This is a genomic window from Myroides sp., from assembly GCF_032073645.1.
Lineage (GTDB): Bacteria > Bacteroidota > Bacteroidia > Flavobacteriales > Flavobacteriaceae > Flavobacterium > Flavobacterium odoratimimum.
This window is the reverse complement of record NZ_DAMANB010000012.1, coordinates 57,672-114,904: the sequence shown is the minus strand read 5'-3', so window position 1 is coordinate 114,904 and position 57,233 is coordinate 57,672. Positions and strand designations below refer to the sequence as shown.

Sequence of the window (57,233 nt, the reverse complement as noted above, 5' to 3'; positions counted from 1 at the left end):
CAAATGTTCTCCGCCGTTTTTTAAATGCTGTTGCATTTATTAGTTGAATCTAAGACTTATTAACTTGATAAATATATAAAAACACTTAGAAAAGTCAAGGAGGTAGAAATAAAAAAGCCTATTCATACAGGTTTGTACAAAAAAATCAGCTTTTTAAATAATTATTACCAACTCATTTTAAACAAGTTATAAAAACAATATAAAAAAGATGTTCTTTTTTATTCAAAATCTCTTGCAAACATAAGACTTTGCAGTATATTTGCACTCGCAATACGGAAGTAATGTAGACCTCTGGAGAAATGGCAGAGTGGTCGAATGCGGCGGTCTTGAAAACCGTTGACTGTAACAGGTCCGGGGGTTCGAATCCCTCTTTCTCCGCTGAAAAGCCCGATAACACTCGTTATCGGGCTTTTTTATGCTTTATTGCTCCCTTCTTTTACTAAACCAGATTCCGCATTAGCCAAATACTACACTAATTAGGTGCACGAAATAAACTTTATTTATTGCGCACCTTTCTACTTTATTATGAATAAATTTAACTGAATAAAAAAACGTCAGCCTAACATAAATAAGCTGACGTTTTTATTGTTTACAAAGTAGTATTGAAAATCCCTTACTAAAACGAGTTTTTCAATTTTATACTTAATTAGTTTCTTTTTTACTTACTTTATTTATTCTCTCTTGAATATCTTTCCAATCATAATAATGAAATACTTTACCGTTACTCATCATTACCAGCATACCTTGATTAAAAATATTACTCACCCCTAAAGAAGTTACCTCTAAGCCATCACATTCAATTGCAGAAACAGGTATCTTAGCAATTAATCTGTGTTCATGAGGGTTTCCCTGTTCACCTTCCCTAGGATAAATTAAAATTGAATTATCTTGTTGATCTGAAACAATAATATACCCCGAATTAGCATCTTTTTTATAAATAGCTATTCCTTCATGATCTCTCTTAGCATCACCTTTAACAAAGAAAGCCAACTCTTCATTTCCTTTTTCTGGATCAGCATAGTATTTGCGCAATCCTGCTGTTTCATCAGAGTAATAGACGTAACCTAGCTCCTGGTCTACTGCAATAGCTTCTATTTCTTTTTTTCCGCTATAAACACCAAACTTTCTTTTTAACACCAAATTTATCTGACCTTCCTTATTCGCTTGCAGAGCATATTGCCATAAATACTCATTAGAAGGGCCACTTTTACGTCCTACAATAGCATAGATTTGCTTATTATCATCCTCTTTCTTTTCATATAAAGCGATTCCCATTGGTTCATTATACCCATCCTCTACTTCTCCTTCAAAAACTTTTAAACCACCTTGATCAATTGGCGTTAACTCTGGCAATTTAAAAATTCTTATTGCATTTGCATTTCTCTCTGTAACAACAGCAATATCAATCACCATATCTTTATACAAAAAACCATAAGCAATATCAACATTATTTGGACGTGCCATATCAATAAACTTATGTACGATTTTACCTTGTAAGTCATATGCATATACTCCTCCTCCATCTTCTTTGTCTGTTCCTATAATTAAGCTTTTAGATTGATCTATTGGATTAATCCAAATAGCAGGATCATCTGTATCAAAAACTGTTTGCTCTGTAACAATTGTTGGCTGAATAGCATCTGGGGCTATAGGAGCTAACTTATCTTTACAACTACTCAATAATCCTAAGACCGCTAAAGAGTATAAAAATCTATATTTCATTATTTCTACTTTTTTATTTGATGTGTAAATAAAACCTTTGCTTCTTTCTTACCTGCTTGAACTACCTGAACTATTAATTCATTATCTAAAATAGTGAAAGTCATAAAACCTGGTTCTGCAGCGGCAAAAATGGTATGCTCCATATCTCCAGAAGCTCGAACTTCACTCGCTGCACCAGAAAGAAATTGTGTGGTATAACGATGTTTAGGCTTGATAATTTGCAGGTCATGTTCATGTCCACATATATAAGCATCTACTTTATGTCTATCAAAAAAATCCGCAAACTTTAAAGCAAAACCTTGTGTATCTTTATTTTCTTTACGCTTTCCTCCACTGTACATTGGATGATGTCCTACTACAATCTTCCATTTTATAGTATCATCTTCTTTACCTAAAGTTTCTTCAAGCCATTTCATTTGTTGTTCGGTGTCTTGTTGTCGTAAATCACCGTATTTACTTCTCTTGTGATAACTTTCTATAAATGGATTTGTATCCATTACTACTAACAATACCTTCTCACCATTATCTAATTTAAACTCTTTACTATAATAACGGTCTGGCATATTCCAACGTCTACTAATATTAGTATAATCTATTTGTGCTTGAACATTACCTAAATAATCATGATTTCCCAAAGCTACATACCAATCAGCATATAAAGATGGATTAGTATATATACTCTCAAACGAAGATATCCAATGATAATCGCTTGTGCTAGCAACTCCATTTGGGTAAAAATTATCACCTACTGATACTACAAATTCACCATCTAATACTACCATTGCATTTCCCATTTCTCTAGCCACATCTTTCTGGTAATAATCCCCTACACGTCCAAAATCTCCCATGACAATAAAGTTAAAACTATTCTCTTTGTGAGCTAAACTTGGAATATTACTTCCTGTATACCCCGTACTTTTTTCATATTCAAAAGGAGTCTGTGCTTGTATTGTAGCAGTACAAACTGCTAATAATAAACTATATATTATTTTTTTCATGATAGATTGTATAATAAAACTAGGGCGAATATTCTTCGCCCTAATTTCTATAGATATTTATTTATTAGAAATCAAACTTAAGTCCTAAAGTAAATTTAGGTTGGTAATACTCCATTTGTTTTACTCTATGACTCACTCCTTGATAATATCTTAGGGGTTGATTAGTCAAGTTATTTGCTTCAGCAAACACACGTAAATATGAAGTTATTTTATACGAAGCATTTGCATCCAAGAATAATTGTTTATCATAATAACTATCTTCAAAACTATTTCCTCCTAATGCATCTAAATAATCTGAAGAGTAATTTAATGATACACGGGCTGAGAAACGATCATTCTCCCAAGACAACGAACCATTAAACATATGCGGCGCTGCACCAGGTAACTCCATGTTTTTTCTTATCTCTCCATCTTCATTAGCTATTCCCTTAGCTTCTGTATATGTATAAGTATAATTCACATAGACTCCTAGACCTTTCCAAAATTTACCAGGTATAAAATCAAATTGTCTTTGAAAAGCCACCTCTACTCCAAACAAGTTTACTTGGTCTCCATTTCTTTGTTGCATAAACTTCCATTTGTCCTCTGATTGAATAGGATTAACTTGTCCGGGAAACAACTCGTTAAAGTTCTCATGTGTAAAAGAATCAGATCTATAGTTATAGATAAAATCTTTTAAGTTCTTATAAAAAACACCAGCAGAAAACATTCCTACAGATTGAAAATATTTTTCTGCCATTAAATCAAAGTTATAAGCATAAGTTGCCTTTAAGTCTGGGTTACCTGCAGATACCATATTATCTTGAGATACCACATTAATATATGGAGCTAAGGCATAATAGTCAGGTCTAGCTAAAGCAGTCGTAAAGGCTGCTCTATAAATCCAATCTGAATCTGTCTGATATTTAAAAGTAACACTAGGCAATACATTAGTATAATTATTTGTATTACTAACCTCTCCTATTAAGTCGCTTTCATCTACAATATGATTACCTGTATAATCTATACTTGTATGTTCAATTCGAGCTCCCAATATCATAGATAATTTCTCATTGAAGTCTTGATCCCAACGAATATATCCTGCATATATATTTTCTTTAGCTTTATAGTTTAAAGCTAAATATTCTCCTGGCACTGCCTCCTTCTTAAATAAATTAGAATTGTGGAAATCTAATCCTCCTAAATATTGATTTGAAGCAAAATGTCCTGGAACATATTTACTACCTGGTTGAAAACCAGATCCATCATAATAACTACCAGATACAGTAGCTAAATTGCCAATGGTATTCGTTCCTATTGGAGAGAACTCATAGAACATATTCTCTCTCTTTTTATCTTTTAGTCGAAGACGACCTCCGAATCTTAAACGTCCTTTTTGATCTTCAACAACAGAAAAAGGAACTCTAAAATTTAATTTAGCACCAAACTCACTATCCTTTGTGAAATTATCATTTTCTGATAACTTTCTCAATGAAAAATTATCTGGTCGATCTCCTAATGCAGTTACTAGTGGATATTTTCCATTAGTTAAATCTTCTTGCATTGCAACTTTCTTATTTTGAAAATCTATATAACGTTCTCCTGGACGATCTTCTGATGCACGTGAATAATTAACAGACCAATCCATATCTAAATTACTAGACCATAAATGCGTTCCACTTAATGCATAATTCTGAATTCTTTGATCTTCTAAACGAGTGTTTTTATTTCTATTATTATCAAGTCCTCCCTTTGTTTCTCTTCTTATATCGCCTGTAAACCCAGTGATATTGTTGTCTTGATCATACTCTGGCTTAATACCTCTGTAACGCACACGATAACGATTCTCTCTGTCATCTCTCCAGTTATACATTGCACTAGCATAGATAGTATGATTATCATTAATCTTATAATCAAAAGCTCCTGAGAAACTACGACGAACACGTTGTACATCGTACTTACGAATGTCATATTCGCTCATATAAATATTGTCATACTTATCCTTACTCCATACTCCCTCTACATTATCTGATCCAAAATTATTACTATTATAAGAACCACTTAAGATCATTCCGAATTTAGAATCTAAAAAACGATTACCATACACAAAACTTCCTATATAATTTCCTTTGTCTCTTATAGGGTTAAGTCCGCCTGCTAGAGTTGCCGAAATACGCTCTCCATAAGGTGAAGCACGAGTAATCAAATCAACAGATCCTCCTATGGCATCAGCATCCATATCTGGAGTTAAGGTTTTGTTTACTTCTATAGAAGATATCATATCCGCAGGAATTAAATCCATCTGAACATTTCTATTATCTCCTTCTGCTGAAGGAATACGATCTCCATTTAATGTAACAGAATTTAAACTAGGAGCTAAACCACGGATAACTATATTACGAGCTTCTCCTTGATCATTTTGCATTGTGATTCCTGGTACACGTTTTAGAGCATCACCAATATTAGAATCAGGGAAACGCCCTACTTGGTCTGCTGAAATAACATTAGTAACATTAGCATTATTCATCTGTTGATTTAATGCTTTAGCTTGTCCTTTTAAACGTTCTCCTATTACTACAATACCTTCTAAGGTTTCTACATCTGTTGAAAGACTTAAATTAATAACTTTATTATGTCCTGAACTCACTTCTACTTCTTGTTCTACTGAAGTATAGCCAATATAACTTACTGATAAGACATATTTCCCTTCTGGAATATTTAAAAATTCATAATACCCATTATTGTTACTTACCGTATATTGCTTGCCATTATCTAATAAAACAGCTGCACCTGGTAATGAACTCTTATCACCAGAGTCTATTACTCTTCCTGACACAATTCCTTTTTTAACACTATTATTTTGTCCTTGTATTGGTATTGCAAAACAAATTGCAAATAAGAAAAATAAGTACTTTAATTTCATAATAATAACATTGAATAGTTTTGCTAGCAAACTTAGTATCAACCTATCAAGTCAATGTTTAGTTAATATTATTAATAAACAAATTACTATATTTTAAAATAGATATAAAATAAACGAAAATAGAATCAATAAAAAACCATATATCTAAATAAACACACTTTAATTCAACAAATCCACACACAATTACTAAAATTACCAATCAATCCAACATTAACGATTTATTAATTATCTATTCCAACGTTAATTTACTGAAAACAACAAGCCCTTATAGGATATCTATAAGGGCTTGTTTATACATAAAAAACTTATCTAATTAATTACTTTTATTCTCAATAGACACACCTTCTAGGGCAGGATCATTAACTAAAGCATACGAAGTATATTTTCTGATAGGAACTATTTCCTTCTTACTTTCCACACCATTCTCACCCTTAATCGTTATGAACTGTTTACCTTCACTAGTTAAACTTATAGCAGAATAAGGTATCTCTATAACATCTTTATACACTAACGAAATCACCACTCTATTCTCTGCAATCCCTTCTCCATTTAGTTTTAAACCTTCTATCACTTGAGGTGATTTATCTAAAAAGAAAATATTTGTATCATTCTTAAGATTTACTTTGATAGGAATGCGTTGCCCTTCCTTAGTTTCAAATGAGCTTACAAGGGTATTCTGTCCTGTCATACCTTGTTTCCATTGTACCATATCACTAGTAGGTATTTCAAAAAACACATCATAGCCCACTATAGTATATAAACTATGCTTATCATTCGCTGTCAATATATCGCCTACTTTTACAGTGATATTCTTTACTACACCACTATATTCAGACTTAACAGCATATCTACTATACTTGGTATCTGATGCATTTATTTTATCACTTAGCTCAACTACATTCTTACGCAACTCTTCCACAACCTCGCGTTGTTTAACAAAAGCGACGCTGTCTCTTCTTGCTAACTTTTGTAATCTATTCTCTGCACGTTCTAGATCTTTCTTGAGCCCTTTGTACTCACTCTGTTCTTTATCCTTCTCTTTCTTAGAGACCTGTAGACTCCCCACCTCTACTTCATAGATTACCTGTCCTTCTGAGACTGCCTGTCCTTCTTTTATAAAAAGCGACACTACTTTCCCTTCTATAGACTCCTTGACAGGTGTACTATACTTCATCTTGACCTTAGCTGCATACTCTTTTGTATAAGTATGGTATTTACTATTCAACACTAAGACTGTAGGAGCTACTACCTCTTTTACCTCTTCTGTTTTCTCCTCTTCCTCTTCTAAGGCTACTTCATTGTCAGTTTGGACTACTTCTTCAGTGGCTACAATCGTTTTAGATTCAGTCACCTCCTTTTCTTCACCTTTATCCTTATTTCCATAATAACCTACCCCTACTAAGAATACAATACTTAGAAGTGTCATTATAATCTGCTGAAGTTTTACATTTTTTTTATTCATAACCCACTCTTATCCTTACAAAGATAACTAACTGATGCAAAGGACTGAAAAAAAACAATCCAAACATCTAAATTACAATAAAAAAAACCAATATTGTAAACAATATTGGTTTCATCCTCAATCAAAAATCTACTAGAGTATACTAATGTCCTCCCAAAGCTCTATATAAATCAACTAGCGACGCTAAATGATCTCTTTTTAACTCTGCAAAACTCAAACTACTCTGCAATGCTAAACTCTGTGCATTAATAACCTCTAAGTAAGATGCCTTATCCATCTCAAACATAAATTTGATATTAGCTAAAGAAGTGTTTAGAATATTCACTCGCTTTTGCATCATCTCTTCTTTTTGAGATAGTTTATCGATTTTTACCAATGCATTATGTACATCCGTAAAACCAACTATAACTTTATTTTTAAATTCTATACCTGCTTTTTCTCGTTCTACAACAGCGATTTCATAAGCTGTTCTTAACTTCTTCTGATTAAATATAGGCTGTATTAAACCACCACCAAACATACCAAATAAAGAGGCTGGTGTCTTAAACCACTGTGAACTTTCAAATGCATTTAATCCTCCTTGAGCAGATATAATCAAATTAGGATACATCTGCCCTTGAGCTGCTCCTACTTTTGCATTAGCTGCTTTTAAAGCATATTCTGCTACTTGTACATCTGGACGAGTACTTAAAAAATCCGCAGGTACTCCTGTATTTAAATCTGTTGAAAAATTTAAATCACTAATCGTAACAGAGCGAGATATAGCCTGCGGATAATTATTTAAAAGCAAATTCAATCCACTTTCTTGTAAGGCAATTTCTTGCTCTATCTGAGGTAATAATTCTTTTGATTCTAACCACTGTGCCTCTGCTTGTTGCATCGCTACAATAGTCTCGTTACCTACCTCGAACATCTTTTTAGTTAATAAGTATGTACTCTCACGAAGTGCAATACCTTCTATCGCTATTTCGAGCTGTTCGTCTAACATTAGTAAGTTGATATAACTAGTAGCTACCTCAGCTACTAATCTATTTTGGATAGCTCTCTTTACCTCTTCCGTCTGCATCATAGTTGCTAATGCAGCTTCCTTCTCTCTTCTAAGCTTCCCCCATATATCTAACTCCCATGATAAATCAAGGCTTGCTGTAAAATCATCATTAACACGTCCTGCCCCACTAGCCGCCAATTGGCTATTCTTAGAAGACTCTGTTCTACTACCTGCTACGTTCATAGTCAACTGTGGCAATAGTGCCATTTTTGACTGAGTGAATAACAACCTTGTTTGTTCGATATTTTTAACAGCAACTTGTAAATCAGCATTGCGCTCTAATGCAGATTCAATCAAACTCGTTAATTCAGTGTTCTTAAAGAATTCCGAATAACTCAACTTCGCTAGATTATTAGCTGTAGTATCAGAAGCAGTCTCTTGATAAAACTGCTCTGGTGTGTCTACAGTTGGTCTTTCATAATTCTTACCTACTTTACAAGCAGTTAATAATGTCGAACCAATCGCTATATATACTATTTTTCTCATTGTTTTCTTGTTTTGAACTACCATTAATCTCTTAGTTTTCTACAACTTCAGAAACGTCTGGTTGCTTACCACTAATTTTCTCTTGTAAGTACTGGAATGCAACATAAAGGAAAGGAATAACGAATACTCCTAGAATAACTCCTAATACCATCCCTCCTGCTGTACCAATACTAATAGAGTGGTTACCTTGTGCTGACGAACCTTGAACGAACATCAAAGGAATTAGACCTGCTACGAAAGCAAATGATGTCATCAAGATAGGACGAAGTCGTAAACGCGAAGCTTCTAATGCTGAGTCTACAATACTCATCCCCCCTTGTCTTTTCTGAACAGCAAACTCTACAATCAAAATTGCATTCTTCGCGAGCAGTCCGACCAGCATGATGAGCCCTACTTGCACATAAATATTATTAGCAATACCTACTGAACCTATGGCTAAGAATACTCCCATAATACCAACTGGTAGTGATAACAACACTACTAATGGTAAGATATAACTCTCATACTGAGCTGAAAGAATAAAGTAGATAAACAAGATAGATAATCCAAAGATAAACACCATCTGTCCTCCAGATTTCTTCTCTTCTTTACTCAGTCCTAACCATTCAATACTATATCCTGAAGGTAACTTCTCTGCCGCTACTTTCTCTACTGCCGCCATCGCATCCCCTGTACTTGTACCAGGGTTGATAATACCATTTACAGCGATAGAATTAAATAAGTTATGACGACTGATAGCTTGTGGTCCATACACTTTCTCTAAGTGCGCTAAAGAACTAATCGGAATCATCTCTCCCGAACCAGCTGTCACATAGATAGTTTTAAAAGATTCTTCATCTGCTCTAAATTGAGCATCTCCCTGTACAAACACCTTAAACTGTTTACCAAAACGGTTAAAGTCATTTACTTGTGCTGATCCGTAGAACAACTGTACTGCACTCATCATATCACTTACTTCCACTCCGTGCATCTTTGCCTTCACAGGATCTACTACGATTTTATACATTGGGAAGTTTGCTTTAAACATTGTGAAGGCACTTAGCACTTCATCAGTCTCACTTAGATCTTGATTAAACTGATTTACAACATTTGCAAACTCTGTAATATCTCCACCACGTCTATCCTGAACTACCATCTCTAATCCATCAAAATCTCCAAATCCTGGAACTGTTGGGTTAGCAAACACATAGAAATCACCTTCTTTTAATGATGATAATTCTTGATTTAACTGTGCAATCAACTCATTGATGTCAGTTACCTCTCCTCTTTCTTCTAAAGCTTTAAAAGAAATGAATCCCATACCATAAGCTGGACTGGCTGCATTACCTAAAATGTTGAATCCTGAAATAGTGGTTACAGACTTAATAGCAGGGTTCTTTCTCATGATCTCATCCCCTTCTTTTAAGACCTGTGCTGTTCTATCAATAGATGACCCAGGAGGTAATGATAGAGCAAACATCGCAAATCCCTGATCTTCATTAGGAATAAACCCTTTAGGAGTTGTATTCATTAAGAATACCATTCCTACTATAGAACCTACTAGAATACAGAAACTCAATACTTTTCTTTTGATTAAGAAATGTACTCCTTTTATATATCTATTCGTTAATGCTGTAAATCCTGCATTAAACGATCTAAAGAACCTTCTCTTAAACCCATCTTTCTTTACCTCTCCCGTATGTTCTAAATCATGGTGATGATTCTTTAATAACAAGGCACATAAGGCAGGACTCAATGTCAAGGCATTTACAGCAGAAATCATAATCGCTATCGCAAGTGTATATGCAAATTGCTTATAGAATACTCCCACTGGTCCTTCCATAAACCCTACAGGTAAGAATACTGCTGACATTACTAAAGTAATCGAGATAATCGCTCCTGAGATTTCACTCATGGCCTTAGTAGTTGCCTCTTTGGCATCTAAGCCCTCGAGTTCCATCGTACTGTGTACTGCCTCTACTACTACAATGGCATCATCCACTACAATACCAATAGCTAGTACTAATGCAAACAACGTCAACATATTAATCGAGAACCCTAACATATTCAAGAAGAAGAAGGTACCGATTAATGATACTGGTACTGCTATCGCTGGAATAATAGTTGATCTAAAATCTTGTAAGAAGATATATACAATCAGGAATACTAATAAGAATGCCTCTATTAATGTTGTTTTTACCTGATTTATAGATTCATCTAACTGTGTTTTATTAGCGAACGTTACATTGTATTTTAGCCCTTTTGGCAACTGAGGAGTTAATTCTTCTAATACCTTGTACACTTGAGTTTGAATCTCATTTGCATTAGATCCTTTTGTCTGGAACACAGCCATTGTTACAGCTTCTTGTCCATTGATTTTATTCTCCTCATCATACGCTACTGCACCAAACTCGATGCGTGCGATATCTTTTAAATAAAGTACATTACCACTTTTATCTGCCTGTACTACAATATTCTCGAATTGTTCAGGAGTATTATATTTACCTGGGTATGTCAATGTATATTGTACTGCTCCTCCTGCATTCTGACCTAAGTTACCTGCAGCTACTTCCATACTCTGACTTTGGATAGAACGCTCTACATCAGCAGGAGTTAATCCTCTATTTGCCAGTTTATGTGGATCTAGCCATATACGCATAGCATAATCCTTCTCACCGAATAGCTGTACGTTACCTACCCCTTTAATACGTTTTAACTCACGTACTAAGTTGATACGAGCATAATTCTGTACGAAGGTTTCATCATATAGAGCAGCATCCTCACTGATAAGGTCTACTACCATGATCATACCTCTCTGTTCTTTCTGAGTGATTACCCCCGCTTGTAATACCTCAGCAGGTAAGATACCTGTCACCTGAGCTACCCTGTTCTGTACGTTTACTGCCGCCTGATCAGGATCAGTTTCTAAATCAAAGAATACTGTGATAGCTGCTGTACCATCATTACTAGCTGTTGACTCTATATGAGTCATATTTTCTACCCCGTTAATTACCTCTTCTAAAGGAGTCACTACTGATTTCAATACTGTCTCAGCATTACCTCCCGGATAAGAAGCCATTACAGTTACACTCGGAGGTGCAATATCAGGGAACTGTGCCATAGGTAACTGTGTAAGTCCTACTGCCCCTAATATAACAATGATAAGAGATATAACTGTAGCTAATACAGGTCTATGTATTATCTTTTTAAGCATTTGATCTGTTTGTTTTAATTAAATAAAGAATCTTTGAGCCTACTTACTCGCTTGCTTTAGCAGTTTCTGTACTTGTATTACCTCCTGCATTTTTTGCTGCAGATAATACCGTCACAGTCATACCATCTTGCAGTTTATCTACTCCTGTTGTTACAAGGGTTTCTCCTTCTTTCACACCATCAGCGATAAAATAAGTATGCAAGTTCTTTCCGATAATTTTAAGTTGTCTTTGATCAACTGTATTGTCTTTATTCACTACATAAGCAAAGATCTTATCTTGTAAGTCTGCAGTAGCAGCTATAGGTACTTGTACAGCATCTTTATGTGTAGCCATAAGGTTCACAATACCTGTCCCTCCATTTCTCAATAAACGATCTGGATTATCAAATACTGCACGTACACTGATAGAATTAGTACCTGCATCGAACTCTCCATTGATTACATCTACCTTACCACTTATAGGATACTTATCTCCATTACTTAATTCTAATTCTATAGGCATCTTCAGTACATTCTCTGAACCACCATTCTCTTTTACTAGATTAAAGTAGTCTGCTTCTGTCAATGAGAAATAAGCGAACATCTGAGAGATATCAGACATCGTAGTTAGTTCCTCTACTTCACCAGCTGTCACTAAGTTTCCTACACGCTTAGTAATACGTCCTAAGAATCCATCTACAGGAGCCTTAATCGTACAGTAGCTTAAGTTTAACTTTGCTTCTGCCACAGCCGCCTCTGCCTGAGCCACGTTTGCTTTAGCGTTATCTAACACCGCTTGTGCAGTTTTTAACTGTATTGGAGATACAAAAGAATTATCTAATAAAGACTGTACTTTATCTTTTTCTAATTGAGCATTTACGAGAGCTGCCTGAGCTGCTTTTAGACTAGCATTTGCATTATTTAGTTGTATTTGATACGGTTGAGCGTCTATTAAGATTAATGCCTGCCCCTTCTTTACATAACTTCCTTCTTCTACAAGAATCTTATCAATATAACCCGAAGCTTGTGCACGTACTTCTACATTCACCCTTCCTTCTAACGATGCTGTATATTTTTTTAATACAAGAGCATCACCCTTCTCTACTACACTTGTTCTAACTTCTAATGAAGGCTGCCCTGCATCTCCTTCACTTGATTGCTTATTACAGCTAACGAAAAATACAGATAAACCAAATAATAGGCCTCCTAAAAACAAAACTTTCGTACTTCTATAAATTTTATTCATTTCTAACGCTTTTTACACAACAAAAATCAAAAATTATACCGCTCCTACTTCTAGAATTAGTTCGAAGCGTAAAAATTCGAACCTGAAGCGTCAAAAGGGCTTACTTACCTGAATAAACTATCTCTTATACTTACACATAGACACAAAAAAAGCTACTAATGTAGCTTTATGAATTTAACCAATTTTTAAGTAATGGTGCCTTCTCACGGCTTACGATTACCTCTCTCTGAGGATCTTTTACTAAGCCTATTTTTAATTTCCCGTTATAGTAGTTCTGTACATGCTCTATACTATCTACACTCACGATATGTTGTCTATTCGCTCTAAAAAATATCTCAGGTGACAGCTCTTCTTCTAACTCCTCTAAGGTCTGACTTACGATTACAGTAGTTTTATCCTTTAAAACTAGATGTGTAATCTTTAATTCTGAATAAATAAAATCAATCTCATCCACCTTCACAGTCTTAAAACCATCCTTATAAGGAATCAAAAAACGAGAGCGGTAAAAAGCTTCTTTCTTGTGTAAGCTACCTAATATATCTTTAATCGAATCACTTAATACAGGAGAACTTCTAAGTGCTTTAAACTTATTCAATGCCTGCTCTAACTCTTCTTCCCTTACAGGCTTCATGATATAGTCTATACTATTCACCTTAAATGCTTTTAGAGCATACTCATCATAAGAAGTCGTAAATATCACAGGTGCTTTTATCTCTATCTGCTCGAATATCTCAAAACACAAACCGTCTTCTAATCTAATATCCATCATGATCAAGGACGGTTCCTCATGATGCTGTAACCATTCTATACATTCTTTTACACTTTCTACTACAGCTACGATTTCTATTGTAGAATCTAATACCTGCAATAAACGAGATAATTTATTAGCATTTCTTACCTCATCCTCTACGATCAAAACTTTCATCATGTATATTTTCTTTCTTAAGCTATTATTTCTAATTATTTATCATTCTTATTTAGTAACAAAGGCAACCTTACCACAAAATCTTTATCCGTTTTCTGAATAAGAACCTTGTGTTTACTTAGCAGACGATAGCGTTCTTTAATATTCATCAACCCTACTTTAGAAGAAGGTAAGGTTACGACTAACTCTTGAATATTATTGCGAATCACAACATAATCCTCTTCTACATAAATATCTATTCTTAGTGGACTCTCTTTAGAAGCACTATTGTGCTTCACAGCATTCTCTACTAATAACTGTATAGCGATGGGTGCCACATAGAAGTTTTTTTTATCCTCCTCTTGCACATTGATATTTAACTGTACTTTCGCCCCCATTCTTTCTTTAATTAAGTAGAAATAAGATTCTACGAAAGTCAACTCTTCTGACAGACTGATGGTGTTCTTTCTCACATTAGATAGCATATAACGATATACTAGTGATAAGTGATCTATAAACTTCACAGCGATATCCTGATCTTCTATTACTAACTCCGATAATGTACTAAAGTTATTAAATAAAAAATGAGGGTCTAGTTGCATCTTTAGTGATTCTAACTCTGACTGACTCGCGATACGTTCTAGTTGTTCTGCTTTTAATTTAAGCTCTGCAGCATCCACCATGGACTTTTTCCAATTATTAATCAAAAAATAACCTGTGTGAATAGCACTGATAAAAATCCCTGTATTCAAACTAATGATTAATGACTGCCATAAATCTATCTTTGCCTCTAAATCTATTAACTCAAAAGACTCGTAAGGAGATAGATAAACATACACAAAATTAATAGCAAAATACACTGTAAAGATAAATATAAGTAGTAAGAAGAACTGTACTACTACACGCATCACTGGCTGTTTATCCCAAGGCAAAAACTTGTTCAAAGCTCTACTCAACCAAAGGCTCACCTCTGTAATGGCCATACAATATAGAAAAAGAACAAAGGCTGACTCCCACATCTCTTCTACATCCATTCTGAACCAATCTGCGTCATAAGGATTAAGTAAAAAATGAGAGAATAGGTAAAGTAAAAAAACTAATGGCACTACCATTAATCGATAGTGTTTTAAAAACAGTGATTCCTCTTTTACTTTCTTGGTCGACATCTTCCTTAATTAAATTCTATAACAAAAGTAAATCTATATTTCCACATTTAGAACCTTACCTTACTCAAAATGATATATCCTATCTTGAAACGGAAAAATACTACACCTACTTGTATTCTTTATCCATATTACCCATTTTAATTTCCAAAAATCATGTAATTAATACGAAAAAAACACAATTAGATAAAATCAACTGAGATTTATACAAATAGCACATACCCATTTGCCAAATATATAATAACAAAAAAAGTAGTATAACATCCACTAGCTATACTACCTCTGGTAAAATGAAACAAAACAAATTATTTAATTAAAAGACACTTCTAACGCTAACATCTCAACTCTGTCAAACCTACTAACCTATTCTCAAAAAATTCTACAAAAGAATAATCTAATACACTAATCACACCTACCTCTTCTGATAATAATGCTGTTAATGTCTGTATATCATCTTGTAGGATATATTCTATATCTAAATCTGTATCTTCTAAGAGTTCTTCTACACTATCAATATCACAGTACTGATTCTCATCTAATAGTACAATAGCCCCTTTATGCTCTCCTATCAACAATTCTCCTATCAAGGTATGCTCATCCCATCGCCCTATAATAAAGATATACGAAGAGAAGATAGAGTCCTCATTCATCTCCTGAATAGACAATACATGATCTGTAGTAGTAAAAGTAAAGAAAGACACTGAAGCAACAGTTCTCATCAAAGCAGTATGGCTACTAACTAACAGAAAACGAAAGTAATCATCCGAAAAGTTATAAGTATGCCTTAAGCCATTTATCTCATGCTTAAAAAGCACATCAACTCCTGAATCTATCAGAAATCGATAACGTAAAAATTCATTCATAGTAGTTGTATTGGTTACCTTAAAATTAATCAATTTAAAGGTATCAAAACACTCCTAACTAAAAACATAACATTCTGATAACATTGATATTAAATCTAAAAATAAAATGTATAAAACGAAGAATGGGACAAAATAATTAATGAGCCTAAACCTGATGATAGACCAATGCAACTATTAATAGATTATGATGAAAAAGGAAAAGTTATCTATCTATTATTATGTAGATACTTCTCTGATTCTGAGTTTAGAGCTATAGAACCTGTCAAAACTATATCAGAGCCTGACTTCTCTCAACTCCTTAATAAATTTAAACAAACCACTAAATTCTAATTGATTATAACGAATCACTATATACCTCCCCTACTTCCTACACCCTCTTTTCTCCTATCTTTTTTTTCACTACCTTTGCCTACAGTAAAGGCTTTGACTCAATGTCCATTATTGAGAATATTCTTCTATTCAAAGTCTGGTACGTCTCACCAAAAAGAAAGCACAAACCACAGCTTTCAAAATCCTAATTTCAAAATTTCAACAAGTTTTTTAACGCTATGAATTTGTCATAAATCGAGTACTCATGCGGTCTCAGTTGCTATTTGTTCGGAAGGTGTTCGGAAAACACCCCCTTTTTCCGAACACTTTGCAATGAACTTCCGAACAGCGCCCAAACAACCTTCCCAAAAGCCTTGCTATCACTGGCTTTGTTGCGTGCTCTAAATCACTAAAAAACACCCAAATGTTAATATTTTTAACAGCTGTGATTTGTCCTGTTTTTAGATTTTAGATTGGTTAAAATATTCTCATATTTAGAACTTATACAAGCATTACTCTGCTCTAAATCTATTAAAATAGATATACTTCATCTAACATTAAATTTCTCTAATCCTAAAAAATGGCTTGATTTATGATTTAGTTTTGCAATAAAATCAGAGCTATGAACATACTTTTAATAGAAGACGAAGTAAGTGTATCTAACTTCATTAGAAAAGGTCTAGAGGAGAGCCAACATCAGGTGGCTTTTGCCTACGATGGGATGATAGGATTACAACTAGCGATGGAACAAGAGTTTGATTTGATTATTCTAGATGTCATTCTTCCTTATATGAACGGATTCGAAATCTGTCAACAAATAAAAAAATACAAAGGAGATATTCCCATCCTCATGCTGACGGCATTATCTACGCTAAATGATAAGGTCAAAGGATTTAATATGGGGGCAGATGACTACCTGACGAAACCTTTTCACTTCGAAGAATTATTGCTGAGAATAAAGGCACTGACCCGTCGTAATACAATGGCTATGCCTACTCTAGAGTATAAAGCTGCGGATCTAATCATGAATACGTATAAAAAAACGGTTACGAGAGCAAATAAAGAAATCGTTTTAACCCAAAAAGAATATACCTTACTAGAGTATTTCTTAGTAAATAAGAATAGGGTATTAACGAGAACACAGATAGCTGAGGCGGTCTGGGGTATCGGTTTCGATAGAGGGACGAACCTCATCGATGTATATGTCAATTATGTGAGACGCAAAATAGACAAAGAGTACAGCACACAACTGATACATACAGTTATCGGTATGGGGTATATACTAAAGGATGAATAGGTTTTTGGTTTTCAATTAACGGTTAGCGGTTTACAGTTAACGGTTAACGGTTCACAGTTTTCGGTCTACAGTTTTCGGTCTACAGTTTTCGGTTTTGCCCTACGAACGTAATGTACTTAGATGATGTAATAGCCTAATGATTGATACAATAGCCTAAACAGTTTCACAACATCACGACATCACAAAAAAACGATTTCACAAAAAGACTATTTCACAAAAAGACTATTTCACAAAAAAACAGAATAATGAAAATACGCAATAGACTTTCACTACAGTTCTCTGGCTTATTTGCGATACTCCTATTGGGAGTGCTAATTGCAGTCTATTTTGTAGTATCTAGCCATTGGCAAAATACCTTCTTTAAACAATTAGAAGATCGCGCCTTCACAGTAGGCCATAACTATCTAGCAGAAGACAACTTCACCAAGGCAGAGTTCGATGAGGTCTTGCGCAAATATCCTCGTACATTACCTCTAGAGAAAATAAGAATCTATGACATTAATCTAGATCCAACCTTTATAGAAGAAGGGGATCTAAAATGGGATAAAAAGACACTAGAAGAGGTTATTGCAAAAAAGAAGATATACTTTAAACTTGATCAGGAGTACGTGGTAGGTATTTTCTATAGAGATAATTCTGGGGACTTTATCGTGATGGCTAAAGCAACTAATGAAAAAGGAGTAGCAGCATTACAACAGTTAAGAACAGTTATGCTGATCAGTCTAGTGATTGCCTTACTTATTACTTTTTTCCTCTCGCGTTTATTCGCTGGTTATTTTCTAATCCCGATTACCAGAATTAATAAGTACTTCGCGAAGAAGAATATAAATACTTTATTTCAGCCCATCCCTACACAGGATATGTCTAAAGACGAGATACGTACGTTAAGCGAGACTATTAATGATCTCTTTAATCGAGTACAAGAATCCTTTGACAACCAACAGGCATTCGTGTCTCATGCTTCGCATGAGCTAAAAACGCCTATCGCTTCTCTTATGGGGAATGCTGAGATAGCGCTACGTCAGAGCAGAACAGAACAGGAGTACGTAAAGGTACTACAAGGGGTAGTGAACGATGCAATACACATAGATCAGATGATCAATAATCTATTGGCATTATCACAACTAGACAGTTCTGTGTATCCATTACATAGACATGCTTTTGAAGAATTCTGGTGGACGATGATAGACCACCTTATAGCAGCTCAAAAAGACTTAAACCTAAACCTGACCATCAGCACAGAAGAAGACTTACACGAGCTATTCTTTAATGGCAACGGCAACTTATTAGAGCTAGCCCTTTCTAATATTATATTGAATGCCAACAAGTTTTCTCACAATGCACCTATAGAAGTAACACTGGATACTGATACCCACAATATCATTATTATAGTAGAAGATAAAGGCATTGGGATAAAAAAAGAGGATCTAGACAAACTATTTCTTCCTTTTTACCGTTCTAGTAATGCATTCGGGATAAAAGGAACTGGACTAGGTCTATCGTTAGCTTCTAAAATAGTACAATTGCACAAAGGCACATTGACCATAGAATCAGAACTAACAGTAGGTACTAAAGTGACCTTAATGATTCCGAAACTGCATCAATAGTAGTCATCTCAATCATTATCTAAATTATAATTCAACCTAACAGCGAGTATAAGATTTTATACTCGCTGTTTTTTTTGTGATGTTGTGGAGTTGTTTGTTGAAGGAGCTTGGTAGGCCCTCTAAGAGTATTTAACTATTAAACATCAGATGAAAACTGTTAAACCCAATCTCACATTAAAATTTTCTAATCTCCTTTTAATCCCCTATTCACATCTCTTTAAGACCGTCCTAATTATCGTGAAATAAGTTTGCCTTGTTAAAAAGAAAGTAAAAAAATAGACAAGAATTTATTTTATGCATATCACTAAAAGATCATTGTTATCCCTAGCTTTAGTACTGTCAGCGACAGTGACTAGCTATGCACAGGATAAAAAAGCACCTATCGTGGTGAGAGATGCGGAAACGCTAATTCCGCTACCTGGCGTGACTATCGAAGACATTACAAATGATAAAGTAGATATTACTTTAGACAATGGACAATTCGAATTAGACAATACAGACTTAAAAGAGATAAAACTACGCCTAACTTATATCGGATATACAGATAAAGAAATAACAATAAAGGTGGGAGATTATCCTTCATTTATAGACTTAGATGTAGAGGATAATTTATTAGAAGGAATTGTCGTAACAGGATATACTAAACAGTCTCGTTCTAAAACAACAGGAGCTGTCAGTAAAATAGAAGCTCAAGCGATCAATAAATCACAAGTGAGTTCTATGGATCAAGCCTTACAAGGACAAGTGCCTGGGTTATATGTGGCTTCTCCTTCTGGGCAACCTGGTACTCCTGGTAGGGTGACTATCCGCGGTATCGGTTCTCTTCAGGATGAGAACACGAATCCTCTTTATGTATTAAATGGAATGCCTATCTCTCCTGCTACATTTTCTGCTCTGAATCCTGAAGACTTTGAAGATATCACTGTTCTAAAAGATGCAGCGGCTACTGCTCAGTATGGTTCTAGAGGAGCTAATGGGGTGATCGTAATCACTTCTAAGAAAGGGGCACATGACTCTGATGGATTAAGGGTAACTTATCAAACTCAATACGGGTATTCTGAAGCCAATAACAGCAAATGGGATATGATGAATACGAACCAACGTCTTCAGTTCGAAGAAATGCTTCAAGACCAAGACTTACCTGGATGGGCATATTCTAGAAACAACCCTTATAAGACAGTAAATGGTGTACAGGTAGCTAAGACAGATGTTGATTATATAGAAGGAGATAGACGATTAGCTGAGATTAGACAGACTAATATTGATTGGAAAAAGAAGTTAATGAGAAGAGGGATTAATCAATCTCATAACTTAAGCTTCCAAGGGGGCGATGATAAGACTCAACACTATACTTCATTAAACTACTTCAAACAAGATGGTGTATTATACAACTCAGGTATAGAAAAGTTCAATGTGAATAGTAATATTCACCATAAGTCTGGTAGATTGAGTACTAACTTCTTCTTCAACTTAGCGAATATTAATAGTCAAACTTCAGAGTCTGACTTTGATGTAAGCGAGACAAATCCTGTAGCTTCTATGTACTTCGCGTTACCTTATGAGAATCCGTATGATGAAGATGGAAAACTTACTCCTGGTACGAATAGATTTGGTACAAATGCTTTAGCAATGTATAACGATGTTAGCCGAAGAGAAAAACAGCAGAAAGGTGTATTAGCAGGTAACTTTGCTTTTGATATTACAGATGACTTTAAACTTACTAGTACAATAGGGGTTGATTATACTAAGCTAAGTAATACACATATCATCAAACCTGATACGTACTTCGGAGACCTAGTAGAAGAAGGTGGTAAAGGAATGTATAGTCAAGGTGATCAGACTAACATCGGGCTAATGGCTAACTTCGGGGCTAACTATAAATACAGATGGGATGCACACGAGATAGAAGCGATAGCCTTAATGGAGATGAATAGACAGAAGTATAACTATCACGGCTTTACAGGATATGGGTTAATAGATGGGCTAGACCATACCGCAGGTGGTATCACACCAGGTACACCTGAGAATGACTTCATTCCTAAGATAGAGGGTAGAGCTTCTGAGAACTTATTACTTTCTCAAGTTGCTTTAGTGAGATACTCATATGAGAACAGATTTACGTTGTCTACGAGCTTAAGAAGAGATGGTTCATCCCGTGTACCTCGTAATAACAGATATAAGTACTTCTATGCTGTGGGAGGTAGTTGGAATATGAAAACAGAAGACTTTATGCAGAATATAGATGTTATCTCTATGGCACGTTTAAGAGCTAGTTATGGATTAACAGGTAATGCTAATGGCTTCGCTAGTGACTTCGGGTACCGCCGTCTTTATGGCCCTGGTCAATACAACGGAGGTACTGCCCTTAACCCTATAACGCCAGGGAACAATCAGTACAACTGGGAAATGAATAAGATTCTAGACTTAGGGTTAGAGTTCGGTTTATTTGAAAACAGATTAATTGGAGAAATAGACTTCTATAACCGTATTACGAGTGATTTATTCTTAGATAGATCTCTTTCTAGTACATCGGGGTTTGAATCCATAGCAGATAATATGGGTAAAATTCGAAACCGTGGTATTGAATTAAAACTGTCTGGAGATGTGGTAAGAAGTGGAGACTTCACCTTTAACTTAGGAGTTAACTTTGCTTATAACAAGAATAAAATCTTGAGCCTAGGAGATGAGGATGAAATCATCACAGAAGACTACTCTATCCATCAAGTCGGCAAGCAAATAGGACATTTCTATATGGTGAAATGGGCTGGTGTAGATCAGCAGACAGGTGCTCCACTCTATTATGACAAAGAAGGTAATATCACGACTACTTATGATCCTGATAATGCTGTATTAGTTAAAGGAGGGTTTGACCCTGCTATCAAAGGAGGGTTTACAACTAACTTTAAATACAAAAACTTAGAAGTAAGCGCCTTATTCTCTTTTATTAAAGGAATGTATAGACTTAACACAGGAGAGTTTTACAGAACATCCGCAGACCAAACTTACCGTATCTATAACCAGTCTACAAGTATGTTAGATATGTGGCAAAACCCTGGTGATGTCAGCGATAATCCTAGTGCAAAATACGCTCGTTATATGACTGATAGAGAGCTACAAAAAGCAGATTACTTAAAACTTAGAAACTTAAGTGTAAACTATAGATTTAAAGACTTCGGTAAATGGAATAAAATAGTGAAAGAGATCAATATATTCGCTCAAGGGCAAAACCTATTGACTTGGACAAACTTCAAAGGACAAGATCCTGAAGATGACAACAACTGGTACCAATATGAATACCCATTACCACGTACCATCACAGCAGGTGTAAAAGTAATTTTTTAAAGCAATGACAATGAGAACAACCATATATAAAATCAGTGCAATACTATGCTTAGCATTAGGAGCTATTAGTTTCCAGAGTTGTGATAGTATGCTAGATATAGACCCTAAAGATGCTGTAAATGAAGAACATATTTACAGTTCGGTTAAGCAATTTGAGTTTGGAGTATTAGGAGCTTATACAGAGCTAAACCTAGAATACAATACCTTAATCGGTTCGATCATGGCAGATGATTGTAAACTAGCTCCTAGTAATGCTGGGGTAAACTCTTATGCTGTCAATCTTAACCGATGGACTTTTAGCGCAGACGATGACCTTCTACAACAGATATGGATAGATTACTACCACAGCGTGTACAAGATTAACACACTACTAGAAAACATCCATAAAGTGCCTACTAGCAATGAGGCTGAAGTAGAAAAACTAAAGGAACTAAAGAGTGAATTACACGGTCTAAGAGCTTTAATACACTTCGAACTACACCGTATGTTTGGACAGTCTGAATACTTAGGGATGACAGCTTATACAATCCCTTATAAGACGAGTTCTGATGTATATGGGAAGCCAGGTAAACAAACAATACAAGACTTCTATAAACAACTAGAGAATGATCTAGTGGAAGCAGAACAGCATATTAATAAAGATACCACTATTCGCTTAAGTGAGGATGCTATCTTAGCTTTAACTGCACGTGTGGCATTATATTCACATGACTATACAAAAGCAGAAAGATATAGTACTCTGCTAATTAATAAATATCCACTAGCAACGGCAAAAGAGTTTGAAGGAATATGGGAGGACACTTCTAATGCTGAGGTTATTTTTAAACTGAAGCGCAACAATGATGACAACATTAGACCTAACATATTCTGGTATGACTTCAGCAATGGTAAAACACTGTACTATGCTTCACAGAAGCTAAGAGATCATTTTGACTCAGAAAATGACCAAAGGTATGAACACTTCTTCGGTATAGAAGATGATGCAGTCATCAGTAAATATGATGGTAGCGCATTCAACGATCGTATTAATGATTACAAAGTATTTCGCATCAGTGAAATGTATCTTATACGCGCAGAAGCATATCTAAAACTAGGTAATAATACCAGTGCTACTAATGATATTAATACGCTTAGAGACAATAGAATTAAAGATAATACTCACTTTACTACTGTGACGCTACAGGATGTATTACAAGAGCGTTTCTTAGAATTATCCTTCGAAGGACATCGCTATTTTGATTTAAAAAGATTAGGCTTGCCATTAGAAAGAGATTCACGTGATCTAGCAGTAGATACTGATAACACGATAATTAATGCTTTTGATGAATACTATCAACTACCTATTCCACAAAAAGAAGTACAAGCTAATCCAGCGTTAAAATACTAATACTAAAAAAGGCTATTCCTAAACAGAATAGCCTTTTTCATTTACAATAAACCTCGATTCATACTCTAAAGTATAAATCAACAATAGCAGGCCCCCACCTGCTATTGTTTTCGAAACAAACTAACCGTTATATCTGTATATTTTGACTTAATAATAACTTATCATATACAGTTACAACTTCTACATTAATTCCCCCAAACTAATGTATTTTTATATATTCGTCTTGGTGTTGCTCTAAAGCAAAACGCAATTCTTCAATAACTTCTTCCTTTAGTCTTTCTGGTGAAACGACTTTCACATATTTACCAAACTTCATGATTTGTTGCTTCAACTCATAATTTGGTTTTACTAATAAAGTAGCTAAAATACGTTCTCCACATACACTCTCTGTAATTACCTGAGATGAGTGAAGTGGGCAAGAATTTAAAACAGCTCTTTGACTCTTATCAAATGAAAGGACTACTTCGTGAACATCTTGATCGGTAAAGTTTAAGCCTATAATTTCACTAAACTTAGTTCTAGCTGACTCTGAGCATCCTTTAAAACGTTCGTTCTCAATCATCACATCTGATATAGTATCTAAAAAGTAAGTATGGTAATCATTATCTTCTAACGCAACAACATACCACGCATCTTCAAATTCTTTAAACAGTATAGGTGCTATTTTCACACGATATGGCTCTCCTTCTGACTGATTAGTATAAGTAAAAGATATTTTTTGATTTTTCGTCATTGCTGTATAGATCATTCTAATCGTATCTATTGGCAATACTCCTTTCTTAGATACTGGATCGATATAAGTAGAAGCTGACTCCCTAGATCCATTACTCGAATTAAGTATATCTGTAGTTACCAGATCTTTTAAATGTAATAAAACTTGATTTGCTCTTGCCAAATATTTAGGAGCAATATAATACCCTTTTTTAGCATTATCTAGTGATACCTCTACCCCAAACTCTGTAGACAAGTCACTAAGTGCGCGATACAGTGTACGTTCACTAATATCAATGTCATAACTTGCTAAGTACTCTAAAAGCTTTTCCCGCGAAGGATAATGATTTTGATTCAGGTAATTTAATACCAAAAAATAATAGCGTAATTTCTTCATTTTAACCCCAATTAAAATTAAGTGATAGTTGTGTTTTTTATAAATAACTAAATTAGCTTTTTTCTCTAATAAAAAAAACTATCTAATTGGGATACAAAAGTAATCCTATATAATAGAAGGTATTCAAAAATTGGGTGAAAGTGTCTTTTTTCTTAGTTAAGCCCAGTAATCTCAATTTGAGAATAGTTGAAATATTTATTCATAACCAGCTACTTCAACTATGTATTAACACATTTATAAATAGCTTAAATCAGGCAACGATAAGGTTATTTGATTACACCTTTATTAATAAAAATAGCGTCTATTTTAAATATAGACGCTATGGGGACACTCTAAATTCTTAGCTAGCCAACACTCTACTAGAAATTGCATCACAAGTTATACAACTCACAATATGCACGTTCTATACTAAGTATGGTTGATAGTAATGATACTTCTATACAATGTTCGCTCCTAATTAAAAAACAATTCGCTCATCTAAAAGAACATTACAAACATATTAATTTACCAATCTTCATAATCTAAAAAAAAGTAAAGCAAGTAATTTATTGAGTAAAGAAACTACTAACCACAATATACAGGTATAAAAAAGGAGTCACTTTACCCATGACTCCCTCTTCTTATACTATATAACTCAGATACTATCTCACTAGATAAATACCATCTTCTTTTATCTCTATCTTCTTCTCTTTATAAAGAGTTCCTATTGCCTTTTTAAAGGTCTTTTTACTCATGTTTAGAACTGTCTTGATATCTTCTGGATGACTATTATCATTCAGCCCTAAGAAACCTCTGTTGTGCTCTAATTCTCTGATAATAATTGTAGCACTGTCTACTACTCCATCAAAACCTAATTTGTTTCTACTAACGTCTATTTTTCCATCAGGACGAATAGATTTAATATACCCTATGATACGATCTCCTGTGTGTAACTCTTCAAACACTTCATTCTTATACATAAGACCAGCATGTTTTTCATTGATAATTACATTAATACCTAAATCTGTAATATGAGATACAACTAGTTCTACTTCTTCTCCTTCTTCTACAGTAATATCCTTATTATCGACAAACTGCTTTAATTTACTAGAACCTACCAATCGCTTACTTTGATCATCAAGATACATATAGATCAGATATCTATTCCCTTCTTTCATAGGACGGGCTTGTTCTCTAAATGGAACGAACAAATCCTTTTCTAACCCCATATCCATAAAGGCTCCATATTCATTAATGTAGCTTACTTTTAATAACGCAAACTCATTTACATATATTTTAGGCTCTAAAGTAGTAGCTACTGGTCTTTCTTCTTGATCTAAGTAAACAAAGACAATCATCTCATCTCCAACTCTAATATTCTCAGGTTCGTATTTACTAGGTAAAAGAATATCTGTTTCACCATCTGTTAAATAAAGTCCAATACCCGCTAAACGAGCAACCTTTAATTTATTATCATCTCCTATTTTAATCATATTCTTGTATATCTTTTATATTGTGAACTTAAGTTCACTTTTACTTTAATTCTAAGTCAAAAATGTCCTTCAATACCTCTACTTCAGGATTAATCTCTATAAAATGTTGGTACTTATCTTTTGAGTCTAATACTCTCTTAACTAGCTTAATCTCTTCGTTTACAGTAATATTTAATTCAATTGCAAAGTTCTGTAATTTTTTGCGAAGGTAATTAACCAAGTCATACTTATTCTCTTCAAAACTCAATTTAGAACCCTCATTTGGCAATTCTAATTCAATACGAGCTTCATACAAAGTAGGTTGAGCCATTCGCATTAAAGAAGCCATTAGCATTAATCCTGCTCTAGTCAAACGATCTATATAATAGTTCCATTCTCCCATTAACTGATCATAGGTAAAAGCCTGTTTAGGTAAGTCATCAGGGTTAATTACAACTTTTTCTAGAGACGAAGCCAACTCTTTTCTGTTTCGAATACTAGTCAACGATAAGGCAGAAGCTCTTTTAGGTTGTTCTGCTATAGGATTAGTATTACTTTCTATATTGAGTGACTGATTATTTAATGACTCACTTGCCTGAGGTTGTACTAGATGATTTGACTCAACAGTTTGAGCTCCTTGAGGAGCAACTGTATTATCATATTGATTATTTACACTTTGAGCATAGCCACCTTGCTCTACTACAGGTACATTATTAGGCACTTGTATGTTTTGAGCTGATTGGTGAATACTATTTACCTCTTGTACAGATGTGTTTTTACTTACACTTGCCAAAGCATTTAACTCATCTAAATTACTTGTAAATTGTCTATTATGAAGTAATTCTTTAAGCGCTAAAGCTGGTATTATAAATTGTTTATCTTTTTTTTTTCGCCTTCAAAAGATAAAGACGCTAACTGCATTAGACACAATTCTACTAGTAATCTCTGGTTTTGACTTGATTTATACTTTAAATCACAATCATTCGCTATCTCTATTGCTTGTAACAAGAAAGGCATTGATGTTTGTTGTGACTGATTATAAAACAATTGTTTTCCATGATCTCCAATCTCTAATAGATTGATTGTCTCAGGTGTTTTACAAACCATCAAATCTCTAAAGTGAGAAGCCAATCCAGATACAAAATGGTGTCCATCAAATCCTTTAGATAAGATATCATTATACGCTAGTAATAATGCAGGAATATTATTCTGTAAAACAAAATCAGTGATACGAATATAATATTCAAAGTCTAATACATTAAGATTTTCAGCAACAGCTTGTCTTGTTAAGTTTCTACCACAATAAGAAACAACTCTATCAAATATAGATAATGCATCACGCATAGCACCATCAGCTTTCTGCGCTATAATACGCAAGGCATCATCCTCAAAGTTGACTCCTTGACTTCTAGCAACATCAGCTAAGTGATTAGCCGCATCAGCAATAGTGATTCGTTTAAAATCAAATATCTGACATCTAGATAAGATAGTTGGTATGATCTTATGCTTCTCGGTAGTTGCTAATATAAAAATAGCATGACGAGGCGGTTCTTCTAATGTTTTTAAGAAAGCATTAAACGCTGCAGAAGATAGCATGTGCACCTCATCTATAATATACACCTTATACTTTCCAGTCTGTGGTGGTATACGCACTTGATCAATAAGACTTCTGATATCATCCACTGAGTTATTAGACGCAGCATCTAATTCAAATACATTAAATGCAAAGTCCTCATTTGGATCATCATATCCCTCTTGGTTTATCTTTCTAGCTAAAATACGAGCACATGTCGTCTTACCTACTCCTCTAGGTCCTGTAAATAACAAAGCCTGTGCTAAGTGATTACTCTCAATAGCATTAACTAGAGTACTTGTAATAGCTTGTTGGCCTACTACATCTCTAAATGTTTGGGGTCTATATTTTCGGGCAGATACGATAAATTGTTCCATAGGTCTCTTATTATCGCAAAGGTAGTTTATTTTTTAGAATACAGAAATTATTCTCTTAACTCAGCAGGGAAAAACTCATCTTTACCTATCTTGTTTGACCACTGTTTTCTAAGTTCATTTAAGTGAATAGGCTTATGAGGCTCTCTGCTTTCTAACTCAAAAGTATAAAACAAATACTGTAACTGTACTTCTATATAAAAGTCATCCAAATAAAGTTCTGGATGATACTCCGACTTCAAATCTAAACTGAATGTTCGGGCGGCAGTATTAGACCAAAAAGCCTTCCACCCACTTTTAAACTCCTTAATCAATTTATATACAGTCTGTCCTGTCTGACGATCAATAAGCTTAATCAGCACTTTCCCATCATTACGAGACAGTTTCTTTAATCTCGCTGTAAACTGTTCTTCTAGATATTTCTGAGAGCGTTTTATATATTTACGCTTATCACTATTACTAGTCATCTTATCTAGGTTTGCATTAAGAATCACTAGATTCTCTGCTGTTGCCTTTGCATAAGGATATACTCTACGCAATCTATTGCGAAGAATAATCATATCACGTCGATACTTCTCGTCTTTAATATCTACCCCAATATAAATCTCAGGAATAGTATATTCCTGTATAGTATCTCCTTCTATTATGAGTTCATGCGGTATCTCTGGTACTTCAACTAGCTTCTTATCTTGTGCAATAAGGTATTGCACAAAAAACACAAAACTAATTACTAAAAGCTTTTTCATAACCTAAATTATACTCCAAAATTATCTCTTTTTGTTGAGTAATAATAATAGTATTAGGTAAATTAGCAAAAAAATAAAATCATGAGTACAAAGACAATTCTAGATGACAGTTCACTAGCTTTTTTAGAAACATATTTAAATAACCCATCTCCTACTGGACATGAGTCAAATAACCAAAAGACTTGGATGGAATATCTAAAACCTTATGTAGACACTTTTATTACAGACACTTATGGTACTGCTGTAGGAATAATCAATCCTGATGCTCCTTATAAAGTTGTGATAGAAGGACACGCTGACGAAATCTCTTGGTACGTTAAGTATATCACTGAAGAAGGTTTTATTCACGTAGTTAGAAATGGTGGTAGTGATCACATGATCGCCCCTTCTAAACGAGTACATATCCATACTAAAAAAGGAATTGTAGAAGGTGTATTCGGATGGCCTGCTATACACATCAGAAATAGAGCTGGAAAAGAAGAATCTCCAAAAATAGAAACAAACTTTATTGACCTAGGATGTGACTCTAAGGCTGAAGTAGAAGCATTAGGAGTACATGTAGGTTGTGTGATTACATACCCTGACACTTTCACTATCTTAAACAATAATCGTTTTGTATGTCGTGCTATTGACAACAGAATGGGTGGTTTTATGATTGCACAAGTAGCTCGTTTATTAAAGGAGAATAACAAGGCACTACCTTTTGGACTTTATATCGTAAACGCAGTTCAAGAAGAAGTAGGATTAAGAGGTGCTGAAATGATCACACAAACGATTAAACCTAATGTAGCTATCGTAACAGATGTTTGTCATGATTCTAATACACCGATGGTAGACAAGAATATCGAAGGGGATAATAAGATTGGTAGAGGTCCTGTAGTAGGATATGCTCCTGCTATCCAAAATAACTTAAGAGAGTTAATCGAAGAAACAGCTGAGTATAACAATATTCCTTTCCAACGCAATGCCATGAGCAGAGTAACAGGTACAGATACAGATGCCTTTGCTTATAGCAATGGAGGTGTTGCTTCAGCACTTATCTCTCTTCCTCTAAGATATATGCATACTACAGTAGAGATGGTTCACAGAGATGATGTTGAAAACACAATCAAACTAATCTACGAAACACTACTTAAAATAGAGAATAACGAAACTTTTTCGTACTTTAAATAACATAGTAAGGCAGCCATTCGCTGCCTTATTTTTTATGAATTATCTACCAATTTTATACAAACAAATCAAAGGAATATGATTAAATCCTCTATCTTTGAATAAAAATACATTTAGATAATGTCCAATTACAATCGCAACAAAAATAAAGTTGCAAAACTAAATACAAACTTAACTCTTGCACAAATCATTGAGCAAGCAGGTACCAATCCAGAATATAGAATTGTATTTTACAATCGTTTTTTAAAAGATGATATTTATGTGCTCGTTGAAAAAGGAGCTTTAGAAGGTAAGACTGATGGTAGCATGGATCCTACACCTCCTATTATTGCTTTTGAGAACAACTGTATTCCTGTATTTACACATCCAGATAGAATATACGATGCTAGTGCTATACATCAAGAAATGGATTATATGAAAGTAAGAGGAAATGACTTCTTAGAAATGACACTAGGAGCTACTATCATTGTCAATCCTTTTTCTAAAGTATACAAAGAATTAGTCGTAGAAGAAATAGCAGAAATGCTGAACGGTAGTATATTCAACACCTTAAGTAGCCCTGTATTAAAAGCTCAGATGAATGTAAAAATAGGAGCACCAGAGACTGAACCTACTGTTTTATTAGAAGAGTTAAAAACTGCCTTTTCTGAGCACGAACTTATTAACGCAGCTTATATCGGTTGGACATTTAATGAGATCTTAGATAAAAATGCTCATTATGTATTCGCGATAGAGTGCGCTAAAGAATTAACTGATTTTAAAGAAGTAGCAGATTTAATCTCTAACTTCTGTAAACCTCATTTAACGAAAGAGGAATATATAGATATTATCAAGTTAGAAAAGAATGGAAACTTTAGCGATTATTTCTATAATCACGCCACTCCTTTCTACACAAAATAACAAACAATGGCAAAGGAAGCTAAATTCACCCCTATCGACTTAGAATCGTGGAACAGGACTCCTTACTATGAATATTACCGAAATATTCTAAAGACAAAATATACGGTAAGTATTAAAATAGAAATTACAGAAGTATTCAGTCTATACAAAAGTAAAGGATACAAGTTCTTTCCTACCTTCTTATATATCATCATGAAAGCACTTAACAACAGTGAGGAGCTTCGCACTTGTATACATGAAGGTCAACTAGGCACATGGAATTTTTTAGCCCCACAATACACCCTCTTTCACGAAGATGACAAAACATTTTCTGATTTATGGAGTGAACACGCTGATGACTTTAAAGCTTTTCACCACAATATCATCTCTGATATCGAGAAGTACAAGGATGTTAAAGGAATAAAGATAAAAGAAGGTCTACCTGCTAATTTTGTTCCCATCTCTTGCGTTCCTTGGATTAGCTTTGAGAGCATTAGTCAAGATACTTCTCATGACTCTGATTTTTTAAAGCCAATTATTCGTTTTGGCAAGTATTATCAAGAGCATGATAAGGTTTTAATACCATTATCTATATATGTCAATCATGCTATAGCAGACGGATATCACACTTCCATGTTCTTACAAGACATACAAGATATCGCAAACGATGCTAGAAACTGGATATTATAAGGATTATCTCTACAAGAGGTAATCCTTTTTTTATTTCCTCCCTACTTCAATAAACCTCATTATCAAACAACTACCCTATCAATCCCTTCATAGTCTCTGTTAATTTATCCTTCTTAGACAAATAACCCCCTTGTCGCGTATATAATTAGTGTACTTTTGCCGATTCTAAAATTTTTAATATATGCCACAACAACATAAGAATAGTTTTTTCTTTTTAGTATATCTAGTAGGGTTAAGTATCATAGGGTTTTTAGCAACAGATATGTACTTACCAGCATTTGACAAGATGCGTATTGATCTTGACACCACTAAAAGTAATATTAGCGCTACCTTAAGTTTATTCCTTGCTGGATACGCTATCGCACAACTAATGTGGGGACCAATATCTGACAAAGTCGGTAAACCAAAAACCATTATAATAGGTCTTAGTATATTCACTATTTCCTCTTTAGCAATTTTCTTTACAGATAGCGTAATCGCCTTTATCGTATTAAGACTAATACAAGCTATCGGAGTATGTGCTGCTGCTGTTAGCTGGCAAGCCTTAGTTATAGAAAAATATCCTTCTAGCGAGACGAATAAGGTATTTGCATCTATTATGCCTTTAGTAGCCCTATCACCCGCTCTAGCGCCTTTATTAGGAGTATACTTATTAGATCATTTCGGATGGAGATCTATCTTTATCACATTAGCAATTATATCTGTTCTTCTGATTTTATACACTTTCACTATAAAAGAAGAAAAGAAAGTAGAAGAAACAGTACAAGTTGAAGCAAAGAGTATTTCTTATTTCGAAATACTTAAGTCAAAAAAATACGTAGGTAATGTACTTATCTATGCATTGTGCTCTGCTGCCTTCTTTGCATGGCTGACAGGATCACCTTTCTTCTTAAAAGAAATGGGATACAATGAAAGCGAAATAGGCTTTAGTTTTGTACCTCAGACCATTGCCTTCTTAGTAGGTGGCTTTGGATACAGAACACTATCTTCTAGAGTAAATGGAGACGTATTAATGCCTTTCTTTATAGCATTATTTGTTATCGCTATTAGTTCACTTACAGCATTAGCAGTGTTTACTACTCCTACCCTGACTACCTTATTAATCCCGTTTTGTTTAATGGCTTTTGTCAATGGAGCATCATACCCTATTGTAGTTTCAGAAGCTTTAAAGCTATATCCTAATAACTCAGGTAAAGCAGCTGCTCTGCAAAACACTATTCAATTAGGAATGTGTTTTATCGCTAGCTCCATAGTTTCTCTATTTACAGAAGACGCTTTATTTACTACTGTATTAGTTATGACCGGAACTATTCCACTAATATACATAGCCTACCGATTGACAAAAAGTTCAAAATAATAGACACAAAAAAAGGAACCTAAATATTTAGGTTCCTTTTTTTTATATATTCTATCTACATATTATGCGTTAGATACATCTACAGTAGTTGCTTCTGCAATTTGTTTGTAAGTACCATTCTCTAACTTCTCGCGGATAGCTTCATAAGCTTTTAATGTCTCATCGATATCCTCTTTAGTATGAGTTGCTGTAGGAATCATTCTCAATAAGATAATTCCTTTAGGAATAACTGGATAAACAACGATTGATAAGAAAATATTATAGTTCTCTCTCAAGTCATTTACCATAACCATTGCCTCAGGAATACTTCCTTCTAAGTACACAGGAGTAACACAAGTATTTGTATCACCGATGTTGAATCCTCTGTCTTTTAATCCATTCTGAAGTAAGTTTACATTCTCCCATAACTTCGCTTTTAACTCAGGATTAGTTCTTAAAAGCTCTAAACGTTTTAATGCTCCTTTAGTGAAAATCATTGGTAATGATTTTGCGAACATTTGAGAACGTAAATTATATTTTAAATAATCAATAATATCTTTATCTGCTGCTACGAAAGCTCCGATAGAAGCCATAGACTTAGCAAAAGTAGAGAAGTACACATCGATACCATCTTGACATCCTTGCTCCTCACCTGCTCCTGCTCCTGTAGCACCTAGAGTACCGAATCCATGAGCATCATCAACTAATAAACGGAAGTTGTATTTCTCTTTAAGAGCTACTATTTCTTTTAATTTACCTTGTTGACCTCTCATACCGAATACCCCCTCAGTGATCACTAAGATACCTCCACCTGTAGTTTCAGCCATTTTAGTTGCTCTCTCTAAGTTCTTTTCGATACTTTCGATATCATTGTGTTTATAAGTAAAACGTTTACCCATATGTAAACGAACACCATCAATAATACAAGCGTGAGAATCTACATCGTATACGATTACATCATTCTTCGTTACTAAAGCGTCGATGATAGAAACCATCCCTTGGTAACCAAAGTTTAATAAATAAGCTGCTTCTTTTTGTACGAATGCTGCTAATTCATTTTGTAATTGCTCGTGCATTGTAGTATGTCCAGACATCATACGAGCACCCATTGGATAAGCTGCTCCATATTCAGCAGCTGCTTCAGCATCTACTTTTCTAACTTCTGGGTGATTAGATAAACCTAAATAATCATTGATACTCCAGTTAATAACTTCTTTTCCATGAAACATCATACGATTTGACAAAGGTCCCTCTAGCTTAGGAAACACATAATATCCTTCCGCTTGAGATGCCCATTTTCCTAAAGGCCCTTTATTTTTCTGTATTCTGTCAAATAAATCGTTTACCATAATATAACTATGTTTAAAAAAACAATTGCAAAAATAATGATATTTTGTATGCTTTCATAATAAATAGGGAACTATTTGAACCGAAACCCCTCTAACTGTGATAGTATTAAATGCATTTTACATATAATATCTCAATATAAAAACGCGAACAAAATGACCATTTTTTTCACAAAACATCTAATGAAAAGTGTTTTTAAAATAAAAACCTCCCAATATGGGAGGTTTTTACTTCATATTTTTAATATAATGCAGGGTATAAATTAGGATTTACCTCATTCATCATTGCATAAACTTTTTCAAAAACATCTTCTGATGATGGCTTAGAGAAGTAATCTCCGTCTGTACCATAAGCAGGTCTGTGTGCTTTAGAAGTCAATGTTTGAGGATCGCTATCTAAGTGACGGTATCCTTTTTGTTCTTCTAACACTTTTTGAAGGATATAAGCAGAAGCACCACCTGGCACATCTTCATCGATAACTAACAGGCGATTTGTTTTAGCAAGACTCTTCACGATATCGTGGTTCAAGTCAAATGGCAATAAAGACTGAGCATCTATAATCTCAACATCTATTCCTACTTCTAACAACTCTTTTGCAGCTTGCTCTATAATTCTTAAGGTAGAACCATAAGATACGATTGTCATATCTTTTCCTTCTTTGATTGTCTCTACTACACCGATAGGAGTTTTAAACTGCCCTAAGTTATTAGGCATTTTCTCTTTTAAGCGGTATCCATTAAGACACTCGATTAATAAAGCAGGCTCATCACTCTCTAATAAAGTATTGTAGAATCCTGCTGCTTTTGTCATATCTCTTGGAACTAATACATGCATTCCTCTGATTGCATTTATAATCATCCCCATAGGAGATCCTGAATGCCAGATACCTTCTAATCTATGACCACGTGTTCTAACAATCAATGGAGCTTTTTGGCGACCTACTGTTCTATATTGAAGAGTAGCTAAATCATCACTCATGATTTGGATAGCATATAATAAGTAATCTAAGTACTGAATCTCAGCGATAGGTCTTAGCCCACGCATTGCCATACCGATACCTTGACCTAAGATAGTAGCCTCTCTAATACCAGTATCTGTTACTCTATTTAATCCATGTTTCTCTTGAAGTCCTTCTAATCCTTGGTTTACGTCACCGATATTACCAGAATCCTCTCCGAAGATCATCACATTTTTATGATTTTCTAAGATAGTATCGAAGTTATCTCTTAGTACTACACGAGCATCTACTTCTGTAGCATCTGCATCATAAGTAGGCAGTACCTCTTCAATAGCTGTAGCTGTACCCGTCATTAGGTGAGAGCTATATCTAGGTTGGTTCTTAGCGAAGAAATCATCGATATACTGCACTAATGCACCTTTACCTGATTCTTTAATCACCATTCTCAGTACCTTACGAGCTGTAGTGATTACATCTCTTCTGATTGGCTCTTTAATACCAGCTAAATCATTAGCCATCTTCTCTATAAATACTCTATTTGCACTAGATGCAGCTACAGTACCTAATAAAGCTACTAATTCATTACGCTCAGCGATGATTGGATCTACATAAGCTTTCCAAGCAGCTTTTTTGCCTTCTAGTACTTCTTTTTTAAGTTGTTTATCTAGCTCATCTAACTCTTCCGCAGTAGCAATATCAGAAGTAATCATCCAGTTTCTCATCTGAACGATACAATCGTGCTCTACTTCCCAAGCTAAACGCTCTGGACTCTTATATCTCTCATGAGAACCCGATGTAGAGTGTCCTTGAGGTTGAGTTAACTCTTGTACGTGTACTAATACAGGTACGTGCTCTTCTCTAGCTATTTTAGAAGCTTGGTTATAAGTATCTACTAAAGCTACATAATCCCATCCTTTCACACGTAAGATTTCATATCCATTACCATGCTCATCTCTTTGGAATCCTTTTAATATCTCAGAGATATTCTCTTTTGTAGTTTGGTATTTTGCGTGTACAGAGATACCGTATTGGTCATCCCACACATTCATTACCATAGGTACTTGTAATACCCCAGCAGCATTGATAGTCTCGAAGAATAATCCTTCTGAAGTAGAAGCATTACCTATCGTACCCCATGCTACCTCATTACCATTTACAGAAAAGTTTCCTTCCTTATCAGCATCTGCAAACTCTCTATAAAATTTAGAAGCTTGAGCTAATCCTAATAATCTAGGCATTTGCCCAGCTGTAGGTGATATATCTGCACTTGAGTTTTTTTGGTCAACTAATTTTTTCCAATTTCCGTTCTCGTCTAAGCTGTGAGTAGCGAAGTGCCCTCCCATCTGACGACCTCCAGACATCGGATCATTCTCTAAATCAGCATGTCCAAAAAGTCCTGCAAAAAATTGTTCTACTGTCAATTGTCCTATCGCCATCATAAAAGTCTGATCGCGGTAATATCCAGATCTAAAGTCTCCATTCTGAAAAGCCTTCGCCATAGCAAGCTGTGGCACCTCTTTTCCATCTCCAAAAATTCCAAACTTCGCTTTTCCAGTAAGCACTTCACGTCTACCAAGTAAACTACATTCTCTACTTAGTTTCGCAATCTTATAATCTTGAATTACTTCTTTCTTAAAATCATCGTAAGAAAGAGCCGTTTTTGTTTCTTTTTGACTCATTGTAAAATACACTAATTTACTTGTTACGAATATAAAATAATATCACTAAAAAAGCTAGTACATACTTCTTCATTATATTGAATTAATACATACATCTTTTGATAATCAATCAAAAAAACAGTAAAAAAATTACACTAAGTAAAAATTAAAGTATTTTTAACAAAACGATATTATGAATTTCGTAATCACATATAAAAAAATATCCCCTACAAAGAGGGGATATCTATTATTCGATAATTGTTAAAATATCTTCTAGTGCAAAACGTACTTTCTTCATAGGTAATAACCAATCATTTTCATGATCTCTTTCTCCTATCGCTAAAATAGTTACACTTCTCAGTCCTTTCTTATCTAAACCTAATGCCTCATCTAACTGATCATTATAGAAGCCCTCCATAGGTGAAGCATCTACTCTTAACTCAGCCGCAGCTGCAATAGCCATACCAAAAGCAATATAAGCCTGACGAGCTGCATGCTCTGCTTGCTTCTCTTGTGACATTGCTGCAAAGTTACCTTTGATAAATCCTTTATAATCATTCATAGCACCAGGAGCTAACTCTCTCGTCTTCTCTACATTATCGAATACAGCATCAATGCGCTCTTCTGTATAAGCATCCCAAGCAGCAAAAACCAAAACATGTGAACTATCCACCACCTGACTTTGATTCATAATCACAGGTAATAGCTTCTCTTTTAACTCTTGATTCTTGATTAAGATCATCTCGAAAGGTTGTAACCCAGAAGAAGTAGGTGCCATACGAGCTGCCTCGATGATCTGCATTACTTTTTCGTCTGCTATCTTAACTGAACTATTATATTTCTTAGTAGCATAACGCCACTGTAAACTCTTTAGTAACTCCATAATTTATTAATTATCTCTTAGCCAAAAAAGCTAAAACATTATTCTCTATACGTTCATTAATATTAGAGATATCAGCCTTCACAAATGGTTCTCCTATAATCTTCTCATATAGCTCTATATATCTATCTGATACACTATTGATATACTCATCCGTCATCTCTGGTATTGCCTGTCCTTCTTTTCCTTGAAAGCCATTGCTGATTAACCATTGTCTGACGAACTCTTTAGACAATTGCTTTTGAGCCTCCCCTTTTGCTTGTCTTTCTTCATAGCCCTCTGCATAGAAGTATCTAGAAGAATCTGGCGTATGTATCTCATCGATTAACACAATCTTTCCGTCTTTAGTCTTCCCAAATTCATATTTAGTATCCACTAAGATCAAACCGCGCTCTGCTGCTATCTCACTTCCTCTCTGATACAGTGCGTGTGTGTATTGCTCTAATACCAAATAATCTTCTTCAGAGACAATCCCTCTTGCCAAGATATCTTCTCTCGAGATATCTACATCATGAGCTCCTAAATCTTCTTTAGTAGATGGAGTGATAATAGGTGATGGCAATTGATCATTCTCTTTTACCCCTTCAGGCAAGGTCACTCCGCATAACACTCTCTTTCCTTCTGCATACTCACGAGCAGCATGCCCAGCTAGATAACCTCTGATCACCATCTCCACCTTAAACGGCTCACATACATGCCCCACCGCTACATTAGGATCAGGTGTAGCTACTAACCAGTTAGGAACGATGTCACTTGTCATCTCCATAAACTTGGTTGCTATCTGATTTAGGATTTGTCCTTTAAAGGGAATTCCCTTAGGCATAATAACGTCAAAAGCCGATAATCTATCTGTAGCAACCATAACTAATAAGTCGTCTGCTATATTATAAACTTCTCTTACTTTTCCGCGGTAAACTGACTTTTGATTTGGAAACTCAAAACCCGTTTTTGTGATTGTGTTATTCATATTCTTGTTATAGTTGTGTAGTTCTTTTCTATTCTAGTAGGCTATCAAATCTAATAGCGCTGTTTCAAATCTGTCCTTAGGCAGATATTGATCTTCTAAAGCTTTCACAAATGGTATGGCTGTCTCTAAACTGGCTACCCTTCTTACAGGTGCATCTAAGTCTTCAAAACAATTCTCCATAATCATCGCCGACATATCACTTGCAATTCCTCCGAATAAGGAATCTTCCTGCAAAATTATAACTTTATTTGTTTTTTTCACTGATTTAAATACAGTTTCCTCATCTAAAGGTTGTAAAGTTCGTAAATCTATCAAATCAGCCTTAATATCAGGGTGCTTGTCTAGCACTTCCATCGCCCAATGCACTCCTGCTCCAAAGGTCACTACGGTCACATCTGCCCCTTCTCTCAACACACTCGCCTTTCCAAACGGCAGTGTATAATAATCCTTAGGTACATCCTGATAAATACTCCTATACAACAGTTTGTGCTCAAAGAAGATCACAGGATTAGGGTCATTAATAGCAGTAGCCATTAGCCCTTTTGCATCATACGGAAAAGCAGGGTACACTACCTTAAGTCCTGGTGTTTTTGTAAACCAAGCTTCATTGGTCTGTGAGTGGAATGGGCCTGCTTGTGTACCACCACCACACGGCATACGCACGACCACATCTGCCTTCTCATTCCATCTGTAATGTATCTTTGCCAAATAGTTTACAATCGGATTAAACCCAGTAGATACAAAATCGCCAAACTGCATCTCCATAATCGCTTTTCCTCCATTGATAGAATACCCCATCGCGGCAGAGACTACTGCGCTCTCACAGATAGGTGTATTGCGAATACGCCCTTTGCCAAACTGCTCTACGAAACCATCTGTTACTTTAAATGCACCTCCGTATTCTGCAATATCTTGCCCCATGATGATTAAGTTATCATGGCGTTCAAAAGATTGTTTTAACCCTTCTGATATCGCATCTATCAGTCGAATATTAGCTACTTCTGCTGTTGGTTGTATATCTTCATACTGATAAGGAGCATACATATCATTCAGCTCTGTAGCCAAGTCCGCTACTATAGCAGGCTCTTCTTGTGTTGCCTTCCAGTCCTTGTCTATCTCTTGTTTAAACTCTTCTCTAATCTGTTCGTCTAAAGCATCTGTCAGTACGCCTATTTCTTTTAGATAAGCTCTGTAATTCTCCACAGGGTCTTTTAGTTGCCACATATCCATCAGTTCTTGAGGCACATACTTTGTACCACTAGCTTCTTCGTGCCCACGCATTCTAAAGGTCAAGAACTCTATCAATACAGGACGAGGATTCTCACGCATAGATTGTGCCAGTGCACTGATCCGCTGGTATACTTCTAAGATATTATTCCCATCTATAATATGACTTTCCATCCCATATCCTATCGCACGATCTGCTAGATGCTCACATCTATACTGCTCATTCGTAGGAGTCGACAGTCCATAACCATTATTCTCGATTACAAAAAGAACAGGTAAGTCCCACACAGAAGCAATATTCAGCGCCTCGTGGAAGTCTCCTTCAGAAGTAGCTCCTTCACCTGTAAATACTGCTGTTATCTTATTCTCATTTCTCAAGGTATGCGCTAGGGCAATACCATCTGCTACACCCAACTGAGGCCCTAGATGAGAAATCATCCCCACGATATGATACTCTTGAGTACCGAAGTGAAAAGAGCGCTCACGTCCCTTAGTGAACCCATTTGCCTTTCCTTGCCATTGAGAGAACAAGCGGTGTAAAGGAATATCTCTAGAGGTAAACACCCCTAAGTTTCGGTGCATAGGCAGAATGTATTCGTCCTGCTCTAAACTAGCAGTCACTCCTACACTGATAGCCTCTTGCCCTATTCCGGAGAACCATTTAGATACTTTGCCCTGTCTGATCAGGATAAGCATCTTTTCCTCTACCATTCTAGGTTTGAGTAATTTTTTATAAAGTCCAAGTAACTCTTGGTCTGTTAAGTTTTTTCGGTCGTAATGTAATTGTTTCATAATTGGTTTAATAGACTCTAAAAATAAGCATTTGCCCCTACTAAACAAATTAATTCTAAACAAGTAATTACATTATTCTATAATCACTTTTACAACTCATAACAATACTTACTTTCAAAAAACTTTAAAACATTCTTACCATAAACTTGATTAAACTCTTCTTCTGTTATTTCTATTTCTTTCCCATTCTTTATCTTATAATACCATGTTGGCGGATTAAAAGAATCATCTATTTCTCTTGTTCCAATATAGGTTCCAAAAACAGCATAGAGCTTATTCTCATGTAACTTATAAACTTTTTCAGTTCCTCCTCTACCTTCTCCATATTCGTATAATAACTTCTTTCTAAAATCTGTTCCAGGTACAGAGGTATAAATAGAATCATTATATACTTCATCAAAAACATACTCTTTACTATTGGAATTATACAATAAGAATTGAAATTTGACTGGTGGATACGCTGGTAAAAAATGAAATGCTGAAATATCTAAATAACCATCAAAATTATAATCTTGTAAATAAATCTTAAAATTAGGTTCGTCCTTATAATACCAAAATACAGACTCAATTTCTATTCGTTTAACCTCATGTTTATCACTTATTTCAGCTATCTCAGTTACATTATAAGTATCGTTCGAATAATCAGTTTTATTTAAAAACGCTTTATACTGTTTCTGAGGGTACCCCTTACCTTTAGGGTTAGCCATTACAAAAGGCATTACAGCACCATTGCTCACATTAGTCCATTCACCTACTACCTCTCCTTTATCATAATCAAAGTGCCCTCTGAATGTATTACCAAACTCTTCTTTAAACTCTAAAATTCCATGACTCACAGTTCCATTAATATCAATAAAAGTTCCATTATTTAGATAATAGTAATATCCTGATATCTCGTCTTCAAATACTTTTAAATACATATCAAAAGCATATTTATCATCTATCTTACCTGTAAAATGGTACGTATAATGAACATCTACATCCTTCCATCTTTTATCTGTAAAATCAGCACTATCATCCCACTCGCTTAGTTCTCCTTCGTCATCCCACTCCTCTTCTGCAAGAACCACTTCTTCTGTAGTCGTATTAGGAAATTCTTCTATCTTCTTCTTACAAGATATAGTGACTAATACCACACTTAATAACAATAATATTATTTTACTCTTCATATTTCAACTTTATTAACTCCTTAAAAATAAAGTTATTTTCATTCAGCTCCCTTATCCTTTTTACTTATAAGTATAATTCACAATCTACACCATCTCTCTTGCTGATTCTAGGAGTATTCTAGGGGTTTTCTTGCAGTTTACTAGCCTAGAGAGGCATTTTCTCGAAGGAAGGTGCAAGGATGCCTCTAGCAACCCTCAAGCAACATCATAGAAATATAAGCTAAACTCAAATGTCAAATCAACTTTCAATAAAGACAGTTTTAAATAAAATGCTGATAGTATTCAAAGTATTTTTAACTTTTTTTGCCTCTAAAAACGTATTTACTGGCTTCATCAAGGGTTCAATAAATGGACGAGAAGTGAACTAGAAGAAAAGTACCCTTCTGATATCTTAATTTTACAAAAAATAAAGCAACCATTTAAAAATCAAAATTATGGCAGAAGCAATGAACGGAATGTTAGGTGGCGTATCTGGTAAGGTAGGTCCCGTAATAGGCGTAAGATGGCGAGGTCGCTATTTCTGGCGATCTAAAGCGAGGAAAAGCACTAAACCTTTTTCAGAAAAACAACGGATACAGCAGGAGAAAATGGCACTTGTATCTTCTTTTTTAGCCAAAATAAGAGGATTTATTAATCAATACACACCAATGAGACAAGGTGAGAAATCACTTATCAATGGGACAGAACAACAATCTTCGTTTTTACTCAGACATGGTATCGGCTATGAAGGTGACAGAGGGTACTTACAACTCAATCTAGTCACTGTATCTATAGGAACACTTCCTGTAGCACATATCCATAAAATACAACTTACAGAAGATAAGCAAATCAAACTAGAATGGGAAGACAATAGCTATAACAGCATGACAGCAGAATCTGACCTGCTAAGCGTCGTAATCTTTCACAATGAAGAAGAGGAATTTCAGATCTATGATACGGTAGGACAACGAATGGATAAAATAGGACTGATCACACTGAAAGAACAATGGACTTACGGTACGATCCATATCTGGACAATGTGGAAAAACAAAGAAGAGACACTGAATAGCACAAGTTTATATCACGAAGAAATAGCTCTAGATTAGCTGATCAGATACAGTGTAGTACTCTACTTCATTCCTGCCTAAACAACCGATAGAAATGAAGTAGATACACTATGCTATTATACCTAATAGAACTTTTATATTATCTATCAGATTCATTTCATAGTACATTAGGTAGAATAATGAACTATATAATCTGATGATGATAACTGATGTAACGCTTAAAACAAAAAAAGGATTAGATAACCTACTGATTATCTAATCCTTTTTAATACTTCTAAGAGCAACAACTATTTCTTAAAGTCCTCCATAGGTACATAGATAGTGGTAGTCGTAGGAGTGTAAATACCAAAAGTAATACATCCTAATAGACCATCTACAAAGCTCATTTGAGTCTTCACAACATAGTTCGTTTTCTTATCTGCTAGTTCACTTCCTTTATACCCTTTGTTTAAAGGAATTAAACCTGCTATAAGCGCATGATTCTTCTTTTTGTTTACTTCTACCACAGGCATTGTTAGATCAGTATCACCTACTGCTACTTTTGCTGTATAACAAGATGTCATAGTTATTGCAACTACACAACACATCAAGGCTAATTTAATTGTCTTCATTTTTACTATTCTTATTTTTAATGATTCTAAATATACTACCCCTTGAAGTATATTAAAAATAGAGAGACAGTACTATAACAATATCATAGATAATATAGATTATCAAATAAATAACTTATAAAAAATATTAAAAACAGAAATGTAATTTAAAAACACTACTATTTAGAACAGTAATAAATAAAGACATAAATAGTCAATTTAAGCTATTCACTTTATAAATCAGATTACGTATCGCTAATTAGATCTAAATAAGTTTTTTTTACATACAAATCAAGGCGAAATATACACTGATTAATACAACAAATAACTCCCCCTAAAAGCTTTATCCCCCTCAGAATCACCTTACATATTAACCCAATACTACAAAGCAATTCTGCCCCCTGGTTCTTTCATTAGCGATATAACCTTACTCTAAGTGAAATCACTCATGTAGACCTGTTTTGTATAATAACTATTCGTTTAGATGCCAAATACATAATCTGGGTTAAAAATGAACTAAGATTTACACTAGATTAATCATTTCCCATTTATAGTACTTATATTTGCAAGGTTATACATTGAATAAACTACTCTGTCAGGGGAATCGTGTGAAACTCACGAGCTGTCGCGCAACTGTAAGTAATTAGAACTAATTATAAGTCAGATCACCTACACAGTAGAAGTATAATATTATGGTATTGCTTTCGCGATTTGAAGCAACATAGTTATACTAATATCTTTCCCTTATGACATTTTAGAAAGAATAGTATACTAAACAACTAAAAGCCAAAATAGCTATTCCATAATTTATGAATATTAAAAGTAATAACTAACTCAAAAAAGAATCATTACAACAATATGGAAGGTCAATTAACAAACAGAGAGTTACGTATCCAAAAAAAAATAAAGGATTCGGAAACACACGTATTTAAAGCTGTATTCCCAGGACAAACTAATCACCACAACACCATGTTCGGTGGAGCGGTAATGTACATTATGGATGAGATAGCATTCATGACAGCTACACGTTTCTGTCGTAAACCTATTGTAACTGTATCTAGTGATAAGATTGATTTTAATCATCCTATCCCTGCAGGAACACTAGTAGAGCTTATCGGGACAGTAGTACGTGTAGGAAGAACGAGCCTAGATGTACGCGTAGATGTATTCGTAGAAAGTATGTACAGAGAAGGAAGAGAAAAAGCGATGACTGGTACATTTACTTTAGTAGCGATCAATGAGAGCAAACGCCCTGTTCCTGTATTTGACGAAGTAGAAGAATAGTAAATCTTTATATCATACAAAAAATCCCTAACGAATAATCATTAGGGATTTTTTTATACACACTGTTTTGATTTCTATTCTAAAAACAGCACACGCTTGGCGTCTTCTAACAAGAATTTGCTCAAGCCACAACACTATTTCACAATAAAAGCTACCTTATTCAGATAGCTTTTATCGCAAAAAAAATTAAAGATTATTCAGCAATTGCTTGCTCAACTTCGTCTAACATCATTTTGATAGACTTAAGTCCTCCTCCTGATAAATACCATATTTCTGGGTTTAAGAAAATGATTTTATCATTTTTATATGCGTTTGTTTGTTTTACTAATGCATTAGCAAACTCCTCTTTACCCATAGTAGCTCTCTTAATAGCAGCTCCTCTATCGATTACGAAGATGTAATCTGGGTTTAATTCTTTAATGAACTCATTAGAGATCGCTTGACCATGTGTAGCAGCTTCGATGTTTTGATCAGCAGGTTTTAATCCGAATACATCATGGATAATCCCGAAACGAGATCCTTTTCCATAAGCACTTAAACGTCCTTCGTTAGCAAGCACAACTAAACCTCTTTTCTCAGATTTAGCAGTAGTCTCGTTAATCTTAGCCACACGCTCATCGATTACTTTTAACTCTTTCTCTACCAACTCTTCTTTACCAAACAACTTACCTACTGTACGTTGGCTAGCTTTAAAAGAATTCATATAATCTTTAATATCAATATCAAGATTAATAGTAGGAGCTATTTTACTAAACTCATCATACATAGCAGCAGTACGAGCTGCGATAATGATAAGTTCTGGTTCAGCTTCATTTATTTTCTCCATATTAGGTTCTTTAATACCACCTACATCTACTAAGTTAGCATCATCTGCATACTTAGATAAGTAAGCAGGCATATTACCTTTAGGAGCTCCTTTAAATTCTATACCTAAATCCTCAAAAGTATCTATCATTCCATAACTAAGAATAACAGTGTTTTTAGGGTTTTCTTTTACTTCAGTAGTTCCTGACAAGTGCTCAACTGTCACTTTTGCTACATTCTCCTCTGTAGTCTCTGTCTTCGTTTCTTTACAAGACGTAAAGATTAAAGCTGAAGCTGCCACGCAGCTTATTAAAAATTTACTCATAACAACTCGATTAGTTAAAATTATTTAAAGTATATACATACCTTATTGTTACAATTATCAACTATAGTCATATCTATATCGAAAACTTCTTTCATAATATCCTCGCGAATAATATCATCCGTTAATCCGAAATGGATAATCTTATGATCTTTAACTGCTGCAATATAGTCTGCATACGAAGAAGCATAATTAATGTCGTGCACTACAATAATTATGGTCTTTCCATAATCATCTGCCAAAATTCGAAGAATCTTCATAATCTCAACAGAGTGTTTCATATCTAAATTATTAAGCGGCTCGTCTAACAGAATATACTCTGTATCCTGTGCCAATACCATCGCTAAGAAAGTACGCTGACGCTGTCCTCCACTTAATTCATCTATGTATTGTTCTTGAATATCTGTTAATCCCATAAAAGCGATACTCTCCTCTACCTTCTCATGATCGATAGCATTCATTCTACCTTGAGAATGCGGAAAACGCCCAAACTCGACTAACTCTTTAACTGTTAACCTTACATTAGGATGATTTGCTTGTTTTAAGATTGATAATCTTTTTGCGAAATCTCTATTCTTAAAATTGACAATATCTTGATCTAATAAATTTATAAGTCCTGAGTCTTTAGCGACTAAACGACTAATAATAGATAACAGAGTACTCTTACCTGTTCCGTTCCCTCCTACTAGACATGTGATTTTTCCTTTTGGAAAAGAAACTGACACATCATTTAGAATCATCTTCTCACCATACGTCTTAGATACATTCTTTACTTCTATCATCCTTTGTTACTTTTTAATAATAAATAAATAAAATACACCCCTCCTACAAAATTGATAATAATACTAATAGTAGTACTCATATTAAAGAGATGCTCCACTAGATATTGTCCTCCTACAACAGTAACCGCTGTTAGCAAACAACATGCTAGTACCATATAACTATGCTTACTACTCTTCACAAGCTCGTAAGTCAAATTGGCAACTAATATTCCTAAGAACGTAATAGGCCCTACCAATGCCGTAGAAATAGCTACCATCACAGAGATAATAAGCAAATTAGCTTTGATCACTTTATGATAGTCTACCCCAAGACTTATGGCATTCTCCCTACCTAAACTAAGTACATCTAACTGTCTAAAATATTTAATCCCCACTAGCATAGAGGCTATTAATAAGACAGCGGATATAGTCAATAGATTTAGGTTTATCTTATCAAACGAAGCAAACATTGCCGACTGTATGATTAAGAATTCATTAGGATCAATAAGCATTACTATAAAAGAAGAGAAACTCCTAAACAGTGTTCCCATTAACAGTCCCACTAATAGTAATAAATACATACTCTTACTCTCTCTTCTGAATACTAAATAGTACATCACTAAAGAGAATCCTAACATTAATACTACAGATATCGCAAAGTTGGTTTCTGAATTAAGAACCTGAAATGTTCTATCTCCATAAGCAAACACTAGCAAAGACTGTAACAACAAATAGAATGAATCAAACCCCATAATAGAAGGTGTCAAGATTCTATTAGCTGATATTGTCTGAAATATAATAGAGGAATACCCTATAGCAAACGATATTAAAATCATCGCAATAACCTTATATCCTCTTCTAGGTAATACATAATCTAATTTGGTTCCCGTAAAGGTGAACATATATATAGCAATGAATAATAATAAAACAACTGCTAAAACTGTAATAATCTTGTTCTTAAACATGTTTAGCGCGTTTAAATATTAGTATTAAAAATATTAATCCACCTATAATACTTACTGTTAATCCTATCGGAATCTCATAAGGTGCTATTAACATTCTGCTTATTATATCACATACCATTAAAAAGATCGCTCCTATCAATGCTGTATAACTAATCGTCTTCTTAAGATTATCTCCAAACATCAAACTCACAATATTAGGAATAATAAGTCCTAAAAAAGGAATCACACCTGCTGTCAGAACCACTACAGTAGAAGTAATAGCTACAAATATCAATCCTAGATAAGTAATCTTCTTATGATCTAATCCTAAACTACTCGCGGTGTCTTCTCCTAAACCTACGATAGTAAACTTATTAGCGTATAAATAGCTCAAGAACACAATCGGAACTCCTAAGTATAAAATCTCATAGTTCCCTTTGATAATAGATGAAAAGTCTCCTATCAGCCAACCTTCCATATTCTGAACCAAGTTCGTTTTATAAGCAAAGAACGTAGATATCGCATTAAGGATATTTCCAAAAACTATCCCTACTAATGGAATAAAAATGATATTGCGCATTTTTATCTTACTCGAGATCTTTAAGAAAATAACACTTGCTAATAAAGCTATTGTAAATGATAAAATCATCTTATAGACCATCCCTCCTCCTGGAAATAATATCATACTAAATAATATTCCCATCTTACAAGCGTCTAAAGTCCCCATCGTAGTCGGTGAGACAAATTTGTTAAGAGAAATCTGTTGTACAATCAATCCAGAAATACTCATACCAATACCTGCTATTAATACAGATATCATACGGGGTAATCTACTTACTAACATAACCAATATCTCATCCTGATCTAGTCGGTGTATATCAAATACAGATATATCTTTTACGCCAACAAATACAGAGATGAAAGAAACTATAATCAGTATAAGAATTAATAATATTCTTATCATTTACTCGTTTGTTTTTATTTAGAATCAAATTAAATAATCGCAAATATAAAAAAGTAAAGTGGCTAACAAAAGAAAAAAACTTATCAATTTATGTAAACTCAATTAGTTAGATTATCGGTATACTAATGTATACACGGATTCTATCAAACAAACACAAGTATTAACTCTTCATTTTTTAATTAATTAAATTTTATAACGTTAAAATTAAAGTAATCACAATTCGGCCTTTTTTAAAATAAATCTCATTAAGTTCTATTTCATGGTAAATAACAGCTCATTTATTACCTAAACAGAGACTGAAACATACAGTTATAATGTGTTTAACCCATCTTTATTCTCATTCATTAATAAATCGACAAATACTCTCACGGACTTTTTGAGATAACTGTCTTTTAATTGAATAATAACAGCTTCTCGCTTCATATCACTATCTATAATCGGGATAGCATAAAGGTCTTTTTCTCCATGTACAGTTGCGTAAGTAAGAACAGTTTGATAAGCACCTTTTTTGACAAGGTCAATAATCATAGAAGTTTGATTAGTCTCTATGGCAATATTAGGTCGGATATTATACTTTTCGAACTCCCTGTCTAAAAAGTTACGCGTACTGAACCCCTGTACAGGCAAGGCTAGTCTATACTGTTCTATCTCCTTTAGTCTAATCTCTTTTAGAAGTGCTAATTCAGAATCTCTAGCAACCATAAAAGCCATATCTGATATCAATACAGTCTTATAAATGAAGTTCTCTTCATGTGCTCCATCAAAAAAAGTCAGAGCAAAGTCAATATACTGTTTCTCTAGATAATGCATTAACTCATTGGTCGTACCAAATGTCACCTCTATCTTCACTTCTGGATATGTCTGTGTAAAAAGAGTAAGAGAAGACAGTACTAAAGACTTTAGTCCCCACGTAAGCCCTATACGCAATACTCCTGTCTTTAGCCCCTCTAAATCCTCTAATAAGAGCTTTCCATCTTCTGCAGCTCTTATACTTCTCTCAGCATAAAAAGAGAATAACTCTCCTGCTTCTGTCAGTGCTATACGCTTTCCTATTCTATCAAATAGTGGTTGGCCTATTTCTTCTTCTAACTGTTTTATTTGTTGAGATAATGTACTCTGTGTAATAAATAAATGCTTAGAAGCTTCCGTAAAATTGAGTAATTCTTTTGCTTTTAAGAAATACCTTAGTTGTCTTAGTTCCATGAGTTGATCGTTTTTACCGATTGATGTAATAGAAAAATACCGTTTTACTAATATAGAGCTTCCTCGTAACTTTACAAAAAATAAAGAATATGAATACCACCACCTATACAGAAGAAGTCGTTCATATAAAAGCTGTTAAAGGAACCACTACGTACAAAAAGATTAAATGGAGTATATTTTTAGTAGGAGTTTCTGTATTCGCTCAATTATATAATTTCCAACCTATATTATCTGAAATCACACAATACTTTAAAGTAACACCTTCTGAAAGTAGCTATCTAGTATCTGCTAGTACTTTAGGTATGGCTATTGGTCTATTACTTTTTGCATTTATCGCAGATAGTTATCCACGTAAAGACATCATGCTCTTCTCTCTAGTCACCTCTACGATGCTCACCCTCTTATCTGTATGGGCTAATGATTTTTCTATCTTAGTCAATATTAACTTTATAAAAGGAATGTGCATATCTGGGGTATCAGCAGTGACATTAGCCTACTTAGCAGAAGAAATAGATCCTAAGTACATCGGAACAGCCATAAGTTTTTACTTGGCAGGAAATACTTTTGGAGGAATGTTTGGAAGAATTGTTGCCGCATTAGTATCTGGGTGGCTTGGTTGGCAAGCAGCAGTATTTACTATAGGTATACTCGCTGTAGTTATTGCCATTGCATTTTATATCTTATTTCCAGAGTCTAGATTCTTCACTCCTAAAAAGCTAAAAATAAAACACAAGCTAAGACAGATGAAGTCTATATTTAAGAACTATAAGATAATGGCTATGTATCTCGTCGCGATCTGTCTAATGGGGGCGTTCGTAAGTGTATATAACTTTTTAGGTTTTAAACTTGAATCAGCTCCTTATAACTTACCACATTATCTTATCGCTATGATATTCTTAATGTACGCATTTGGTATTTTTGGTAATATGGTTGCCGGATCTTTATCAGATAGATATTCATCTCGTATGATACTTCTAATCGCTTTAGGATTAATGTTAATAGGTGTAATAGGTATGTATATGGACAACCTTGTTATTATCCTATTAGGATTGACTTTCTTCACCATCTCATTCTTTAGTGGACATACCATAGCTAGTAGAGTAGTAACGACTCTAGGTAAGGAAGCAAAGAGTTCCGCAACAGCCTTGTATTGGTTCTTCTATTATATAGGCTCAAGTATTATAGGCAGTTCTACAGGAGTCTTTGTGAATAAAGGCAATTGGAATGGGTTCTTCTATACGCTTATGGGCATGACTATAATAGCCCTTCTTGCGACTTATCTAAGTACAAGACAAACGAAAAAAGCCACTGAATAGTGGCTTTTTGTTTATATGTTTCTATGTATTAGAACCAACCTTTTTTGTTTGCTTGGTATGTATTATAGAACTCCTCATCTGTTTTAGTTAAATAGATAATTCCTTCAATAAGTCCAATGATTCCAGCAAATCCACAAGTAACTAATCCTAAGATTAATTGGATAACACCTTCTTTAGTATACCCTAAGTAGAATTTATGGATAGCGAAAATAGGTAATAAAATTCCTAAAATACCAGCTACCACTTTTTTGTTCTCTTGAGAAGGAGTAGTTGCACTCTTCTGTGTAGTAAATTGTTCCATCTTTTTATATTATTTTTTTTGCAAAATTAAAATTGTTTATCCAACAAACAAGAAAAATATAACAATATTTTAAATAAAAACAACAAACACAAATAATACCACTACAAAACAACCACTTAACATAACTATTTTACAAAAACAACTAACTCTCAAAATAAAATAAAAAACACCAATACTTAAACTTCAATACAATAAAAAAAGCAATCTATAAAACATAGATTGCTCTTTTGTCAATAAGGTGAACTTATCTGAAGCTATTTCTTAAAGCTCACTAATTCCATTTGTGAGATCTCTTTAGTATTGATAGGACTAACAAGAGCTTCAGCTCTACTCAAATCAATAATTCTGTATCTCTTCACTTCTCCGTCGGCATCATTTTCTAGACTTATCATCTCACCTTCTAGTACCCAATTTCCTTTAGATTCCTCTAAACTGTATTTGTCAATTGCCTGGTACTTTCCACCTTTCATGATATCAATTTCAATTAGTGATTTTTGGTATCTTTCTTTATGACTTCTACTCACTCCTTCTTGGAAGTCGAAATGAGCTACAATCCATGTTTTTTCAATATTAATACTGTTAACACTTAATGCTTTGTCAATTTCTAAGTTATTATTATCGTCTGCACTGCAACTAGCTAATAATGAACTCATACCAATAATCAAAACTCCAATTAAAACTTGCGCACATCGTCTCATAATGTAAATAATTAAAAAAAATTAATAATAATCTTTTTTAATCCGTGTACACCTCCTCTCCCTCTGGAGGTATTAATACATCAACTGCCTTGCATTCCCCTTTTCGACGTTTTACAGGTATATAAAATCACTGTAAATAAAATAAACACAATTAAGTTTACATAATAAAAAACAGACTAAAAAAGAACGTTTTTAAATACTAGGTAACTCCGACATTGTTACCTTATCTTTTATTTTCTGAGACAAATGTATAACCGTAGTTTTCGCATCAATATGACATAAATCATAAAAATTCTACATATTAACTTCTAACTTAATGGAATAACCCTAATCTTATTCTAATATTAGAAACTTTTTTAGCAATACAAAAAGTTAACATTTATAATATAACAAACTAAACACAGTACTTTAACCTTATTAACACTAATATCCACAAACAAATCACGAATAACCAGAAATACAATAAAAAACAACAACAAGAATTACCTTAATTTTTTGTTGCTTTTTTAAAGACATAAAAGATTATAATTCTACATTTTGATCTGTTTTTTTAACTTTTATATCTCTTCGACCTCTATTTCCACTATATATCGCAAATTATTTTTAACTCCTAATACCTCTTTTTTCATAAAAGGCATCTACTATTTTTATTAAAACTAGAGATCACATCAACAAAAATGTTATAATATCTCAAACCTCATTAATAAAACACCTTAGCAATATACAAATACAGTAAAAGCCATGACATGAGTATTAGCTTTAAAAAAGAGATTCCAGAGCTTACAAAACAACAGTCCCCACCGTCACTAGCTCTGGAATCTACAAACACAATAACTCACTCTACATCAATAAAATACATCATATCTCACCTAAAACACGATATAACACCTAAGTATTTCAAAAAACCCTTTTCAATACTTATAAAACCTTATCTATACTCTAAACACATTATCAATATTTTTACAGACAAAAACTATTCCTAAATAGCTACTTTAAACAATTATTCTACTTTTTAACCAAAAAGAGCCTTAATCACATTGATTAAGACTCTCAGTACATATTATAAATAAAAATATCTTTTATACTTCTACTTCTTTTTTAGATAGCATTGGTTTCAACCCTAAGTTATTCAATAATCTTTGGTCTGATGATAGACTAGGATTAGGAGTCACTAATAATGTTTCGTTATCTCCTGAAAACATTGAGTTAGCTCCAGCCATAAAACACATTGCCTGTTCATAATCAGACATTTCTATACGCCCAGCACTTAACCTCACCATAGTAGTAGGCATCACAATACGAGCTGTAGCAATCATTCTGATCATATCCCAAGTTTCTACTTTAGGCATTTCTTCCATAGGTGTCCCTTTTACACGTACTAAAGCATTAATAGGTACAGATTCTGGATGTGTATCCATAGTAGCTAAGGTATGCAACATAGATATTCTATCTACATCATTTTCTCCTAAACCAATTATACCTCCTGAACATACTGTTATACCTGCCTTGCGCACATTATCAATAGTATTAATACGATTAGAAAATGTACGAGTAGAGATAACCTTGTCATAGTGATCTTCTGAGGTGTCTAAATTGTGATTATAAGCATATAAGCCAGCCTCTTGTAATCTTTTAGCTTGTTCCTCTGTTAACATTCCTAAAGTACAACAGACTTCTAATCCCATTTCATTTACACCTTTAACCATATCAAGTACTTTATCGAAGTCTTTGTTATCTCTTACCTCTCTCCATGCAGCTGCCATACAAAATCGAGAAGACCCTGCTTCCTTTGCTTTTTTAGCAGTGCCTAATACAGTCTCTAAAGGCAGTAGTCGCTGTACCTTTATATCTGTATGATATCTAGCTGCCTGTCCACAGTAAGAACAATCCTCTACACACCCTCCTGTTTTAATAGACAATAAAGTACTTACTTGTACTTCCTCTGGATTGTGATATTGACGATGTACTAAAGAAGCTTGATGAATTAATTCTAATAAAGGAGTATCATATATTGATTGAATCTCAGCTTTAGTCCAGTTGTGTCTAATTTCCATTTTCTCTTTGTTTATTTATGATAGATATTTCAAAAATAAAAGGAAAGAAAAAAGAAAGAATAGTCCACTTTTAGATTTAGACCTATTCCACTTCTAATTTTATACCAACCACTCTATACTCGTTATATTTCATATATAACACCACCATAATTATATTAAATCTAATTAAAGCAAAGCATTAATACATTAAATAAAAAAATAAATACACATTCAATTAATTATTACCAAAATAATAACATTAAAAACACAATAAAATATATTACTTTATTGTTATAGAAAAAACAATAAACAGATTACACAAAAAACTCAATCACTATGTCAAACAATCCATCATTCTTTATTCCGTATAAATACTTACTTTGTTTTTACTTATTACTGAATTTTGTACTCCGCATTGTATTAATTAATCACCCTATAACCACTTCTACTTTTACCTCAGGAGAAGTATTATCTGTATTTGGGCTAGGTTTTATCCGTGATATTCTCATATTCAGTATAGGATATTTTATATTTTGGCTCTACTTTATTTTCTTTTCAAATCAGAAGTATAATAAACCCTATGGATATATCATATTCGCTATCCTATTAGGTTTATGGGGATGGGTTACCTTTGGCAAAACTATTATATCAGAATATGGTGGTGTACTTCCTGAGATAGCTATTACCTTCTTATCTATAAAAACAGTGTTATTCGGCATCTGTCTTTTCTTACCTCAACATAGAACAACCGTTCGAAAAATAAGTTATGCTCTTACATTATTTATCTTCGTATTAATCCTTGTGCAAAACACAGTGAGTGAATTCTTTTTTTGGAATGAGTTTGGTGTTAGATATAACTTTATCGCAGTTGATTATCTCGTATATACTAATGAAGTCATTGGTAATATTATGGAGTCTTATCCAGTGGTTCCATTATTTAGCATCATCGCTTTAATCACATTATTAACTACATATTACATTTTCAAAAAAACAGAGTATGTTATAGAACATCTTGCTCCATTGAAAAATAAGGTTATACTTAGTATTGTTTATTTACTTGTATTTGGAATTTCTTTATCTGCTATTACTAAGGTAATGACTCCTCTAAATACAGATAATATATTCGCTGAAGAATTAGAAAGTAATGGGGTTTTTAAATTCTATCAAGCTTTTAATAACAGTGTCATTGATTATTTTAAGTTCTACAATACGCTACCTGATGATGAACTAGCTAAAAATATTAAACAATTCTACCCTCAATATAATGGAGCTTCTTCACTTCTTAGAAATATCGATAATGATAGTACAACTACCAAAAAAAATGTAGTCCTCATAAGCATAGAGAGCCTTAGTGCAGACTTTATGGAGTTTTATGGCAATACAAATAAACTTACTCCTTTCTTAGATAGTCTAGCGATGAAAAGCTTATTCTTTACCTCTACATATGCTACTGGTAACAGAACTGTACGTGGACTAGAAGCTATAACGCTGTCTATACCACCTTCTCCTGGTGAAAGCGTTGTAAAGCGTAAAGACAATAAAGATAAATTTACAACAGGAAGTATATTTGCTAAAAATGGATACACTGTTAAGTATCTATATGGAGGAGACGCATATTTCGATAATATGCAAGACTTCTTCGAAGGCAATAATTATAGCATTGTAGATAAGTCTAATTTTAAGCCTGATCAGATTACCTTTCAGAATGTATGGGGAGTAGCAGATGGAGATATGGCTAAGAAAGCCATAGAAGTAATGAATGAAGAATATCAACAAGGCAACCCTTTCTTTAATCATATCATGACTGTAAGTAACCATAGACCTTTCACTTATCCTGATGGAGTATTAGATACCTCTGACCTTACTAGTGCTAGAGATAAAGGAGTTAGATATACTGACTATGCAATCAAAGAATTTTTTGCATTAGCTAAAGAACAACCATGGTATGATAATACCATCTTTGTGATCTTAGCTGACCACTGTGCTTCTAGTGCGGGTAAGACACAGCTACCTCTAGATAAATATAGAATACCTGCTATGATATATGCTCCTAAAGGGCTTATCCCACAACAATTTGATCAAATGATCTCACAGATAGATGTCATGCCTACCTTATTAGGTATACTTAACTTTAAATATGACTCTAAATTTTTTGGAACTAATGTTTTACAAGCAGATTATAAACCAAGAGCCTTTATAGCTACTTATCAAGATTTAGGTTATATCCGAGACAACACATTAACCATCCTTAGTCCTAATCAAAAGGTAAGACAATATGGATTCAATACTCAGACTGTTAATAATCTAGTAACTCCTCTTACTCCAATAGATGATGTACAATCTAAGTATGTAGATGAAGCTATTTCATTTTATCAATTTACAGCTAAACAGCTAGAATCAAAGAGTTATAATAAATAAAAAAGCAGGGAGAGTAGTGCACACTACTCTCCCTGCTTTTTTAAACACACGTAACACAATTATTTATATGAATGCTGTCTACAACAAATAAACAACACAAAATTGTTCTAAAATAATTCAATTCTACATTTACATAAGAAAACGGGAAAACACCACTTACCTTGCTCTCCCGTTTTAATTTTAAAAAACACTTATCACTTTGTAATATATAATTGAAAAAAACTTATCAAATTTAATTAATGAAAACACTAGCACAGCATTCTTCTTAATCTTAGTATAAAACTCCTTAATTCATTTAAATTAATAAGTATTAATA

At 34.1% G+C, this 57,233-nt stretch carries 43 protein-coding genes, 1 tRNA gene and 1 riboswitch; of the genes, 14 read left to right on the top strand and 30 right to left on the bottom strand.

The genetic code is table 11. The features are described 5' to 3' along the window. Nucleotides 1–293: 293 nt before the first annotated feature. Nucleotides 294–378, top strand: a tRNA-Ser gene (locus RT228_RS10595). Between the two features lie 264 nt (nt 379–642). Here RT228_RS10595 and RT228_RS10590 read toward each other — a convergent pair. The 10 genes from RT228_RS10590 to RT228_RS10545 all read right to left on the bottom strand — a co-directional run bounded on the left by RT228_RS10590 (nt 643) and on the right by RT228_RS10545 (nt 15,966). Next, the gene (locus tag RT228_RS10590) at nt 643–1,722 is read right to left on the bottom strand and encodes a phytase (RefSeq protein WP_006259353.1); all 1,080 of its coding nucleotides are present in this window, start codon (nt 1,720–1,722) and stop codon (nt 643–645) included. 5 nt (nt 1,723–1,727) lie between these two features. After that, a complete protein-coding gene (locus RT228_RS10585; protein WP_006260857.1) occupies nt 1,728–2,720 on the bottom strand; it encodes a metallophosphoesterase in 993 nt (330 codons plus the stop codon). A 64-nt stretch (nt 2,721–2,784) separates the two neighbouring features. Then, nucleotides 2,785–5,622, bottom strand: coding sequence for a TonB-dependent receptor (locus RT228_RS10580; RefSeq protein WP_006260856.1), 2,838 nt, complete (start codon nt 5,620–5,622; stop codon nt 2,785–2,787). A 313-nt stretch (nt 5,623–5,935) separates the two neighbouring features. Next, on the bottom strand, nt 5,936–7,084 hold the full coding sequence (locus RT228_RS10575) for a biotin/lipoyl-binding protein (protein ID WP_313138656.1): 1,149 nt from the start codon (nt 7,082–7,084) through the stop codon (nt 5,936–5,938). Between the two features lie 142 nt (nt 7,085–7,226). Beyond that, nucleotides 7,227–8,642 (bottom strand): efflux transporter outer membrane subunit, encoded by a 1,416-nt coding sequence (locus RT228_RS10570; protein ID WP_006259357.1) that lies wholly within the window; start codon nt 8,640–8,642, stop codon nt 7,227–7,229. A gap of 7 nt (nt 8,643–8,649) precedes the next feature. Next, entirely contained in the window at nt 8,650–11,811 is a 3,162-nt protein-coding gene (locus RT228_RS10565) for an efflux RND transporter permease subunit (RefSeq protein ID WP_006259358.1), read from the bottom strand. Between the two features lie 43 nt (nt 11,812–11,854). Continuing rightward, a complete protein-coding gene (locus RT228_RS10560; RefSeq protein WP_006259359.1) occupies nt 11,855–13,036 on the bottom strand; it encodes an efflux RND transporter periplasmic adaptor subunit in 1,182 nt (393 codons plus the stop codon). A 166-nt stretch (nt 13,037–13,202) separates the two neighbouring features. Further along, nucleotides 13,203–13,964 carry a LytR/AlgR family response regulator transcription factor gene (locus RT228_RS10555; protein ID WP_006263232.1) on the bottom strand — a complete coding sequence of 254 codons (762 nt, stop codon included), beginning with the start codon at nt 13,962–13,964 and terminating at the stop codon, nt 13,203–13,205. 32 nt (nt 13,965–13,996) lie between these two features. Further along, nucleotides 13,997–15,106, bottom strand: a complete 1,110-nt coding sequence (locus tag RT228_RS10550; RefSeq protein ID WP_016649626.1) for a sensor histidine kinase — start codon at nt 15,104–15,106, stop codon at nt 13,997–13,999. 329 nt (nt 15,107–15,435) lie between these two features. After that, the gene (locus RT228_RS10545; protein ID WP_006259362.1) at nt 15,436–15,966 is read right to left on the bottom strand and encodes a hypothetical protein; all 531 of its coding nucleotides are present in this window, start codon (nt 15,964–15,966) and stop codon (nt 15,436–15,438) included. Between the two features lie 165 nt (nt 15,967–16,131). Between RT228_RS10545 and RT228_RS10540 the strand changes: the two genes are divergently transcribed. From RT228_RS10540 to RT228_RS10520, 5 genes are all read left to right on the top strand, one after another. After that, nucleotides 16,132–16,296, top strand: a complete 165-nt coding sequence (locus tag RT228_RS10540) for a hypothetical protein (protein ID WP_006265036.1) — start codon at nt 16,132–16,134, stop codon at nt 16,294–16,296. 601 nt (nt 16,297–16,897) lie between these two features. Further along, the gene (locus RT228_RS10535; RefSeq protein ID WP_006263227.1) at nt 16,898–17,572 is read left to right on the top strand and encodes a response regulator transcription factor; all 675 of its coding nucleotides are present in this window, start codon (nt 16,898–16,900) and stop codon (nt 17,570–17,572) included. 245 nt (nt 17,573–17,817) lie between these two features. Continuing rightward, nucleotides 17,818–19,179 carry a sensor histidine kinase gene (locus RT228_RS10530; protein WP_006259370.1) on the top strand — a complete coding sequence of 454 codons (1,362 nt, stop codon included), beginning with the start codon at nt 17,818–17,820 and terminating at the stop codon, nt 19,177–19,179. 294 nt (nt 19,180–19,473) lie between these two features. Further along, a complete protein-coding gene (locus RT228_RS10525) occupies nt 19,474–22,521 on the top strand; it encodes a SusC/RagA family TonB-linked outer membrane protein (protein WP_006259371.1) in 3,048 nt (1,015 codons plus the stop codon). Nucleotides 22,522–22,531: 10 nt separating this feature from the next. After that, nucleotides 22,532–23,908, top strand: a complete 1,377-nt coding sequence (locus RT228_RS10520) for a RagB/SusD family nutrient uptake outer membrane protein (RefSeq protein ID WP_313138655.1) — start codon at nt 22,532–22,534, stop codon at nt 23,906–23,908. A gap of 199 nt (nt 23,909–24,107) precedes the next feature. On the opposite strand, the gene RT228_RS10515 is transcribed toward RT228_RS10520, so the two are convergent. From RT228_RS10515 to RT228_RS10495, 5 genes are all read right to left on the bottom strand, one after another. After that, nucleotides 24,108–25,016: a helix-turn-helix transcriptional regulator gene (locus RT228_RS10515; RefSeq protein ID WP_006259373.1), complete on the bottom strand. Its 909-nt coding sequence runs from the start codon at nt 25,014–25,016 to the stop codon at nt 24,108–24,110. Between the two features lie 641 nt (nt 25,017–25,657). Continuing rightward, a complete protein-coding gene (locus RT228_RS10510) occupies nt 25,658–26,488 on the bottom strand; it encodes a S1 RNA-binding domain-containing protein (RefSeq protein WP_006259374.1) in 831 nt (276 codons plus the stop codon). 40 nt (nt 26,489–26,528) lie between these two features. Then, nucleotides 26,529–27,260, bottom strand: coding sequence for a hypothetical protein (locus RT228_RS10505; RefSeq protein ID WP_006259375.1), 732 nt, complete (start codon nt 27,258–27,260; stop codon nt 26,529–26,531). A gap of 71 nt (nt 27,261–27,331) precedes the next feature. After that, the gene (dnaX, locus tag RT228_RS10500; protein ID WP_006259376.1) at nt 27,332–28,417 is read right to left on the bottom strand and encodes a DNA polymerase III subunit gamma/tau; all 1,086 of its coding nucleotides are present in this window, start codon (nt 28,415–28,417) and stop codon (nt 27,332–27,334) included. Nucleotides 28,418–28,464: 47 nt separating this feature from the next. Further along, entirely contained in the window at nt 28,465–29,160 is a 696-nt protein-coding gene (locus tag RT228_RS10495) for a DUF4294 domain-containing protein (RefSeq protein ID WP_006259377.1), read from the bottom strand. 81 nt (nt 29,161–29,241) lie between these two features. Here RT228_RS10495 and RT228_RS10490 point away from each other — a divergent pair, with 81 nt between their 5' ends. From RT228_RS10490 to punC, 4 genes are all read left to right on the top strand, one after another. Then, a complete protein-coding gene (locus RT228_RS10490; RefSeq protein WP_006259378.1) occupies nt 29,242–30,333 on the top strand; it encodes a M42 family metallopeptidase in 1,092 nt (363 codons plus the stop codon). 117 nt (nt 30,334–30,450) lie between these two features. Next, nucleotides 30,451–31,230, top strand: a complete 780-nt coding sequence (locus RT228_RS10485) for an enhanced serine sensitivity protein SseB (protein WP_006259379.1) — start codon at nt 30,451–30,453, stop codon at nt 31,228–31,230. 6 nt (nt 31,231–31,236) lie between these two features. Then, complete coding sequence (locus RT228_RS10480) at nt 31,237–31,899, top strand: chloramphenicol acetyltransferase (RefSeq protein ID WP_006259380.1); 663 nt, start codon at nt 31,237–31,239, stop codon at nt 31,897–31,899. Nucleotides 31,900–32,080: 181 nt separating this feature from the next. After that, nucleotides 32,081–33,256, top strand: a complete 1,176-nt coding sequence (gene punC, locus RT228_RS10475; RefSeq protein WP_006259381.1) for a purine nucleoside transporter PunC — start codon at nt 32,081–32,083, stop codon at nt 33,254–33,256. A gap of 62 nt (nt 33,257–33,318) precedes the next feature. Here the strand turns inward: punC and RT228_RS10470 are convergent, their stop codons facing one another. From RT228_RS10470 to RT228_RS10445, 6 genes are all read right to left on the bottom strand, one after another. Next, entirely contained in the window at nt 33,319–34,584 is a 1,266-nt protein-coding gene (locus tag RT228_RS10470; RefSeq protein WP_006259382.1) for an aminotransferase class I/II-fold pyridoxal phosphate-dependent enzyme, read from the bottom strand. Between the two features lie 238 nt (nt 34,585–34,822). Further along, nucleotides 34,823–37,219: a thiamine pyrophosphate-dependent enzyme gene (locus RT228_RS10465; RefSeq protein ID WP_006259383.1), complete on the bottom strand. Its 2,397-nt coding sequence runs from the start codon at nt 37,217–37,219 to the stop codon at nt 34,823–34,825. A 226-nt stretch (nt 37,220–37,445) separates the two neighbouring features. Continuing rightward, entirely contained in the window at nt 37,446–38,081 is a 636-nt protein-coding gene (locus tag RT228_RS10460; protein ID WP_006259384.1) for a nitroreductase family protein, read from the bottom strand. 10 nt (nt 38,082–38,091) lie between these two features. Next, the gene (locus tag RT228_RS10455; RefSeq protein ID WP_006259386.1) at nt 38,092–39,045 is read right to left on the bottom strand and encodes a phosphoribosylaminoimidazolesuccinocarboxamide synthase; all 954 of its coding nucleotides are present in this window, start codon (nt 39,043–39,045) and stop codon (nt 38,092–38,094) included. A 33-nt stretch (nt 39,046–39,078) separates the two neighbouring features. After that, complete coding sequence (locus tag RT228_RS10450; protein ID WP_006259387.1) at nt 39,079–41,064, bottom strand: thiamine pyrophosphate-dependent enzyme; 1,986 nt, start codon at nt 41,062–41,064, stop codon at nt 39,079–39,081. 89 nt (nt 41,065–41,153) lie between these two features. After that, complete coding sequence (locus RT228_RS10445) at nt 41,154–42,233, bottom strand: XAC2610-related protein (RefSeq protein WP_006259388.1); 1,080 nt, start codon at nt 42,231–42,233, stop codon at nt 41,154–41,156. A gap of 434 nt (nt 42,234–42,667) precedes the next feature. Between RT228_RS10445 and RT228_RS10440 the strand changes: the two genes are divergently transcribed. Continuing rightward, complete coding sequence (locus RT228_RS10440) at nt 42,668–43,318, top strand: DUF6266 family protein (RefSeq protein WP_006259389.1); 651 nt, start codon at nt 42,668–42,670, stop codon at nt 43,316–43,318. Between the two features lie 248 nt (nt 43,319–43,566). Here the strand turns inward: RT228_RS10440 and RT228_RS10435 are convergent, their stop codons facing one another. Then, entirely contained in the window at nt 43,567–43,890 is a 324-nt protein-coding gene (locus tag RT228_RS10435) for a Bor family protein (protein WP_006259390.1), read from the bottom strand. A gap of 525 nt (nt 43,891–44,415) precedes the next feature. Continuing rightward, nucleotides 44,416–44,561, top strand: a riboswitch (cobalamin riboswitch). A gap of 166 nt (nt 44,562–44,727) precedes the next feature. Between RT228_RS10435 and RT228_RS10430 the strand changes: the two genes are divergently transcribed. Then, on the top strand, nt 44,728–45,153 hold the full coding sequence (locus RT228_RS10430) for an acyl-CoA thioesterase (RefSeq protein ID WP_006259391.1): 426 nt from the start codon (nt 44,728–44,730) through the stop codon (nt 45,151–45,153). Nucleotides 45,154–45,346: 193 nt separating this feature from the next. Here RT228_RS10430 and RT228_RS10425 read toward each other — a convergent pair whose 3' ends face one another. From RT228_RS10425 to RT228_RS10405, 5 genes are all read right to left on the bottom strand, one after another. Continuing rightward, a complete protein-coding gene (locus tag RT228_RS10425) occupies nt 45,347–46,282 on the bottom strand; it encodes a siderophore ABC transporter substrate-binding protein (protein ID WP_006259392.1) in 936 nt (311 codons plus the stop codon). Between the two features lie 20 nt (nt 46,283–46,302). Next, the gene (locus RT228_RS10420) at nt 46,303–47,061 is read right to left on the bottom strand and encodes an ABC transporter ATP-binding protein (RefSeq protein ID WP_006259395.1); all 759 of its coding nucleotides are present in this window, start codon (nt 47,059–47,061) and stop codon (nt 46,303–46,305) included. Continuing rightward, nucleotides 47,058–48,005, bottom strand: coding sequence for an iron chelate uptake ABC transporter family permease subunit (locus RT228_RS10415; protein ID WP_006259398.1), 948 nt, complete (start codon nt 48,003–48,005; stop codon nt 47,058–47,060). The genes RT228_RS10420 and RT228_RS10415 overlap by 4 nt, the downstream gene beginning before the upstream one ends. Next, entirely contained in the window at nt 47,998–48,948 is a 951-nt protein-coding gene (locus RT228_RS10410) for an ABC transporter permease (RefSeq protein ID WP_006259399.1), read from the bottom strand. The genes RT228_RS10415 and RT228_RS10410 overlap by 8 nt, the downstream gene beginning before the upstream one ends. Before the next feature lie 309 nt (nt 48,949–49,257). Beyond that, nucleotides 49,258–50,151: a LysR substrate-binding domain-containing protein gene (locus RT228_RS10405; protein ID WP_006259400.1), complete on the bottom strand. Its 894-nt coding sequence runs from the start codon at nt 50,149–50,151 to the stop codon at nt 49,258–49,260. Between the two features lie 89 nt (nt 50,152–50,240). Here RT228_RS10405 and RT228_RS10400 point away from each other — a divergent pair, with 89 nt between their 5' ends. Next, nucleotides 50,241–51,467, top strand: a complete 1,227-nt coding sequence (locus RT228_RS10400; protein WP_006259401.1) for an MFS transporter — start codon at nt 50,241–50,243, stop codon at nt 51,465–51,467. A 28-nt stretch (nt 51,468–51,495) separates the two neighbouring features. On the opposite strand, the gene RT228_RS10395 is transcribed toward RT228_RS10400, so the two are convergent. From RT228_RS10395 to bioB, 3 genes are all read right to left on the bottom strand, one after another. After that, nucleotides 51,496–51,768 carry a TM2 domain-containing protein gene (locus RT228_RS10395; protein WP_006259402.1) on the bottom strand — a complete coding sequence of 91 codons (273 nt, stop codon included), beginning with the start codon at nt 51,766–51,768 and terminating at the stop codon, nt 51,496–51,498. A 254-nt stretch (nt 51,769–52,022) separates the two neighbouring features. Continuing rightward, complete coding sequence (locus tag RT228_RS10390) at nt 52,023–52,466, bottom strand: hypothetical protein (protein ID WP_006259403.1); 444 nt, start codon at nt 52,464–52,466, stop codon at nt 52,023–52,025. A gap of 1,079 nt (nt 52,467–53,545) precedes the next feature. Beyond that, nucleotides 53,546–54,520: a biotin synthase BioB gene (bioB, locus tag RT228_RS10385; protein WP_006259406.1), complete on the bottom strand. Its 975-nt coding sequence runs from the start codon at nt 54,518–54,520 to the stop codon at nt 53,546–53,548. A gap of 315 nt (nt 54,521–54,835) precedes the next feature. Between bioB and RT228_RS10380 the strand changes: the two genes are divergently transcribed. After that, on the top strand, nt 54,836–56,917 hold the full coding sequence (locus tag RT228_RS10380; RefSeq protein ID WP_006259407.1) for an LTA synthase family protein: 2,082 nt from the start codon (nt 54,836–54,838) through the stop codon (nt 56,915–56,917). The last annotated feature ends 316 nt before the right edge of the window (nt 56,918–57,233 follow it).

What these genes read in the sequence shown, in the direction of transcription:
- RT228_RS10415 (WP_006259398.1), bottom strand. Translation starts at nt 48,005, where the DNA reads ATGTTTAAGAACAAGATTATTACAGTTTTAGCAGTTGTTTTATTATTA.
- RT228_RS10540 (WP_006265036.1), top strand. Translation starts at nt 16,132, where the DNA reads ATGCAACTATTAATAGATTATGATGAAAAAGGAAAAGTTATCTATCTA.
- RT228_RS10495 (WP_006259377.1), bottom strand. Translation starts at nt 29,160, where the DNA reads ATGAAAAAGCTTTTAGTAATTAGTTTTGTGTTTTTTGTGCAATACCTT.
- RT228_RS10425 (WP_006259392.1), bottom strand. Translation starts at nt 46,282, where the DNA reads ATGAGTAAATTTTTAATAAGCTGCGTGGCAGCTTCAGCTTTAATCTTT.
- RT228_RS10435 (WP_006259390.1), bottom strand. Translation starts at nt 43,890, where the DNA reads ATGAAGACAATTAAATTAGCCTTGATGTGTTGTGTAGTTGCAATAACT.
- RT228_RS10455 (WP_006259386.1), bottom strand. Translation starts at nt 39,045, where the DNA reads ATGAATAACACAATCACAAAAACGGGTTTTGAGTTTCCAAATCAAAAG.
- RT228_RS10400 (WP_006259401.1), top strand. Translation starts at nt 50,241, where the DNA reads ATGAATACCACCACCTATACAGAAGAAGTCGTTCATATAAAAGCTGTT.
- RT228_RS10565 (WP_006259358.1), bottom strand. Translation starts at nt 11,811, where the DNA reads ATGCTTAAAAAGATAATACATAGACCTGTATTAGCTACAGTTATATCT.
- RT228_RS10515 (WP_006259373.1), bottom strand. Translation starts at nt 25,016, where the DNA reads ATGAAGAAATTACGCTATTATTTTTTGGTATTAAATTACCTGAATCAA.
- RT228_RS10550 (WP_016649626.1), bottom strand. Translation starts at nt 15,106, where the DNA reads ATGTCGACCAAGAAAGTAAAAGAGGAATCACTGTTTTTAAAACACTAT.
- dnaX (WP_006259376.1), bottom strand. Translation starts at nt 28,417, where the DNA reads ATGGAACAATTTATCGTATCTGCCCGAAAATATAGACCCCAAACATTT.
- RT228_RS10485 (WP_006259379.1), top strand. Translation starts at nt 30,451, where the DNA reads ATGTCCAATTACAATCGCAACAAAAATAAAGTTGCAAAACTAAATACA.
- RT228_RS10530 (WP_006259370.1), top strand. Translation starts at nt 17,818, where the DNA reads ATGAAAATACGCAATAGACTTTCACTACAGTTCTCTGGCTTATTTGCG.
- RT228_RS10465 (WP_006259383.1), bottom strand. Translation starts at nt 37,219, where the DNA reads ATGAGTCAAAAAGAAACAAAAACGGCTCTTTCTTACGATGATTTTAAG.
- RT228_RS10410 (WP_006259399.1), bottom strand. Translation starts at nt 48,948, where the DNA reads ATGATAAGAATATTATTAATTCTTATACTGATTATAGTTTCTTTCATC.
- RT228_RS10585 (WP_006260857.1), bottom strand. Translation starts at nt 2,720, where the DNA reads ATGAAAAAAATAATATATAGTTTATTATTAGCAGTTTGTACTGCTACA.
- RT228_RS10510 (WP_006259374.1), bottom strand. Translation starts at nt 26,488, where the DNA reads ATGATTAAAATAGGAGATGATAATAAATTAAAGGTTGCTCGTTTAGCG.
- RT228_RS10395 (WP_006259402.1), bottom strand. Translation starts at nt 51,768, where the DNA reads ATGGAACAATTTACTACACAGAAGAGTGCAACTACTCCTTCTCAAGAG.
- RT228_RS10580 (WP_006260856.1), bottom strand. Translation starts at nt 5,622, where the DNA reads ATGAAATTAAAGTACTTATTTTTCTTATTTGCAATTTGTTTTGCAATA.
- RT228_RS10390 (WP_006259403.1), bottom strand. Translation starts at nt 52,466, where the DNA reads ATGAGACGATGTGCGCAAGTTTTAATTGGAGTTTTGATTATTGGTATG.
- RT228_RS10535 (WP_006263227.1), top strand. Translation starts at nt 16,898, where the DNA reads ATGAACATACTTTTAATAGAAGACGAAGTAAGTGTATCTAACTTCATT.
- RT228_RS10380 (WP_006259407.1), top strand. Translation starts at nt 54,836, where the DNA reads ATGTCAAACAATCCATCATTCTTTATTCCGTATAAATACTTACTTTGT.
- RT228_RS10420 (WP_006259395.1), bottom strand. Translation starts at nt 47,061, where the DNA reads ATGATAGAAGTAAAGAATGTATCTAAGACGTATGGTGAGAAGATGATT.
- RT228_RS10490 (WP_006259378.1), top strand. Translation starts at nt 29,242, where the DNA reads ATGAGTACAAAGACAATTCTAGATGACAGTTCACTAGCTTTTTTAGAA.
- RT228_RS10560 (WP_006259359.1), bottom strand. Translation starts at nt 13,036, where the DNA reads ATGAATAAAATTTATAGAAGTACGAAAGTTTTGTTTTTAGGAGGCCTA.
- RT228_RS10555 (WP_006263232.1), bottom strand. Translation starts at nt 13,964, where the DNA reads ATGATGAAAGTTTTGATCGTAGAGGATGAGGTAAGAAATGCTAATAAA.
- RT228_RS10545 (WP_006259362.1), bottom strand. Translation starts at nt 15,966, where the DNA reads ATGAATGAATTTTTACGTTATCGATTTCTGATAGATTCAGGAGTTGAT.
- bioB (WP_006259406.1), bottom strand. Translation starts at nt 54,520, where the DNA reads ATGGAAATTAGACACAACTGGACTAAAGCTGAGATTCAATCAATATAT.
- RT228_RS10405 (WP_006259400.1), bottom strand. Translation starts at nt 50,151, where the DNA reads ATGGAACTAAGACAACTAAGGTATTTCTTAAAAGCAAAAGAATTACTC.
- RT228_RS10520 (WP_313138655.1), top strand. Translation starts at nt 22,532, where the DNA reads ATGAGAACAACCATATATAAAATCAGTGCAATACTATGCTTAGCATTA.
- RT228_RS10525 (WP_006259371.1), top strand. Translation starts at nt 19,474, where the DNA reads ATGCATATCACTAAAAGATCATTGTTATCCCTAGCTTTAGTACTGTCA.
- RT228_RS10590 (WP_006259353.1), bottom strand. Translation starts at nt 1,722, where the DNA reads ATGAAATATAGATTTTTATACTCTTTAGCGGTCTTAGGATTATTGAGT.
- RT228_RS10470 (WP_006259382.1), bottom strand. Translation starts at nt 34,584, where the DNA reads ATGGTAAACGATTTATTTGACAGAATACAGAAAAATAAAGGGCCTTTA.
- RT228_RS10450 (WP_006259387.1), bottom strand. Translation starts at nt 41,064, where the DNA reads ATGAAACAATTACATTACGACCGAAAAAACTTAACAGACCAAGAGTTA.
- RT228_RS10460 (WP_006259384.1), bottom strand. Translation starts at nt 38,081, where the DNA reads ATGGAGTTACTAAAGAGTTTACAGTGGCGTTATGCTACTAAGAAATAT.
- punC (WP_006259381.1), top strand. Translation starts at nt 32,081, where the DNA reads ATGCCACAACAACATAAGAATAGTTTTTTCTTTTTAGTATATCTAGTA.
- RT228_RS10575 (WP_313138656.1), bottom strand. Translation starts at nt 7,084, where the DNA reads ATGAATAAAAAAAATGTAAAACTTCAGCAGATTATAATGACACTTCTA.
- RT228_RS10445 (WP_006259388.1), bottom strand. Translation starts at nt 42,233, where the DNA reads ATGAAGAGTAAAATAATATTATTGTTATTAAGTGTGGTATTAGTCACT.
- RT228_RS10440 (WP_006259389.1), top strand. Translation starts at nt 42,668, where the DNA reads ATGGCAGAAGCAATGAACGGAATGTTAGGTGGCGTATCTGGTAAGGTA.
- RT228_RS10430 (WP_006259391.1), top strand. Translation starts at nt 44,728, where the DNA reads ATGGAAGGTCAATTAACAAACAGAGAGTTACGTATCCAAAAAAAAATA.
- RT228_RS10480 (WP_006259380.1), top strand. Translation starts at nt 31,237, where the DNA reads ATGGCAAAGGAAGCTAAATTCACCCCTATCGACTTAGAATCGTGGAAC.
- RT228_RS10570 (WP_006259357.1), bottom strand. Translation starts at nt 8,642, where the DNA reads ATGGTAGTTCAAAACAAGAAAACAATGAGAAAAATAGTATATATAGCG.